Origin of the sequence: Pseudaquabacterium pictum (assembly GCF_005403045.1) — a bacterium.
GTDB lineage: Bacteria > Pseudomonadota > Gammaproteobacteria > Burkholderiales > Burkholderiaceae_C > Pseudaquabacterium > Pseudaquabacterium pictum.
Genome location: NZ_BJCL01000011.1, coordinates 112,333 through 160,831, shown reverse-complemented (window position 1 = coordinate 160,831; position 48,499 = coordinate 112,333). Strand labels below are relative to the sequence as shown.

The following is a 48,499-nucleotide window of genomic DNA, read 5'->3' as shown; positions in this document are numbered from 1 at the left end:
GCCGAGGCTGCCCCCGACCAGGCCGCCGCGCTGCTGGAGGCCCAGCGCCAGGCCGCCACCGAGGCCCTGCGCCTGGCCCGCCAGCGCAAGGCCGAGGAGACCGCCAGGCTGGATGCCGAACGTGCCGCCCAGGCCCGCGCCGATGCCGAGGCCCGTGCCGCCGCCGCTGCCCGGGCGGAAGCCAACACCCGGGCGGATGCCGCACGTGCGGAAGCAGCCGCACGGGCCGAGGCCGCAGCGCGCGCAGAAGCTGCCGCCCGCGCTGAAGCCGCGGCACAACGGGTCGCTGCACAGCAGGCCGCTGCACAACAGGCCGCTGCACAACAGGCCGCCGCACAGGCCGAAGCCGCCACGCGCGCCGCGCTGCGCGCGCCGACCGCCGCCGTGGCCCCGGCACCGGCCCGGCCGCCGGTGGTGCTGCTGGCTGACGATTCCAAGGTGGTGCGGGTGAAGACCGGCCGGCTGCTGGAGAAGCAGGGCTGGCGGGTGCTCCTGGCCGAAGACGGCGCGGCCGCGCTGCAGGCCGTGGTCACCGAATCGCCGGACCTGCTGATCACCGACGTGGAGATGCCCGAGGTCGACGGCTTCGAGTTGACGCGCCGGGTGCGCGCGCATCCGCGCTTCAGCCACCTGCCAGTGATCATGATCACCTCGTCGGACGAGCGCCACCGGGCGCAGGCCCAGGCCGCCGGCGTGAACCTGCTGCTCGGCAAGCCCTATGCCGAGGAGGAACTGCTGGCCCGGGTGCAGCAGCTGCTCGGCGCGGCGGCCCAGGCCGGCGCCACCGGCCTGGCGCTGCACTGAGCCGCCATGGTGATCTCCGGGCTGGCCCGCGGCCGATAATCGCGGGTTTCCACCCTTCCAGGTTCGGCGCGCCTGCCCCGCTGCAGCGCGCCGAGTTGCCATGTCCGACGCCGCCACCGCCCCCGCCCCCCCCCCCCCCAGCCCGCTGGCCAAGGAGGTGCGCCGCCGCCGCACCTTCGCGATCATCAGCCACCCCGACGCCGGCAAGACCACGCTGACCGAGAAGCTGCTGCTGTTCTCGGGCGCGATCCAGATCGCCGGCTCGGTGAAGGCGCGCAAGGCCTCGCGGCATGCCACCAGCGACTGGATGGAGATCGAGAAGCAGCGCGGCATCTCGGTGGCCAGCTCGGTGATGCAGATGGAGTACCGCGACTGCGTCATCAACCTGCTCGACACCCCCGGCCACCAGGACTTCAGCGAAGACACCTACCGGGTGCTGACCGCGGTGGACGCGGCGCTGATGGTGATCGACGCGGCCAACGGCGTGGAGCCGCAGACGCGGCGCCTGCTGCAGGTCTGCCGGGCGCGCAACACGCCCATCCTCACCTTCGTCAACAAGATGGACCGCGAGGTGCAGGAGCCGCTGAACCTGATGGACGAGATCGAGCGGGAGCTGGGCATGACGGTGGTGCCCTTCACCTGGCCGGTGGGCATGGGCAAGGTATTCGGCGGCGTGATGGACCTGCGCAAGAACCAGATGCGCGTGTTCAAGCCGGGCGAGGACCGCGCCAACGACAACGACGAGATCATCGACGGCCTGGACAACCCGCTGCTGGCCGAGCGCTTCGGTGCCCAGTTCGACCAGGCCAGCGGCGAGATCGAGCTGGTGCGCGACGCCGCGCCGGCCTTCGATGAGGCCGAGTTCCTGGCCGGCCGGCAGACGCCGATGTTCTTCGGCTCGGCGGTGAACAACTTCGGTGTGCAGGAGGTGCTGGACAGCCTGGTCGACCTGGCGCCACCACCGGGCGTGCGCCCGGCCATCCAGCGCGAGGTAGGACCCGAGGAGGGCAAGTTCAGCGGCGTGGTGTTCAAGATCCAGGCCAACATGGACCCCAGCCACCGCGACCGCATCGCCTTCCTGCGGGTGGCCAGCGGCAAGTTCACCCGTGGCATGCGGCTGAAGGTGGTGCGCAGCGGCAAGGAGCTGCGGCCCAACACCGTGGTCACATTCATGAGCCAGCGGCGCGAGCTGTTGGACGAGGCCTTTGCCGGCGACATCATCGGCATCCCCAACCACGGCGTGCTGCAGCTCGGCGACACGCTGACCGAGGGCGAGGCCCTGCAGTTCACCGGCCTGCCGTTCTTCGCGCCCGAGATGTTCCGCATGGTCGAGGTGGCCGATCCGCTGAAGACCAAGCAGCTCAAGGCCGGCCTGCAGCAGCTGGGCGAGGAGGGCGCGATCCAGGTCTTCAAGCCGGTGGCCGGCAGCGTGCTGATGCTGGGCGCGGTGGGCCAGCTGCAGTTCGAGGTGGTGGCCCACCGCCTGGAGCATGAATACGGCTGCAAGGCCCGCATCTCGCCCTGCCGTTTCTCGATTGCACGCTGGGTCACCTGCGATGACGCCGACGGCGGCGAGCGCGAGCTCAACCGCTTCATCGAGGGCAACAGCCACCGCATGGCCTACGACGCAGTGAATGCGCCCACCCTGCTGGTGGAGTACGCGCCCGAGCTGCGCGCCATCGAGAGCAACTGGCCGAAGATCAAGTTCCACGCGCTGCGCGAGCATGCGGGGCTGGTGTTCCAGCAAAGGATGGGCTGAGCCCGGACACAAACCGTCCTGAGGACGGTTTGTGCCTGGCGAAGCGGCCGAGCTCTGCGAGGCCGTAGAGACTGACCCGCGACTGCGGGGGTGCCGGCGCCGGGGACTGAGACGGCGCGGAGACGGTCGGTGCGGACACTGGTTGGCGATGGCATCGAGCCATCCGCCAGACCCGAGGACGCACCTTGCCCACTGCCCGCCCCAGCCCCCGCCGCCACCCTGCCCGCCTGCGCCCGCTGTGCGCCCTGCTCGCCGCCATCGGCCTGGCCCAGCCGGCCGCCGCGGCCACCTTCAGCTTCACCGGCGGGTCCAGCAGCCGCTGGGCCGATGCGGCCAACTGGGCCGAGGGCAGCGTGCCGGTCGGCGCCGCCGACACCGCACTGGTGCTGGATGCCGCCAGCCGCGCCACCAGCTTCCATGACATCGCCGGCGGCCTGGTGCTCAACCGGCTGACGCTGGGCGCCAACGCCGCATCGCCCGCGCTGTCGGGCGAGGCACTGCAGTTCCAGGGCGCTGACGCGCTGCTGCAGATGCAGACCACCAGCGGCCATGCCACGGTCGACAACGCGCTGCAGCTGGGCAGCCACCTCACGGTGCAGGGCGGTGGTCGCAGCGCCACCCAGCTGTTCCTGCGCGGCGACATCAGCGGCGCGGCCGGCCTGCACCTGGCCAGCGGTTTCACCGTGCTGTCGGGCAACAACAGCTTCAGCGGTGCCACGGTGGTCGCCGCCGGCGGCGTCCTGGGCGTGGCCGGCGGTGGCCTGGCGGGCACCAGCGGCATCCGCGTGGCCAGCGGCGGCGAGCTGCAGATCGTCACCTCCAACGTCGTCACCACCCTCGGCAAGCCGATCGCGCTGGCCGGCACGCTGAGCAGCAGCGCGCGCATGGTCACCACCCCGTTCGGCGCCGTGGCCGGCGCGGCCGTGTCCGGGCCGGTCACGCTGGAAGGCAACGCCGATGTGCTGGTGCTGGGCGCCACCGGCACCGGCGTCAACCGCAGCCAGTTCATCGTCAACGGCAGCATCGACCGCGCCGGCCACACCCTGCGCCTGGCCACTGCCGGCCTGAACAACAGCCTGCAGGTGAACGCCATCGGCGGCGCCGGCGGCCTGCTGCTGCAGCCGCGCGGCGGCAGCATCAGCGTCGGCGCCGTCAGCGGCGATGGTGATCTGCTGGCCAGCGGCGCCGGCGGCAGCGTCACGCTGGCCAGCCTGTCCGGCAACGGCGCGCTGACGGTGAACTTCGATGCCGGCAGCTTCGGCCAGATGGTGGTCACCGGCGCGCTGGCCGGCCAGCGCGACATCGACGTGCGCGCCGGCATGCTGGTGCTGGGCACGGTGGTGCCGCTGGCCTTCACCGGACAGATCACCTTGCGCGGCGAGGGCACGCTGAGCCTGGGCCGCGAGCGCTACCTGGGCAGCGCCAGCCCAACGCTGCAGTTCATCGGCGGTGGCCGGCTGCAGCTCAACGACAACGGCTTCGATGTCAGCCGCCACATCACCACCACCGGCGGCACCGCCGCGCTGGCCCTGGGCGGCGGCAGCCACCTGGTCAGCGGCACCATCAGCGGCGATGGCGGCTTCGCCGTCAGCGGCGGGCTGATCACGCTGAGCGGCGAGAACAGCTTTGCCGGCGGGCTGTCGGTCTTCAACGGCAGCATCAGCCCGGCGGGCACGCTCAACACCACCGTGGTGCGGTTCAGCCAGGACAGCAACCTGGGCCAGGCCGGTGGCGCGGTGCGGCTGCAGGGCTCGCTGTCCCTGCCCGACGGCTACGCCCTGACCCGGCCGGTGGAGCTGCTGGGCAACGCCGCCGGCATCACCGGCCGCGGCGACCATGTGCTGGCCGGCAGCTTCACAGGCAGCGGGCGGCTCAACCTGGGCGGCCCGGCCCGCTACCGGCTGACCGGCAACGCCAGCCACAGCGGCGGCGTGGCGCTGGCCGGTGAATCGAACGGCACGCCCGCGGTGCTGGTGATCGACAGCGACGCCCGCCTGGGCGCGCCCGGCGGCGTGCTGAACATCGGCCGCAGCAGCGGCCTCTTCGTGCTGCCGGGCACGCTGGAAGCCGCCGGCCACCTGGTCATCGACGCCAGCCGCAGCACCAGCTTCCGCAACATGACGGTGGACACCGCCGGCTTCGACGTGGTGTTCAACCAGGCCATCGACGGCCTGGGCATGACCAAGGCCGGCGCCGGCACCTGGACGCTGAACACCGCCAACACCAACAGCAGCGGCGACAACCGGGTGCAGGTGCTGCAGGGCACGCTGGCGCTGGGCGTGGACCAGGCGCTGGGCACGCGCAGCCAGGTGCAGGTGGCCGATGCTGCCGTGCTGCAGCTGGGCGGGCGCGCGCTGGCGGTGACATCGCTGGACACGGCCGCCGGCGGCGTGGTCGACCTGGGCGCCGGCGGCCGCCTGCAGCCGCTGTTCGGCACGCTGGACGGGCGGCTGCAGGGCCACGGCAGCCTGCTCGTCGGCCGCGCCGGCTTCGTGGCGGGCAGCATCGGCCTGCACAACGCCAACAGCTTCACCGGCAGCGTGGTGGTGGCGCACGGCAGCCGCCTGCTGGTGGGCCATGCGCAGGCCCTGGGCGACCCCGCGAACACCCTGCAGCTGGACAACGGCACGCTGGCCACCCGCCGGTCGCTGGACGCGCCACTGGTCATCAGCGACGCCACCAGGTTGCAGATCGGTCCCGGCGGCGCGGGTTTCCATGCCGAAGGCCAGTCCATCGTCATCCAGCAGGCGCTGACCGGCAGCGCGCCGCTGCGCTTCGAGGGCGGCAGCCTGCCCACCCGCCTGGGCGGCGACGGTGGCACGGTGGATGTGCTGCTGGCAAACCGCCATAACAGCTTTGTCGGCGACACCGTGCTGGGCGACCCGCAGCGCTTCGGCGCCGCGGTGCTGGGCATCACCGCCGATGGATCGCTGGGCGCGGCAGGCAACCGGCTGATCCTGGGCCACAGCGTGTTCGACGGCGAGACCACCCGCAGCGCCGAAGGCGGCCTGCGCGCCTGGGATGCGGTCACGCTGGCGTCCAGCCGCATCATCCTGCTGGGCGGCGAGGCGGGCAGCACCGCCGGTTTCATCGACACCAACGGCCACACCGTGGTGGTGGCCGGCAGCATCGGCGAGCTGGCCAGTGGCCTGGGCCTGCTCAAGACCGGCGCCGGCACCCTGGTGCTCAACGGCGTGCAGGGCTACACCGGTCTCACCACGGTGGAGGCCGGTGTGCTGGGCGGGCATGGCGCAGTGGAACGGCTGGCGGTGGAGAACGCCACGCTGGCGCCCGGCGAGAGCGCCGGCCTGTTCAGCGTGCGGGGCGACCTGCGCTTCCAGGCCGGCACGCTGGCGATGGAGCTGGGCGGCCTGGCGCGCGGCAGCGGCTACGACGCGCTGGACATCAGCGGCAGCCTGAGCCTGGGCGACGGCACCGTGCTGCGGCTGTCGTTCATCGGCGGCTTCCTGGCGCAGGGCGGCCAGCAGTTCCAGCTGGTCGATGGCGACACCGACGTGTTCGGCAGCTTCACCAACGTGGCCGACGGCACCCGGCTGCTGACCGACGACGGCGCCGGCAGCTTCGTCGTGCACTACGGCGCGGGCCAGGGCCTGCGGCTCACCGACTTCCAGGCCACGGCGCCGGTGCCCGAGCCCGCCACCTGGGGCCTGATGGCGCTGGGCCTGCTGGGCGTGGGCGCGGCGGCACGGCGGCGTGGCAGGGCCTGAGGCGAATCAGGGAAGACCCTGAGTACGTTGGCGCCGGGTTGGCGATCGGTGGGCCAGGGGCGCATGGTGCGCCCTGTCTTACCCACCAGGAGCAACCATGCGCAACACCCTCTTCGCCACCACACTGGCACTCGGCCTGTTCGCCAACGCCACGGCCGCCGTCAACTGTGCCAGCCTCCCCAACAACACGGTCAGCAACTTCGTCAACGATGACGTGGTGGCCATCGGCATCACCTGCACCATCGGGCCGGGCGGCTCGGTCAACGGCAGCGTGACGCAGAGCGGCGAAGGCAGCCTGGTGGTGCGCGGCACCGTCAACGGCACGGTCAGCGAGACCGGCCCGGGCGACGTGGTGCTGGCCCGTGGTGCACGGGTGGCCGGAGATGTGTCGGAGGCCGACGGCGGCAACATCGCCGTGCGCGGCGGCGCCAGTGTCGACGGCGCGATCGAGGAAGCCGGCGACGGCTCGGTCAACGTCACCGTCGACGTGCCGGGCCTGGTCAAGGGCAATGTCTACGAGAACGGCAACGGCGGCGTCACCGTCAATGCCCTGGCCGGCAGCTTCGAAGGCTCGGTCAACGAGACCGGCCCGGGCAACGTGGCGGTGATCGTCAACTTCGGCCTGTCGTTCAAGGGCGACATCGAGGAGCACGACGGCGGCAGCGTGACGGCCGATGTGAGCGGCTTCTTCGAGGGCAACATCGTCGAGGCGCTGGCCGGCAATGTGGTCACCAGCGGACCGGGCATGTTCAAGGGCAACAGCGAGCACCAGCTGACCGGCACCTGCAGCAACACCGTGCTGCGCTTCGAGGGCACGGTCTGCAAGCTGAACTGATGTGGAAGGCCGGCGGGGCCGCTCAGCGCGCCGCGTCGGCCACCGCCACCTGCGCGGCCAGCCGGGCGTTGTTCAGCACCAGCTGCACATTGGCCGCCAGGCTCTGGCCGCCGGTGCGTGCATTCACCCGCTGCAGCAGGAACGGCGTGACCGCCTTGCCGCTGATGCCCTGGGCGGCGCAGTCGGCCAGCGCTTCGGCGATGGCTGCGTCCACCAGCGCCCGCGGCAACGCATGCGCCTCGGGGATGGGGTTGCAGACCAGCAGGCCGCCGCCCAGTCCGCAGGCCCACTGCGCCTGCATCACCCGGGCGATGTCGGCCGGGCTGTCCAGGCGGGCATCCACTGCAAAACCGCTGTCGCGGCAGAAGAAGGCAGGCAGCGCGTCGGTCTGGTAGCCCAGCACCGACACGCCGTGGGTCTCCAGAAACTCCAGCGTCAGGCCCAGGTCGAGGATGCTCTTGGCGCCGGCGCACACCACCGCCACCGGCGTGCGCGCCAGCTCCAGCAGATCGGCCGAGATGTCCATGGTGGTGGCCGCGCCGCGGTGCACGCCGCCGATGCCACCGGTGGCGAACACCCGGATGCCGGCCGCCGCGGCGATCACCATCGTGGCCGCCACCGTGGTGGTGCCGCTGCGGCCCTGGGCCAGCAGCACCGGCAGATCACGCCGGCTGGCCTTGGGCGTGGCGGCGCCGGCGCGGGCCAGCTGCTCGATCTGCGCATCGCTCAGGCCCGCCACCAGCCGCCCATCCACCACCGCGGTGGTGGCCGGCACGGCGCCGTGGGCCCGCACCTCGGCCTGCACCGCCAGTGCCGTCTCGGCGTTCTGCGGCCAGGGCATGCCGTGGCTGATGATGGTGGATTCCAGCGCCACCACCGGAGCGCCGGCCGCCAGGGCAGCGGCCACCTCGGGGTGCAGGTCCAGGAACGGGTGGGCAGCGGCAGCGGGCATGCCGGCAGCTTACCCTCGGCAGCCGCCGCAATTGAACTCGGCTGGCAGGCCCGGCTCCAAGCCCGGCCGCCTGGCGGCGTCCAACACCAACCACATCCAGGAGATCCGTCCATGCATCGCCAACAGTTCCTCCGGGGCGCAGCCGCCGTCGTCGCCAGCATGGCCGCCGGCCTGCCCGCCGCCACGCTGGCACAGCCGGCCTGGCCGGCCGCCAAGCCGATCCGCCTGATCGTCAACTTTCCGGCTGGCGGCTCGCCCGACGTGGTGGCGCGGGCGGTGGCCACGCCATTGGCGGCGGCGCTGGGCCAGCAGGTGGTGGTGGAGAACCGCTCGGGCGCCGGCGGCATCCTGGGGGCCGATGCCGCCGCCAAGGCCGCACCGGACGGCTACACCTTCCTGCTGTCATCGGGCAGTGCGCTGTCCATCGTGCCGCTGATCACGCCCAAGCTGCCGTTCGACCCGGCCAAGGACCTGGTGCCGGTGGCCGCCGGCGCGCGGCTGGAGCTGTTCCTGGTGGTGCGCAGCGACCTGCCCATCAACAGCTATGCCGACTTCATCAAGTACGCCAAGGCCAACCCCGGCAAGCTGACCTACGGCACGCCGGGCAACGGCACCTCGCCGCACATCGCCGGCGAGATGCTGAAGTCGCAGGCCGGCATCTTCACCGTGCACATCCCCTACCGCGGCTCGGCCGCGGTGATGCAGGACCTGCTGGGCGGCCAGGTCGACTACTCCTTCGACCCCGGCATCGCCTTCCCGCACATCAAGTCGGGCAAGCTGCGGCTGCTGGCCGTGGGCAGCGCCAAGCGCTCGCCGCTGTACCCGGGCACGGCCACCCTGGCCGAGCTGGGCCTGACCGGCTTCGACACCGGCACCACCCATGGTTTCTGGGCGCCCGCGGGCACGCCGCAGCCGATCATCGACCGGGTGAATGCCGAGATCAACAAGGCCCTGGCCCTGCCCGCGGTGGCCGAGACCATCCGCGGCCTGGGCGCCGAACCCACGCCGATGGGCCCAGCCGCCTTCGGCCAGGTCATCCGCAACGACCTGCAGCGCTACAGCGTGATCGTCAAGGAGCGCAAGATCACCGCCGACTGACCGCGGCGGCGCAGCGGCGGCGGCAGCGGGCCGCCGCCGATAATCCGGCGATGCAAGCCACTGCTCCGCCACCGTCCCGGCTGGCGCTGTACCTCGACCTGATCCGCTGGAACCGCCCGGCCGGCTGGCTCTTGCTGCTGTGGCCCACGCTGAGCGCGCTGTGGATCGCCGCCGACGGCTTCCCCGGCTGGCACCTGCTGGCGGTGTTCACGCTCGGCACGATCCTGATGCGCAGCGCCGGCTGCTGCGCCAACGACGTGGCCGACCGCGACTTCGACCGCCATGTGAAGCGCACCGCGCAGCGCCCGGTCACCCGCGGCGCCATCCCGGTGGCCGAGGCGCTGGCCCTGGGCGCGGTGCTGGCGGCGGTGGCCTTCGGCCTGGTGCTGACCACCAACCCGCCGACCATCGCGCTGAGCTTTGCGGCGCTGGCCATCGCCGTGGCCTACCCCTATGCCAAGCGCCTGGTGGCGATGCCGCAGGCGGTGCTCGGCGTGGCTTTCAGCTTCGGCATCCCGATGGCGTTCTCGGCCGTGCAGGGCGGGCCCGAGCTGTCGCTGCCAGCGCTGGCGGCGGCCGTGCCGGCTGCCGCCTGGGGCCTGCTGCTGGGCAACCTGTTCTGGGTGCTGGCCTACGACACCGAGTACGCGATGGTCGACCGCGACGACGACCTGCACATCGGCATCCAGACCAGCGCCATCACCCTGGGCCGCTGGGACGTGGCCGCGGTGATGGGCTTCTACGCCGCCTACCTGCTGAGCTGGGCGGCCATCGGCCTGACGCTGGGGCTGGGCACGGTGTTCCTGGCCGGCATCGCGCTGGCCGCGGCGCAGGCGGCCTGGCACCACACGCTGATCCGCGACCGCAGCCGCGAGGGCTGCTTCCGCGCCTTCCGCGAGAACCACTGGCTGGGCTGCGCCGTGTTTGCGGGCGTGGCGCTGGATCTGGCGCTGCGCTAGGCCCTGCTTGGGGCCAGGGCGCCAGCCCGCCAGGCCTCGGTTGATGGCGGGTCGAGCGCATCCGGTAGCATTTCGCTGTCCGAGAAGCCCATGGCGCGGCGTGGTGCGATGCGTTCCGCCGGCTTCGACGACCACTTGCAGTGGGTGGACGGCTGTTTCGTCCTTGGTTGGTCCGAGTCCGGCATGTGTCCACGCGCACGATCGCGTGGGCGGCAGTCGGGGGATCGTCCTGGAGTCTGTCTTGGCCTGGTTCTTCACGCGCGAGCGTCCATCCACTGCCTGGGCGCGCACCGCGCCGAGCGCGCCTGCGCGGCGGAGGTCCGGCGCGGCCGCGGTCGCTGCGCTCGCCCTGGTGGCGATGGCGCCGCCGCCGCTGCTGGCGGCACCGACGGACCCGGCCGCCGTCGAGGTGAGATTCGCGCCCGAGAAGGACTACGGCCCCTTTGTCTTTGCCGACAGCACGGGCGCGGTGCGGGGGCTGTCGGTCGACCTGCTGCAACTGGTGCAGCAACACGCCGCGCTGCGGGTGACTTGGCTGCCCGCGGCGTCGCTCGCCGAGCAGCTCGTCGCGGTGCGCGAGGGCCGCGCCGACCTGCTGTCCTCCCTGCGGCCGACCCCCGAACGGGCCACCTTTCTCGCCTTCAGCCAGCCGTACGTCTCCGTGCCGGCACTCCTGGTCCGGCGCGCTGCAGGCGGGCCCACGCCTTCGGTCGGCGGTCTGCAACATCTGGCGGGGCAGCCGGTCGCAGTGGGCAAGGACTATGCCGTCGAGGGATTCGTGCGCGAGCGCTTTCCGCAGGTCGGCTGGGTGGCCGTGCCTGACGACGTCGCCGCGCTGAAAGGTGTTGCGCAGGGCCGCTACGCCGCCGCCGTGGTGGATGCCGCCAGCGCCGCATTCATCCAGCGCGAGCTTCGGCTGCGCCGGCTGGAGACCGTCGGTCCGGTGGGCTTCGAGTACCGCCTGAGCTTCGCCGTCCCGAAGCATCGCCAGGATCTGCTGGACCGCGTCGACGCGGGCATCCGCGCCATCACCGCTGCCGAGCGCACGGCCATCGTCGCGCGCTGGCTGGCGCCGCTGGGCGAGACCCACGCCAGCACGTCCGCGCTGGGCGGCGCGGCGGCGCAGTGGGGGCTCGCGTTGATCGGCTTGTCGGCCTTGGCCGGGGTGGGGCTCGCCCTCAGACCGGCGGGCGCGGCCGGGAGCCCGGAAAACAAGACCTAGGCCTGGAGTCCTGCATGCGCTTGCTGACTTGGAAAGACCGGTTGGATGCCGACGGCAGCGGGGCGGCAACGCCTGCGCCGGACGGCGCGCGGACCGCCACGGCGGGCCTGCCACGCGCCTGTCTGTGGCTGGGCGTGCTGTACCTCGCACTGGCGCTGTTGTCGCTGTTCCTGTCGCGGCAGCCCGGCAGCATCGCCAACATCTGGTATGCCAACGCCATCGCGATTCCCTTCTTCGTCCGTGCGCCACCCGCGCAGTGGCCGCTGCTGGCCTTGACCCTGGTGCTGGTGAATCCGCTGGCGAACATGCTGTGGGGCGATGACGTGATCGTCGGCCTGTCCTTCTTGCCGGCCAACCTCGCGGAGATCCTGGTGGCCGCCTGGCTGATCCGTTGCCTGGGGCTGGCAGGCAGCGCCGAGCTCTCCGCGTCGCAAGTCATGCGCTGGATCCTCTTCGGCGGCGTGGTGCCGCAGCTGGTGGGCGCGACGCTGGGTTCGCTGACGGTGTCATGGCACGGCGGCACCGAGTTCGGATTGGTCTGGCTCACGTGGTTCGAGGGCGCGGTGGTCGGCGCGCTGTCGCTGCTGCCGCTGGCGCTGTTCGTGGCCGACCGCGGCCCCAGCGAACTGCTGGTGGCGATGCGTGATCGGCGGCTGCTCGTCCTGGCGCCGCTCACCGTGGGGGTCACGCTGGTGTCGGCGGCAGCGCTGCCCTATCCCTTCGTCTACATCATCCTGCCGTTGCTGGTGGCGGCGGCCATCGTGCGGTTCGCCGCGGTGGGCGTGCTCACGGCCTTGGCCTCGTTCACGCTGGCCGCGGCCCTGGGCCTCGGCATCCTGGTGCCTGCGCCGATCACCGCGGCCTGGCAGGAGGTGTTCATCTACCTGGCCTTCGCCGCTGCCCTGATCCCGGCGCAAGTGTTCTCGGCCACCACCCGCGACCTGCGCCGCAGCCGGGAGCGCCTGCGCGAGCGCACCGCCGAGCTCCAGCGGGCACGCGAGGCGGCGGAGTCGGCGAGCCGCGCCAAGGGCGCCTTCCTGGCCGTGATGAGCCACGAGATCCGGACGCCCATGAACGGCGTGCTCGGGACGGCGGACGTGCTGGCACGCACCCCGCTCTCGGACCAGCAGGCCAGTGACGTGCAGGTGATCCGCAGCTCGGCGCTGTCGCTGCTGGCGTTGATCGACGACATCCTCGACTTCTCGAAGATCGAAGCCGGCCGGCTCGAGCTCGAGCGGGTGCCGGTGGGGGTCGAGGCGCTTGCGCAGGCGGTCTGCGAGACGCTCCATCCCGTGGCCTTGACGCGGGGCGTCGACGTGCTGCTCTACGTGGATCCCTCACTGCCCGCCCAAGTGCGAAGTGACCCGATCCGGCTGCGGCAGATCCTGTTCAACCTGGTCGGCAACGCGATCAAGTTCAGTGCCGGTCGACCCGAGCTTCCCGGCAAGGTCAGCGTTCGCCTGGAGCGCGCCGCCGCAGCTGGCGCAGACAAGCTCTTGATCCTGGTCCGCGACAACGGCATCGGAATGCCACCGGAGTCGCAGGCCCGGATCTTCGGCGCGTTCGAGCAGGCCGATGCCGGGATCTCGCGGCAGTTCGCCGGCACGGGGCTGGGGCTGGCGATCGTCAAGCGCCTGGTCACGCAGATGGGGGGCGACATCGAGGTTCGAAGTGCGCTCGGACACGGGGCGTGCTTCGAAGTCCGCCTGCCGCTGGAGCCGGTCGCGGACGGCGGGGCGTGCCAGCAGCCGCGCCTGGCGGGGGTCGACGCGTTCGTTGTCGGCGACGATGAACGATCGGCGGTGGTCTTCGCGTACCTCCAGGGCACCGGTGCCAGCGTCCACCGCGTGGCCGACATGGCTGCCGCCGTGCGGATGGCTGGGACATGCGCTTTGCCGGTGCTGCTGCACACCGTCGCGGAGGATGCGCCGGCAGCGCCCGGCATGCCGCCGGACGCGCCAGCGACGGACCGCCTTGCCTGGGTTCGGATCGTGGTCGGTCGACGGTGCCGCCCGGCAGTCACCGGCGATCGCACGGTGACCCTGGACGGCCATTGCGTGGTGGGCACCGAACTGGTGGCGGCCGTTGCCACGGTGGCCGGCCTGGAGCGGCCAGAGGCCCTGCGTGTGGCTGCACCGTTGCAGTCCGCGCCAGCCGACGGCGCCATGCTGTCCACGCCCGCCACCGCCGGCGGCATCACCATCCTGGTCGCTGAAGACGACGCCGTGAACCAGATCGTCGTGGTGCGGCAGTTGGCGTCGATGGGCTACGCCGCCGAAGTGGCCGGCACCGGCACCGATGCCCTGCGGCTCTGGCGCGAGGGGCGCTATGCGCTGCTGCTGACAGATCTGCAGATGCCGGGTCTCGACGGCTATGCCCTGGTCGAAACGATCCGCCGTGCGGAGGCAGCGAATGGCAACGGGCACGGCGCGCGGATGCCGATCCTGGCGCTCACGGCCAATGCCTTCCCCGAAGACAGGGAACGTGCCAAGGCGGCGGGCGTCGATGCGTTCCTGACCAAGCCGCTGCTGAGCGATGTGCTGCAGGCGGCACTGCAGCGTTGGCTGCCGGTGTCTTCGAACGGCGGTGTCGGCCATCGGGATGGATCGGCCGACCACCTGCGGGGCGACTGACGCGCGGCATGGGCGCCTGTGCCGCAGGCGACGCCGCTCAGCCGAACGCGTCGCCCAGCTCCGCCGCCCGCCGCTGCGCCGCCCGCACCGCCCGCACCACGGCCTCGGCCACCCCGTCGCCACGCATCGATTCCAGCGCCGCAAAGGTGGTGCCGCCCTTGCTGGTGACACGCTCGCGCAGCGTGCCTACCGGCTCGTCGCTCTGCGCGGCCAGCGCGGTGGCGCCGTCGAAGGTGGCCAGGGCCAGGCGCTTGCCCTGCTCGGCGCTCAGGCCCATCTCGACGGCGGCGGCCACCATCGCCTCCACCCAGTAGAAGACATAGGCCGGGCCGGAGCCCGACAGCGCGGTCACCGCGTCGAGGTCGGCCTCGCGGTCGACCCACAGCGTCTGGCCGGTGGGCGCCAGCACGGCCTCGACCTCGGCCCGCTCCGCCGCGCTGACCGCCGGCGTGGCGAACAGCCCGGCGATGCCGCGGCCGATCAGCGCCGGCGTGTTGGGCATGCTGCGCACGATGCGCGCGGCCGCCGGTGCCAGGCCCATGGCGCGGGCGATGGCATCGCTGCGGATGCCGGCCATCACGCTGAGGTGCAGTGCGTTGGAGGCATGCGCAGCGCAGGGCGCGGCGGCCTCGGTGAACAGCTGCGGCTTGACCGCCCACACGACCAGGCCGGCGCCGGCCAGCGCCGCATCGGCCGCCGGCTGGGTGCGCACGCCGAAGTCGGCCTGCAGCTTGGTGCGCGCGGCCGCGCCAGGGTCGATGGCCAGGATGCTGGCCGGCGCGCGGCCGGCGCGCACCAGGCCGCCGATCAGCGCGCTGGCCATGTTGCCGCCGCCGATGAAGGCGATGGTGGAACCGGAGGTGGAGGCGGGGGTGGCAGGCATGCGCGGCAGTGTAGCCAGCGGCCTGCCTGCCCAAGGCGCTACAGCCGCATGTCCAGCGACAGGTTGAGCTGCGGCCGGGTGTGCCGCTCGATGCTGGAGACATCGCCGTTGGACTGCAGCGTGGTGGTGGTCTGGTTCGGCGGGCCGAAGGGCTGCACGCCGGCACTGGCGGCCAGCCGCACCGACACGCCCGGCCGCACCGCCAGCTGGGCGAACAGGTCGATGCTGCGGGTGCGCGAGCGCTGCACCAGCTGGTCTGCAGTGAACCGGGTGTCGTAGGCCGGGTTCAGGCCGATGCTGCCGCCGATGTTCAGCGGCAGGCTGGTCAGGCGCTGGTCGAAGCCAAGCGTGGCCGACCAGGGCTGCTGGCCGTCCAGCCGGTTGTCGGGTCCGGCGATGGCGGCCACCCTGGAACGGTACAGGTTGACCGACGCGCGCAGGTTCAGCGCACGGGCATTCGGCAGCAGTCCGGCCACCGCCTTGGGCAGCAGGTCGGCCGCGCTGCCCTTGGCCTCGAACTCCAGGCCGCTGGTGGTGGCATCGGAGAAGTTCTGCGGCTCCGACACCCAGCGCTGCACCGTGGCCCAGGACACGCTGCGCAGTGCCGGCTCGCTGCGCACCACATCGGTCAGCCGGCGGTGGAACAGGCCGATGCTGATGAGCCCGCCGTTGGCCAGGTAGTTCTCGTAGGCGATGTCCAGGCCGGTGGCCAGCTCGGGTTTCAGCAGCGGGTTGCCGATGCGGTCAGGCGCCAGCTGGGTGTTGCGGGTGTCCCTGCCGGGGAACTGGGCGTTGATGCTCGGCCGCGGCAGCAGCGTGCCCAGGTTGGGCGCCTTGTAGCTGCGGGTCAGGCTGGCGCGGATCTGGTCGCGGCCCTTGGGGTCGAACTTGTAGGTCAGGTGCAACAGCGGTGAGGTCACGCTGCTGGTGTTGCGCGCCGCGGTGCCACCGCCGCGGCTGTCGGTGGTGATGCGCTCGCTGCGCAGGCCCAGGTACAGCTGCCACTGCGGCGAAAGCTCCCACTCGTCCTGCACATACAGCGCATGGCGGCGCACCTGGGCCTCGAAGGGCTGGCCCTCGAACTCCGGCAGCACCGGCTGGCCGGCGGCGTCGGTGGTGGTGCGGCGCTCCTCGCGGTCGCGGTGCTCCAGGTCCCAGCCGGCCGTCAGCGTGTGGCTGCTGCCCAGCAGCAGGCTGTACTTGCCGGCCTGGGTGATGCCGTCGTCGCTGCCGCCGCCCACCGACCGCTGCCGCAGCGCACCGCTGCGCAGGTTGCGGGTGTCGAAGGTCCAGCGCGACTGCATCACCCCGGCGCGCAGCTCGATGCGCTGGTCGTCGCGGAAGCGGTTGGCCCAGGTCAGGTTGGCGCGGCGGTTCTGCCAGGTGCCGTTGGCCGCCTGGTCGTCCTCCAGCACCGGGTCGCCGGCCAGCGCCTGGTTGGTGTAGTCGGTGCGGTTGTTCCAGAAGCCCTTCTGGAAGAACGTGCCCAGCGACAGGGTCTGGTCGTCGCTGATGCGCCAGTTCAGCCGCGGCCCGAGGTTGTAGCCCCAGCCCCAGACTTCCTGCGCGCCGCGCTGCCGGGCTTCGGCCGGCAGGCCATCGGCGCCGGCCATCGCGCGCTGCAGGTTGACGCGGTTTTCGCGGTTCCATTCGAACACCGACAGCGGCAGCGACAGGCCCAGACCGCCGCGCGATTCGCCCAGCGTGAGGTTGGCGTTGGCCATCGGCCGGTCGGTGCCGTCGGCCAGGCCCAGGCGCAGATCGCGCTGCGCGCGGCGCGGCGCCTCCTTCAGGATGATGTTGATGGTGCCGGCGATGGCCTGGGCACTCTGCTCGGCCGAGGGCGCGCGCAGCACCTCGATGCGCTCGATCTGCGACGGGCTGAGCTGGTCCAGCGCAAAGCCGGGCGGTGCCGGGTCGCCGTTGATCAGGATCTGGGTGTAGCCGGCGCCCAGGCCGCGCATGCGCGGGCCGCCGGCATCGACATTGACGCCGGGCAGGCGGCGCAGCACATCCAGCGTGTTGGTGTCGCCGTGGCGGTCCAGCTCCTCGCGGCCGTAGATCTGCTTGGCGATGCTGGCGGCGCGGCGCAGCTCGGTCGAGCCCTGGCGGGCGGCGATCTCCACCCGCTGCACGCTGCTGGGCTGCTGGCCGGGGGCGGGCTCGGCGGCACCGCCCGGGCCGGCATCCTGCGCCAGGGCGCACAGCGGTGCGGTGGACAGGGCCAGCGCCGCCGCCAGGCGAACGCCGGACCCGCCGCTGGGACGGACAGGGGGAACAAGGTGCACGAGGATCTCCGACGGCTTGCCCACGCCAGCCGCGGACCAGCCCGGATGCTGCCAGAACCCGACGCCAGACAGGATCACCGCCATGACAGGGTGCTGCGAACCCATGCAATCGGCGCATAACTTCGCCGTGGCGTGCGCCACCCACCTACATTGCGCCCCCAGGCGGTCGGCGGTCGCCCTCACGAGGGGCCCGCCGCCACCGCCGGCCCGCAACCACCCACAGGATGACCATGCCGCTTTCCTATGTGCAGCCCACCGCCGACAGCCCCTGGGGCACCTACCTGTCGCAGATCGACCGCGTGCTGCCCTACCTGGGCCCGCTGGCCCGCTGGGCCGAGACGCTGCGCCGGCCCAAGCGCACGCTGATCGTCGACATCCCGATCGAGCTGGACAACGGCACCATCGCCCACTACGAGGGCTACCGGGTGCAGCACAGCCTGACCCGCGGCCCCGGCAAGGGCGGCGTGCGCTACCACCCCGACGTGACGCTGGAGGAGGTGATGGCGCTGTCGGCCTGGATGAGCATCAAGAACGCCGCGGTGAACCTGCCCTACGGCGGCGCCAAGGGCGGCATCCGCGTCGACCCCAAGGTGCTGAGCCAGAAGGAGCTGGAGAAGCTGACCCGCCGCTACACCAGCGAGATCGGCATCATCATCGGCCCGCAGCAGGACATCCCGGCGCCCGACGTCAACACCAACGCCCAGATCATGGCGTGGATGATGGACACCTACTCGATGAACACCGGCGCCACCGCCACCGGCGTGGTGACCGGCAAGCCGCTGCACCTGGGCGGCAGCCTGGGGCGGGTGAAGGCCACTGGCCGCGGCGTGTTCGTCACCGGCCGCGAGGCGGCGCGCCGCATCGGGCTGGACATCCGCGGCGCCAAGGTGGCGGTGCAGGGCTTCGGCAACGTGGGCTCGTCGGCGGCCGAGCTGTTCGCCGCCGCCGGCGCCCTGGTGGTGGCCTCCCAGGACCACAGCGGCACCGTCTTCAACGGCCACGGCCTGGACACGGCGCAGCTGCAGGCCCATGTGAAGGCCAGCGGCGGCGTGGCCGGCTTTGCCGGCGGCGAGGCGATGGGCCTGGAGGAGTTCTGGGACGTGGACTGCCAGATCCTGATTCCCGCCGCGCTGGAGAACCAGATCACCGCCGCCCGTGCCCACCGGCTGAAAGCGAAGCTGGTGCTGGAGGGCGCCAACGGCCCGACGGGTTCAGCGGCAGACGACATCCTGGCCGAACGCGGCGTGCTGGTGGTGCCCGACGTGATCTGCAACGCCGGCGGCGTGACGGTGAGCTACTTCGAGTGGGTGCAGGACTTCTCGTCGTTCTTCTGGACCGAGGACGAGATCAACGCCCGGCTCGACAAGATCATGGTCGGCGCGCTGAACAACATCTGGGACACCGCCGACCACCACCGCATCAGCCTGCGCACCGCCACCTTCGCGGTGGCCTGCGAGCGCATCCTCTCGGCCCGGCAGGAGCGCGGGCTCTACCCCTGAGCGTGAGCAGTCAGCGTCAAGCTGCGGCGCGCTGCGGCGGCCGCTGCAGCAGCCAGGGCGCCACCGCCTCGGCGGCCAGCGGCGGCGACCACAGGTAGCCCTGGCCGCGGCCGCAGTCCAGCCGCTGCAGCAGGGCGGCCTGGCTGGGCGTCTCGATGCCCTCGGCCACCGTGTCCATGCCCAGGGTGCGGGCCACGCGGATGGTGGCCTCGATCAGCACGCGGTGGTAGTCGCTGGTCTCGGCATGGCTGACGAAGCTGCGGTCGATCTTCACCGTGTCCACCGGCAGCTGGTGCAGGCAGGCCAGCGACGAATAGCCGGTGCCGAAGTCGTCGAGCGCGATGCGCACGCCCAGGGCCTTGATCTCGCGCAGCCGGGCGCGGGCCGTCTCGTCCTGCGCGGCCAGGCTCTCGGTCACCTCCAGCTGCAGCGCGCCGGGCGCGATGCCGGCTTCGGCCACGCAGCGCTGCACCTCGGCCACCAGGCTGGGCTGGCGCAGCTGCACCGCCGACAGGTTGACCGCCACGCTGGCCGGCGCCTGCGCGCCCAGGCTGCGCTGCCAGGCCGCCAACTGCTGGCAGGCGGTGCGCAGCACATGGGCGCCCAGGGCCACGATCAGGCCGGATTCCTCGGCCACGGCGATGAACTCCAACGGGCTGACCAGGCCGCGCTGCGGATGCCGCCAGCGCACCAGGGCCTCGACACCGCAGGGTCCGCCGCGCTGCAGGTCGACCACCGGCTGGTAGACGACGAACAGCTCGTTGCGCTGCAGGGCCAGGCGCAGATCGGCCTCGGTGGCCACGCTGCGGGCCAGGCGTTCATGCATGGCGGGGTCGAAAACGACATAGCGGCCGCGGCCGGTGCGCTTGGCCTCGTACATCGCGGTGTCGGCATCGCGCATCACGGTGTGGGCGTCGTTGGCCGCCTGCTCCGAGGTGACGATGCCGATGCTGGCGGTGGAATGCACCACGCTGCTGCCGATGGTGTAGGGCGCCGCCAGCACCGCCAGCAGGCGCCGGGCCACGGCACAGGCCACCTCGCGGCCCGACACGCCTTCGAGCACCACCACGAATTCATCACCGCCGATGCGGCCGGCCGTCTGCACCAGGGCGGGCGTGCCGGCGCCGGCGCCCGTCTCCGGCAGGCCCGCGCCCTGCGCCACGGCGTCGCCGGCGCGCAGCGCCTGGCGCAGCCGCTGGGCGATCTGGCGCAGCAGCTCGTCGCCGGCGGCATGGCCCAGGGTGTCGTTGGTCTGCTTGAAGCGGTCGAAGTCCATGAACAGCACCGCAAATCCGAAGCCCGGCTGGCGGGCTGCGCGGTCGACCGCCTGCTGCACCTGGTCGAACACCGCGGCGCGGTTGGGCAGCTGGGTCAGGCCGTCGGTGCGGGCCGCATGGCGCAGCATCGCCTGCATCTGCACCTGCTCGGTCATGTCGATGTGGATGCCGGCCATGCGCAGCGGTGTGCCGTCGGGCGCGCGCTCCACCAGCACGCCGCAGGACAGCACCTCGGCCCAGTCGCCATCGGGCCGGCGCAGGCGCAGCTCGGCCCGGCAGGGCTGGCGGGTGTCGGCCAGGTGGGCGCGCATCGCCTGGCCCCACAGCTGGCGGCTGTCGGGATGCACCAGCTGCGCCCATTCCTTCTGCGTCAGTCCCACGTCGCCACGCCGGTAGCCCAGCGCGGCCAGCAGCCGGTCGTTGCAGTGCAGCTGGCCGGCCTGCATGTCCCATTCCCAGGTGCCCAGGCCGGCAGCATCGATGGTGTGCTCCAGCAGCGCGAGCTGGCGGCGCTGGGCGGTGATGTCGGCGAAGCAGGACAGCACGCCGCTGACGGTGCCGCCGGCATCGCGCATCAGCACGGTGTTGGCCGCCAGCCAGCGCACCGCCCCGCCAGCGGCCGCCACGCCGAACACCTCGCCTTGCAGGTCACGGCCCTCGGCCAGCGTGCGGGCACTGGGCAGGGCCGACCAGGGCATCGGCTGGCCATCCACACGCAGCACCTGCCAGCCGGGGTCGATCGGCGCACGGCCGAGAAGCTGGTCCTCGGTCAGCTGCATCTGGGCGCAGGCCGCAGGGTTGCAGGCCAGCGCCCGGCCATGCACGTCGCGCAGGACCACGCCGTTGGGCAGACCGGCCAGCAGCGCGTCAGTCAGCGGCACCGGCGGCTGCGCAGCGCCACGGCCACGGCCGAGCCGGGCGCGCCGCAGCGCCCGCTGATGGCGGCGGGCCTGTCGGTCGGACATGCGGTTGGGTGGCAAGCGGGGCTCCGGCAACGCGGTGGCGGGCCCCTTGCCCGTTCTCCGCTGCTGCCACCGGTATCGGTGCCGGGCGGCGCAACTTGAGCACGCCGGCGCCTGCTGGCGCTGCAGATGTTGGCAGTCACTCACACGCCAGATGGCGTGGATGCGGGGCCGGATGCTCAGCCGGCGTCGGCCACCGGACTGCGGTAGTGGTAGGCGTAGGCGTCGGCAAAGCCCAGGCGCTGGTAGATGGCGCGGGCCGGGGCGTTGTCGGCATCGACCTGCAGGTAGGCCACGCGGGCACCGGCAGCCCGGGCCTGGGCCAGCAGGCGGCTGCACAACACCCGGGCCAGGCCACGGCCCCGGGCCTGCGGATGGGTGAAGACATCGTACAGGCCGACGAGGTCGGCTTCGGCTGCGCTCTGGCCGCAGGCCAGCACCAGGTCGTCGTCCAGACGGCGCAGCACCCAGCCCTGGTAGGGCACCGGCGACAGCGCCAGCCGCTCGGCATGGGCCTGGCGCTGAGCTGGCGGCGAACCGCGCAGCGCACCCACCACCTCGGCATAGGCGGCGCCCTCCAGCGGCTGCCAGGCCAGGCCGGCAGGCACCGGCTCGGCCACGGCCGGGCAAGCGGGCGCCACCATCACGCGGGTGTCGTCCTGCGCCGTCCAGCCCAGGGCGGCCAGCGCGGTATCCAGGCCTGCCGGGCGGCTGAAGGGCGTGATGCGGGCCACCATGGGCAGGCCCGCGGCGCGGAACACTGCCTCGCACAGCGCCAGCCGCTCGGCCAGCGGCAGGCAGCCCGCCGCCACCGGCTGGATGCAGCGGGCCCGCTTCGCCTTGCCGGGCGAGTAGCGCAGCAGCCAGCCGTCCACCCAGCGCTGCTGAGGCGGCGCACTGGCGTTCAGTCCGGCATCCTCGATGCGGGACAGCAGGGTGTCGGGCAGGCGGTCGGGGTTCATCAACTGCCGTGGCCGGATCAGGCGGCCATGCCCAGACTGGCGACCCGCTGCACCAGCTCCTGCGCGAAGGCGATGTAGGCCTGTGCACCCTTGGACGATGCGTCGAACACCACACCCGCCTGGCCGTAGCTGGGCGCCTCGGCCAGCCGCACGTTGCGCGGGATCACGGTGTTGAACACCTTGTCGCCGAAGTGCGCCTTGAGCTGGTCGCTGACCTGCTGCTGCAGCGTGATGCGTGGGTCGAACATCACCCGCAGCAGGCCGATCACCTGCAGATCGCGGTTGAGGTTGGCATGCACCTGCTTGATGGTGTTGACCAGATCGGACAGGCCTTCCAGCGCAAAGTACTCGCACTGCATCGGCACGATCACGCCGTGGGCGCTGCACAGGCCGTTGAGGGTGAGCAAGCTCAGCGACGGCGGGCAGTCGATCAGCACGAAGTCGTAGTGGCCGGCCGGGTCGGCTGCGGCGGCGGCGAGGGCGGCGCGCAGGCGTTGGTCACGGCGCTCCAGCGCCACCAGCTCCACCTCGGCACCAGCCAGTTCGCGGTTGGCGCCCAGCACGTCGTAGCCACCGGCCTCGCTGCGCTGGCGGGCTTCCAGGATGCCGGCCGATTCCAGCAGCACGTCGTACACCGACAGGGCCATGGCGCGCTTGTCCACGCCCGATCCCATGGTGGCATTGCCCTGGGGGTCGAGGTCGACCACCAGCACCCGCTGGCCCACCCGGGCCAGGCCGGCAGCCAGGTTGACGGTGGTGGTCGTCTTGCCGACGCCACCCTTCTGGTTTGCGATGCAGAACACTTTGGCCATGGGCCAGAGTATCGCCGCTGGCCCGGGTGTCGGATGGCGTCCGAGGGCCGCTTCAGGCCCGGGCAAACGCTGGATGGACCCGTCTCAGCGGGGCCGCATCCACACCAGGCAGCGCTGGGCGTCCAGGCCGGGCACCTGCAGTTGTTCCACGTGAAACACCTCCACGTCCGTGGGCAGCGCGGCCTGCTCTTCAGCCGGCAACTTGCCCTTCATCGCCATCCACACGCCACCCTCAGCCAGCAGATGGCGGGTGAGTGTCGTGAAGTCCGCCAGCGAGGCAAAGGCACGCGAGGTGACCACGGCATAGCCCTCCGGCGGTGGCTGCAGCACCTCCACCCGGCTGTGCAGACCCTGCAAGTTCAGCAGGCGCAGCTCGGCGGCCACCTGGCGGATGAAGCTGACCTTCTTGACCACGGTGTCGATGCAATCCACCTGCCAGCCCGGCTGCAGTGCCGCCAGCACCACGCCCGGCAGTCCACCGCCGCTGCCCACGTCGAGCAGGCGGTGCGATGGTGGCTTCGCCGCCGCCGCCCAGCGCTGCAACGGCGGCAACACGGCCATGCAGTCGATCAGGTGGTGGCCCAGCATCTCGGCCGGGTCACGCAACGCGGTCAGGTTGTAGACCTTGTTCCAGCGCTGCAGCAAGTCCATGTAGGCCAGCAGCAGATCAGCCTGGGCCGCCTCTAGCGGCAGTGCCAACGCTTGCGCGGCTGCCAGCAGTGCGGCCTGACGATCCGCCTGTGCGGGAAGGGCCGCCATCTCAGGCGGCATCCTGAGCCGCAGCCGCCGACGCTGCTGCAGCATCGACAAAGCCCTGGAACCGGCCCTTCTTCAGGTGCACCAGCAGCAACGAGATTGCCGCCGGCGTCACGCCCGACAGCCGCGATGCCTGGCCCAGCGTCTCAGGCCGGTGCCGGCCCAGCTTCTGCCGCACCTCGAAGCTCAGCGCCTTCACCTGGCTGTAGTCCAGGTCGGCCGGCAGCTTCAGATGTTCGAAGTGCGCGGCCCGTGCCACATCGTCAACCTGCTTGCCGATGTAGCCGGCGTACTTGGTGGCGATTTCCACCTGTTCCACCACCGTGGCAGCCAGGGTCTCGCCCAGTTCGGCCGCCAATGTTTCACGTGAAACAGGCAGATGGACGCCCGCCGCACCGGCCACCGCCACCACGCCGTTGAAGTCCACGCCCGGCCGGCGCAGCAGGTCGGCCAGGTTGTATTCATGCTCGATGGCTTTGCCCAGCAGCCGCTCGGCATCGGCCGCTGCCAGCACGCTGGGGTTCACCCAGCAGCGCTTCAGCGCCTCGGCCGTGCGGGCCACGGCCTCGCGCTTGCGGTTGAAGGCGGCCCAGCGCTGCTCGTCCACCAGGCCCAGCCCGCGGCCGATCTCGGTCAGCCGGGCGTCGGCGTTGTCCTCGCGCAGCTGCAGCCGGAACTCCGCCCGGCTGGTGAACATGCGGTAGGGCTCGCTCACGCCCTTGGTGATCAGGTCATCGACCAGCACACCCAGGTAGGCCTGATCACGCCCCAGGCGCAGGGGCTCCAGCCCGCGGGCCTGCAGTGCGGCATTGGCGCCGGCGAACAGGCCTTGCGCCGCCGCTTCCTCGTAGCCGGTGGTGCCGTTGATCTGCCCGGCGAAGAACAGGCCGCCGATGGCCCGGGTCTCGAAGCTGGCTGTCAATTCGCGCGGATCAAAGAAGTCGTACTCGATCGCATAGCCCGGCCGCAGGATGTGGGCGTTCTGCAGCCCCGGCATGGAATGCAGCGCCGGCAGCTGGATGTCGAAGGGCAACGAGGTGGAGATGCCGTTGGGGTAGAACTCGTGCGTCGTCAGGCCCTCGGGCTCCAGGAAGATCTGGTGGCTGTCCTTGTCGGCAAACCGGTTCACCTTGTCTTCGATGCTGGGGCAGTAGCGCGGCCCCACGCCCTCGATCACGCCGGTGAACATCGGGCTGCGGTCGAAGCCCGAGCGGATGATCGCGTGCGTCTGGGCATTGGTGTGGGTGATCCAGCAGGGCACCTGGCGCGGGTGCTGGCTGGCGCTGCCCAGGAAGCTGAACACCGGCACCGGGTCCAGGTCGCCCGGTTGCTCGGTCAGCTGGCTGAAGTCGATGCTGCGGCCGTCGATGCGCGGTGGCGTGCCGGTCTTCAACCGGCCCTGCGGCAGCTTCAGCTCCTTCAGCCGGGCAGACAGCGTGACGGCTGGCGGGTCACCCGCGCGCCCGGCGCTGTGGTTCTGCAGGCCGATGTGGATGCGCCCGTCCAGGAAGGTGCCCGCCGTCAGCACCACCGTCTTGCCGCGGAAGCGGATGCCAGCCTGCGTCACCGCGCCGGTCACCCGCTCGCGCTGGCCGTCGCTCTCCACCGTCAGGTCGTCCACCGCCTGCTGGAACAGCCACAGGTTGGGCTGGTTCTCCAGCCGGTGCCGGATGGCCGCCTTGTAGAGGATGCGGTCGGCCTGCGCCCGGGTGGCACGCACCGCCGGGCCCTTGCTGCCGTTGAGGATGCGGAACTGGATGCCGGCTTCATCCGTGGCGGCAGCCATGGCGCCGCCCAGCGCATCCACCTCCTTCACCAGATGGCCCTTGCCGATGCCGCCGATGCTGGGGTTGCAGCTCATCTGGCCCAGCGTCTCGATGTTGTGGGTGAGCAGCAGCGTGGTGCAACCCATGCGGGCAGCCGCCAGGGCGGCCTCGGTGCCGGCATGGCCGCCGCCGACGACGATGACATCGAATGATTGAGGGTGCAGCACGGTGGGGGCGGCGGGCCGGGCAGGGCGCGCCTGAAGCGGTGGGCAGACCTGCATTGTAAAAAGCCGGCCCCCTGCGCGGGGGCACGCTGTCGTGATGGCCTTGGCCCGGCGATGATCGGCGGCCACGCACGCCACCATGCCCACCCCGCACGCCTGCCGCCCCGCCTGTGCCGCCTGCTGCACTGCGCCGTCGATCAGCTCGCCGATTCCCGGGATGCCCGGCGGCAAGCCCGCCGGTGTGCCCTGCGTGCAGCTCGATGCGGCAGGCGCCTGCCGCCTGTTCGGCCACCCGAGCCGGCCCGCAGTGTGCAGCGGCCTGCAGCCGTCGCTGGAGATGTGCGGCAGCAGCCGCGCCGAGGCGATGCTGTGGCTCGCCCGGCTGGAGGCGGCCACCGCACCGGCCTCGGCCGGTCAGCCGGCTGGTGCAGCGGCGGCCAGCGCCGCCGTGGCGGACCGCGGATGCCGCGCATCCCACCAGCGGTCGAAGAAGTAGTGCGCCACGGTGTTGCACACCGGCTCCACCACGGTGATCGCACCGGCCACCGCCACGCTGCCGGTCAATGCATAGCTGACGCCGAAGGCGATGCCCAGGTGCATCACACCGAAACTTGCTGACTTGGCCATCTGCGGGCTCCTTGGGGTGGCAATCTGGCCAGGAGTTTGCAGAAAACTATCGCCGAACACCAATCGATTGATTCACTGGCGGCCATAGAGCGCGCCCACGCCCGAGCCTGGCGTGCCGGCCACGGTGATCCAGGTCACGGACCCGCGGCGCCTCGGCGCCGGCGTGGTGCCGCTGCTCACCGGCGCCATCGGCTTCTGCCCGGTGTATCCCCTGCTGGGGCTGAACACCTGCCCAATGAAGAAGGTCTGATCGCCTCGGGCCGGAAATGCCAACGGCCCGGATGAACCGGGCCGTTCGGGGGCGTGCGGGGCACGCAAGGCACCTGCGGGCGCCGCGGATGTCACCAACCAGCGCGGGGCAGTTCGGTGGTGGTGTTGGCTTGGCGGGTGGTGGTGGCGATCATGGACAGCTCCTGGCGGTGTTGGTGAGGTGAGGCGCCTGTCTCAGCGCTTGAGACGAATTTCACCAGGGCACCACTTTTGCCGAAACTGTCAACTCTTACAGGGCCGCAAACAGACACTGACAACAGCCTGTCATCCACCGATCAGGTGAGCGGCGGCCGTGGCTGCGCCCGGCGGGCACGCAGGCCGCCGGCATGGTCAGGAAATCAGTCCGAGGCGCAGCGCACGCAGCACCGCCTGGTGCTTGCTGGTGCAGCCCAGCTTGTGCATGGCGTTGTTGACGTGCAACACCGCTGTGCGTTCGCTGATGCCCAGGATGGCGCCCACCTCCCAGGCGGTCTTGCCTTCCATGGTCCAGCGCAGCGCCTCCAGCTCGCGCGGCGTCAGCGCCGGCAGGTCGACCTGGGGCAGCAGCGGCGAGAGCAGGCGCATGGCCGCGTCCTGCGCATGCACCGCGAACAGCTGCAGGTCGGCCACCAGGCGCTGCAGCTCGCCGCCATCGCTGGGCAGCGGCTGGTCACGCTCGACGCCGAAGGCGAAGTGCCGGCCCTCGGGCAGGTGCAGCGCCATCGCGATGCCGGTGTGGTACCCGAAGCGGGCCTGCTCTTCCCAGAGCTCGCCCAGGCCGCGGCGGGTGTAGGTGTCCTGGTCCCAGATGATGGGCACCGACTGGTGGCGGCAGTGCTGCATCACCGGATCACGGCGCATCGCGGGCACGTCGTGCATGGCCGCGGCATAGCCATCGGGCGCGTTGTCGATGGACACGAATTCCGACCGGCCCATCGCCAGGTCGACCACGGCCATCGCCGACACGGTGTTGAAGCCCAGGCTCTGCGAGAAGCGCACCACCTCGCGGCGGAAGTCGTCGCGACTGCCCGCTTCAAGGATCGACGTGTATCCGACTGGCAGCATGCCGAAGGATCAGCGTCAGCAGGTGCCCAGGGCCGTGCCCTGCAAGGGTTTACATGTTTCCATTTGCTGACGCTTGCCGAAAACTGCCGGACAGAACAAACACAGCGACGGTGACCCCATGCCTTCCATGCTTCAACAATGCCCGCCCTGGACCTTGCGTGCCTGGCCGCCTTTATTGTGGCAGGTTGGTCGCCCGGTTCCGCTGCAATTGCAGCACCTTGGCACGCAGGTGACCAGTGGCGGCGATGGCCACTGCCGCAGCGTGGGGCAGACGATCTGGGCCTGGCACGGCGACGAGGGCGATGTCGGCATGGCCTGGGACTGGGTGCAGCTGACCTGCGGCGTGGTGGCCATGGCCGACCCGATGGCGGTCGTGACCAACCTCCGCCTGGTCGGCGAGGAGGGTTCGGTGCTCACCGCCTACGAGTCGGCGCGTCACTTCAATGCCATCGTGCACGGCCTGCCCTGGCAGCAGGCGGTCGAGCAGGCCCTGGGCGGGCCTGGCCAGCCGGTGGCCATGGCCGCCTGAACCCCAAGCCCGCGCAGGGCCGTCACTTCCACGCCGCCATCCGCAGCTGGCGGGTCACCGAAGCCAGGCACAGCACCGTGGCCACCACAGCCACCGCCAGCGGCAGCAGCAGGTCGAAGGCGCCCAGCGCCTCGCCCTCCAGCACCCGCTGCATCAGCGTGATCTGGGCCAGCGCCGGCACCCACAGCTGCCAGGGCTGGGCGCCACCGGTCTGCAGCGCCGTCACCATCGGCAGCAGCGACACTGCCAGCACCACCACGGTGGCGCTGGCCTGCGCCTCCTTGAAGCTGCGGCTGCGGATGGCCACCGCCATCAGCAGCGCCGCCACCAGCGCCGCCACCGGCAGCAGCAGGGCCAGGAACAGCGCGGCCTCACGCCAGCCGAACTGGAACAGCGCCGACAGCGCCTCGCTGCGCAGCAGCCACTGGCCGGGCAGGAAGCCGAAGCAGGCCAGCACCGCCACGCCCATGCCCATCACCGCCACCGCGCCCCACTTGCCCAGCACCAGCGCGGCACGTGGCAGCGGCGTCATCAGCAGCGGTTCCAGCGAGCCGCGCTCACGCTCGCCGGCGGTGGTGTCCAGCGCCGCCGAGAGCGCGCCGTAGACCACCGCCATCAGGATGAAGAAGGGCAGCAGCTTGGTGAACTGCGCGGCGCGGGCGCGGGCATCGGCCAGATCCCGCCGTTGCACCGTGACCGCCTGCAGCGCCGACGGCGGCACGCCGCGCAGCACCAGGCGCAGGCTGGCCTGCTCCTGGCTGAAGGCGTTGAGCAGCGCGGCCACGCTGCCGGCACTGCCCTCGGCCCGCTGGTTGGCGCTGGACGAGACCAGCAGCAGCTCGGGCGCGATGCCGGCCGCCAGGTCGGCCTCGAAGCTGGCCGGCACCACCAGCACCGGATGCTCGAAGCGGCGCTGCACCAGCGCCTCGGCATGGTCGGCCGGCGCGGCGTGCACCGTCCAGGCCTGGCGCTCGATGAAGTTGCGCAGCGTCGGCGCCGTGTCCAGGCCGACGGCGTAGACATCGCGTGCTTCGGCCCGGGCCTCGAACTCGGCCACCAGCATCGACAGCGCCACCAGCAGCAGCGGCCCCAGCGCCACCGACGACAGCAGCACCATCAGCAGGGTGCGGCGGTCACGCAGCGCGTCGCGCAGCTCCTTGGTGAAGACCTGCCACGCGCCGCGCATCATGGTGCGGCCCCGGCCTGCTGCCCGAACGCCAGCTGCACGAAGCAGGCTTCGAAATCGGTCTGGCCGGTCTGCGCCAGCAGCGCGGGCACCGTGCCCGTGGCCACGGTGCGGCCGCCAGCCACCACCACCACCTGGTCGCACAGCCGCTCCACCTCCTGCATGATGTGGCTGGAGAAGACGATGCACTTGCCCGTCTCGTCGCGCAGCCGGCGCAGCGCGTCACGCAGACTGCGGGTGGCCAGCACGTCCAGGCCGTTGGTGGGCTCGTCCAGGATGATGTGCGACGGGTCGTGCACCAGGGCGCGGGCCAGGGCGGTCTTCATGCGCTCGCCCTGGCTGAAGCCGTCGGTGCGCCGGTCCATCAGGGCCTGCATGTCCAGCATGCCGGCCAGCAGGGTGGCCCGGGCCTCGGCCTGCGCCGGCGCCAGGCCGTGCAGGCGGCCGTAGTAGGCGATGTTCTCGCGCGCCGTCAGCCGCGGGTACAGGCCGCGCGCATCCGACAGCACGCCCAGCCGGGCCTGCACCGCTTGCGGCTGCTGCGCCACGTCGAGCCCGGCCACGGTGATCTGCCCGGCGTCGGGCCGCAGCAGGCCGGCGATCATGCGCAGCGTGGTGGTCTTGCCGGCGCCGTTGGGCCCCAGCAGGCCGGTGATGCAGGCGTCGGCCGCCTGGAAGCTGACGCCCTGCACGGCATCGACCACCCGGCGCTGGCGGTCGCGGCCTTGCGCGAACTGCTTGGCCAGGTCCTGCACCACGATCATGGCCTGCCCTCCGCGGCGCGGCCGCTGGGCGGCTGGAAGGCTGGCGGCCGCGGCAGTTTCGCGGCGCAGTCGGCCGGCTGCGCCAGGGCCTCGGCATCGTCGGCGGTGCTGATGAAGCGGGCCACCGCATCGCGCAAACAGGGCAGGGCCAGCGTGCCGTGGCCGGTGTTCGGCACCACCACATGCCGCGCCAGCGGGCCCAGCGCCTGGGCCACCCGCTGGCCGTGGCGCGGCGGCGTCACCGGGTCCAGGCTGCCTGACAGCAGCCAGGTGGGCGCCGGCGCCGGTGGCAAGGTGTAGAACGCCGGGCTCACCGCACCTCGCGGCCAGCCGGCGCAGGCCGCCTGGTACAGCGCGGTGCCGCCGCCGGCAAACGGCGCCGAGGCCGGGAGCGCGGGCGGCGCCGGCGGTGCGCCGGGGCCCAGGTCCTCGCTGCAGACCACCGAGAAGTGCTGGCCGGTGGCAAAGCCGCCGCCCGGCCCGCCCAGAACCTGACCCAGTGCCGCCAGCGGCGCCCACTGGCCGGCGGCCGCGGCATCCAGCGCCGCCGGCAGGGCCGCGGCGAAGGCCGGGTTGTAGAGCGGCGCGCGCACCATCGCCAGCAGGGTCTCGCGGGTCAGGGTCACCGTCTCGGCTTGGCCGCTCACGGGATGTGGCAGGCGCACCGCCTGCGGCAGCGTGGCCAGCAGCGCAGGCAGGCGCTGCGGCAGCGCGGGGTGGCGGCGGGCGCAGGCCGCATCGCTTGCACAGGCCTGCACCAGGCTGTCCCAGGCCGCCTGGTTGTCGGCAGCACCGGCATCGGGCAGGCGCATGTCGGGTGGCGCCACGCCGTCCAGCACCGCGCGCCGCACCGCCTGCGGAAACTGCCGCTGGTAGCTCAGCACCGCCCGCGTGCCGTACGAGGCACCGATGGCATTGATGCGGGCGATGCCCAGCGCCTGCCGCACCGCATCGACATCGGCCATCGCGATCTCGGTGGTGTAGAAGCGCAGGTCGCCATGCGGCAGCGCCTGCAGGGCCTGGCGGCAGCGCTGCAGCGCTTGCAGGCGGCGGGCCTCGTCGCTGCGGTCGGCCAGCGGCTGCAGCGCGGCGCGGTCGTCATCGTCGGCACAGGCCAGCGGCGCGCTGCGGCCGGTGCCGCGCTGGTCGACGAAGACCAGGTCCCGACGCTGGCGCAGCCGGGCATGGGCCGCCGCCAGCGGCGCGGCCAGGCGGATGGCACTCTGGCCCGGCCCGCCGGCGAAGAAGAACACCGCATCGGGCGCCTTGTTGCGCGACAGCGCCGGCACCACCGCGTAGTGCACGTCGATCTGCGGGCCCTGCGGGCGCGCCGGGTCCAGCGGCCGCTGTACCACACCGCAGCGGGCGGCTTGCGGCCAGCCCTGCAGCCAGCAGGCGGTCGTGCCTGCCGAGGCAGCGGACGCCAGCAGCGGCGCAAGACACAGCAGGGCACCGACCCAAGCGGCCGCCGCGAAACCGGCTTTGCCGGGCCGCTGGGGGCGCCCCCCTGGGGGGGCCGAGCCCGGACACAAACGGCTTGCCGTTTGTGCCTGGCGAGGAGCTGGGCTCCCTGGCCAGCGCGGCCTGCAAGGACGCCGCAGGCGCTCCGGGGGGGGACGCATCTCAGGCCAGCAGCTGCTTCAGTTCGCCGCTGGCGATCAGCCGCTGCAGGTCATCCGCGCCACCCACCAGCTGGCGCCGCACGAAGACCATCGGCAGCGTCGGCCAGCCGGTCCACATCTTCAGCGCATTGCGGCGCCGCCACTGGCTGAAGTAGCTGCCGATGTCGATGTCATGGTGCGGCACGCCGGCGGCATCCAGCGCGCGCCGCGCCTTCTTGACGAACGGGTTGCCCGCCATGCCGACCACCACCACGTCGTGGTCGGAAACGGCCTCGCGCACCTGCGTCACCACATCGGCATGCAGCGTGGCCACCAGCGGGCGCACGGCCGGATGGATGGCGGATTCGTCGAGGACCGGACGCGGCATGCGCTCTCCTGAAACTGGATGGAGCGCGCAGCATACGTTGACGGCAGGCGCATGGCGCCGCGCTCAGGCAGGTGCGGACGGCTTCTTCAGCAGGCCCTTGGCAATGCCTTCGCAGGTGACGCGCTGCGGATCGGCCGCCTCCAGCTTGCCGCACACCGCCGCCAGGCCCTGCGGGCCGTCGTGCAGGCGCTGCAGCACCGCGGCCTGCTGCGGGCCCTGGTTCCAGGCCTCGAGCTTGCTGCCCACCCGCTGCAGCGAACGCGCGCTGCGCTCATGGAAAGCGGCGCGGTCCTTCGCCGCCTCGGTGAACAGCGCGCGCGCCACCTGCTCGATGCGCGCCGCGTCCTGCGGCGCCAGGTCGACCAGCGCACCAAAGTAGCTGGCGCCCCACTGCAGCCGGGTGGCCGGACCTTCGCTCTTCTCCCAGGCCTGCGCATACCAGCGCAGCGCCTCGTCGTTCTGCCCCTGCTTGCGGGCATTGCTGCCCAGCTGGCTCATCAGGTAGTAGGGCGAATGGCTCTTGGCCAGGTTGGCCTTCAGCAGCGCCTCGCTCTCGGCCCACAGGCCGGCTTCGCCCAGCGCGTAGGCGCCGCTGGTGATCACCGCCTGGCGCTCGTGGCCGTCGGTGATCTGCTGGTCGTCCCGTGCCACATGGGCGCGCACCCGCTGCACCAGAGCCTCGGGCAGCTTGGGCTGCACCGTCTTGGGCGGCAGGTCGATGCGGGCCAGCGCCACGCGGCTGATCAGGGCGCCCAGGCGGTCGGCGCGCGACAGGCTGGCATCGACTTCCAGCCGCTGCAGCGCGGCATCGAAGGCGGTCACCAGGGCCTGGCGGTCGGCGCCGGGCTCGGGCGCGAGCGCCTTGGTGATGTCGGGCGCGAAGTTGACCACCACGTCCATCTGCGCCCGGCTGGCGGCTGCGTCGGCCAGTAGCTGGCGCACGCGGTCGCGCAGCGCGGCGTCCGGCTTGATGCCCTTGCCGTCGTCGCTCTCGGCCAGGGCCTTCAGCAGCAGGCGGGTGGCGGCCTGGCGCTCGGCCGGCGGGCAGGCGCGCGACAGCTGGGCCAGCAGCGCCGGCCGCTCGGCCGCGGTCACCAGCTGGGCCTCGTCGGTGTCCCAGCCGTAGAAGGCCAGCATGCGCCATTCGGGGCCGCTGACCGGCTTGCCGGCGCGGGCATCGGCCAGCACCGCCTTCACCGGCCGGCCGCCGGCCAGGCCCAGCTGCAGCACGCTCAGCACCTGCGGCGCATCCACCTCGCCGGGCAGGCGGGTGATCTCGCTGCCGTCGGCCGCCATCAGGATCATCGTCGGGTAGCCGCGCACCTTGAAGCGCGCGCCCAGCTGCTGCGCGCCGGGCCGGTCGCCGTCGATGTGCACCGCCACGAAGCTCTTCGCCCGGTCGATGAAGTCGGCGCGGTTGAACAACGTGGCCTTGAGCTGGTTGCAGGGCGGGCACCAGGTGGCGCCCCAGTACAGCAACAGCGGCTTCTTCTCGGCCTTGGCCTGGGCGAAGGCGCGCTCGATGTCGGCATCGGCCGCAGCGCTGACCCACGCCACGCCCGGGCCCGGCGCGGCCGCCTGGACCCACGGCGCGCCCAGGCACAGGGCGCCGGCCAGCAACCAGGCCCGGGCGGCGCGGGGCAGGCGGGCAGGGCGGACAGGGTGGCGCATGGTGGGCTCCAGACGGGTCGGGCGGGACCGTGGATGTTGCCAGGGCGGCAGCCGCTGCGGGGCGCCCGGGGGCACCGCGGCCGGCGCACGAATTCTCACCAGTGCAGCCAGCCCCCGCTGCTAGCATCGACGGCCGATCCGGGCATCCCCGGTGGATGTGCCGAGCATGCAGACCCTGGAGACACTGAGCGACGCCGACCTGCTTGCGCGTTGCCGCGACGGCAGCCAGCCGGCCTGGAATGCCATGGTGCGGCGGTTCCAGCGCCTGGTCTACACCGTGCCCCGCCGTGCCGGTCTGTCCGAGGCCCAGGCTGGCGATGTGTTCCAGGTGGCCTTCAGCCGGCTGTTCGAGCACATCGACCGCATCGACGATCCCGCCCGGGTGCGGGCCTGGCTGGTCACCACCGCCAAGCGGGAAACCCTGCGGCTGCTGGAGCAGGACCGCCGCCTGGCCGAGCCCGCCGCCGGTGGCGCCGAGGCCGATGCCGACCACGATGACGACGACGCCGGCACCAGTGCGCTGGAGCGCCTGGTCGACCCGGCACCGCTGCCCGATGCACTGCTGGACGATCTGCAGCAGCAGGATCGGCTGCACCGCGCCCTGGCCCTGCTGGACGAGCGCTCGCGGGCGCTGCTGACGCTGCTGTTCCTGCAGGACGAGCCGTTGAGCTACAGCGACATCGCGCAGCGGCTGCAGATGCCCGAAGGCAGCATCGGGCCCACCCGGGCGCGCTGCCTGCAGCGGCTGCGCGCGCTGCTTGAGACCGTTTGAGCAGACCATGTGTATTTGCCAGCCGCCTCGCCGCTCGGTGGGGCATCCGCCCCTGACCGCCACGCCGCCATGACCGACGCCGCCGATCCCAGCGACCCCTCCGACGACGCCATCGCGCGCCACCTGCGGGCCGGCCGCACCCTGGAAGCGCCGCCCGACGCGGTGCTGCTGCGGGCGATGGCGGTGTGGCGGCCGCGCACCGCCGCGGCGCCGGCGGCCCACCCGCTGGTGCGCGCCGCCGGTGCGCTGGTGCGCCGGCTGCAGGCCGCGCTGAGCCACGACACTGGCTGGGCGCCGGTGCCCGCGCCGGGCCTGCGCAGCACGGCCACGGCGGTGCGCCAGTTGCTGTACTCCACCAACGGCATCGACATCGACCTGCGCATCCAGCCGCCGGACAGCCGCAGTGGCGCCGGCTGGCAGGTGCACGGCCAGCTGCTGGGGCCGGTGGGTGCCGGCCAGGCCCTGCTGCAATGCGGCAGCTGGTCGTCCAGCAGCCCCTGGAACGAACTCTGCGAATTCAGCTTCACGCCGGTGCCGGACGGGCTGTGCGTGCTGCTGCTGCAGGGCGTCGACTGGGAAACCGAGATCGGCCCGTTCGACCTGCAGGGCACGGACAACCGGGCATGACCGACGAGCTGGCGGCCGGGCTGGTGGCCGATGCCCAGCGCGACCTGCCGCAGCCCCTGGGGGTGGATGCGGTGGCCCTGGCCTGGGCCCTGAAGGCCGTGTGCTTTGCCGCCTGGAGCACCGCGCCGGCGCGCGCCGTGCGCTGCGCCGCGCTGCTGGCCGAACTGCAAGCCCGCGCCCAGACCCCGGACCACGGCGACCGCGCACGCATCGAGATCGCCGCCGTGGCGCACTGGGTGCAGGGCATCGCCCACCTCTGCGAAGGCCGCATGGGCCCGGCCTGCGGCAGCCTGGACGCCGCCCATGCCGCCTTCACCGTGCTGCAGCAGCCCCAGCATGCCGCGCAGACCCGGGTGTCCAAGGTGATGGCGCTGTCGCTGCTGGGCCAGCACGATGCCGCCATGCGCTGCGGCCTGGACGCGCTGCAGCAGTTCGTCGCCCTGGGCGACGAGCTGGCCGCCGGCAAGATCGAGGTGAACCTGGGCACCCTGGCCACCCGCCAGGACCGCCATGCCGATGCCGCCCGGCTGTTCCGCAGCGCGGCCGTGCGTGGCGCCCGCGCGCGCGACCGCAGCCTGTCCATCCACGCCGACATCGCACTGGCCAACGCCCTGACCTGGCTGTCGGACTTCGACGAGGCCATGCGCATCAACCGCCGCGCCCGCATGCGCGCCGAGACCCACGGCCTGGCGGTGGCCGCGGCGCTGGCCGACGGCGCCATCGGCCGCATCGCGCTGCACCGTGGCCACTACCACGCCGCGCTGCGGGCCCTGGCGGCGGCCAGCCACGGTTTTGCCCAGGCAGGCGCCAGCCCGCAGCAGTGCATCGAGGCCGAGGCCGCGCTGGCCGACGCCTACAGCGCCGTCAACCTGCTGCCCGAGGCGGTGGCGCTGTACCGGCAGGTGGTGGCGCGGGCGCTGGAGATCGGCGCGCCGGTGGAACAGGCGCGCGCCACGCTCGACTGCGCCCGCGCCCAGTTGCGCCTCGGCCGCACCGACGAAGCCCTGCAGGGCCTGGCGCAGGCGCGCCAGCTGTTTGCCGCGCAGGACAACGCCGCCTCGGTGGCGCTGACCGACCTGGCGCTGGCCAGCGCCCAGCTCAAGGCCGGGCGCCCGGCCGATGCGCTGGACAGCGCCGGCCGGGCCGGCGCCGCGCTGCAGCGCAGCGGCGTGGCCGGCTGGCAGCTGGAGGCCGACGCCACCGCCGCCGACGCCGCCGCCGCCCTGGGCCTGGCCGACCAGGCGCAGCGCGGCCTGCAGCGGGTGCTGCAGCAGGCGCAGGCCCTGGGCCTGGGCGCTGTGGAATTGGCGGGCCACCAGGGACTGGGCCGGCTGGCCGCCAGCCAGGGCGACACGGTGCAGGCACGCCAGCACCTGGGCGCAGCCCTGGCGTTGATCGACCGCAGCCGGCTGGCGCTGCAGGGTGACAGCTTCCGCAGCGCCATCGGCGCCCAGGCGGAGGAGGCCCACGACCTGCTGGTGCGGCTGTCGGTGCAGGGCGGCGACAGCCCAGCCGCGCTGCTGGCGCTGATGGAGCAGGGCCGCGCCCGCGCACTGGCGCTGGGCGTGCAGGACAGCTCGGCCCAGCCGGCCGACCCGGCACTGGACCCGCTGCGCCTGAAGCTGCAGTGGGCCCGTGACCAGTGGCGCCTGGCCATCGCCGAAGGCGACACCCCGCTGGAGCCGCTGGCGCGCCGGGTCACCGCGCTGGAGCAGGCGGTGCTGCAAGCCCATCTGCGCGCCCAGCTGCAGGCCGGCCAGCCGGCCGGCACCGCGGCGCCGGCGGCGGCCGGCAGCCCGTTCGACACCGCGGCGCTGCAGGCGGCGCTGCCGGCCGACACCGCGCTGGTGGCCTTCCACCTGCTGGACGACCAGCTGCTGGCGGTGGTGGCCACCCGCCACCAGGTGCGCCACCACCTGCAGCCGGTACCGGGCCTGGGCCAGCGCCTGGCCGGCCTGCGCTTCCAGATCGACAGCCAGCGCTGCCGCAGCCCGGGCCTGCAGGCCCATGCAGCCCAGCTGCTGGCCCGGGTGCAGGCCCATCTGCAGGCCCTGCACCGCCTGGTGTGGGCCGGCGTGGCGCCGCTGGTGCGTGAACACGAGCGGGTGGTGGTGGTGCCGCACCGCAGCCTGCACTACCTGCCCTTCGCCGCCCTGCACGACGGCCAGGGCTGGCTGGCGCAGCGGCATGAGATCTGCCTGGCCCCCAGCGCCACGCTGTGGCTGGCCGGCCGCAGCGCACCGGCGCGCCTGCCGCGCCGCGTGGTGGCCGTGGGCCATGCCGATGCCAGCCTGCCGCATGTGGACGCCGAGCTGCAGGCGGTGGCGCGGGCCTTCGGCGGCCGGGCGCGGGTGTTCAGCGGCCAGGCCGCCACCCAGGCCGCCCTGCGCACCGCCCTGCCGGGCCAGGATGTGCTGCACCTGGCCTGCCATGCCCAGTTCCGCGCCGACAACCCCAGCTTCTCGGCCCTGGAGCTGGCCGACGGCGGGCTGACGCTGCTGGATGCCCAGCGCCTGCCGGTGGCCGGCATGCTGGTCGCGCTGTCGGCCTGCGAGACCGGCCTCAGCCACATCGCCCCGGGCGATGAACTGCTGGGCCTGGTGCGGGGCTTCGTGCTGGCCGGCGCACCCACGGTGCTGGCCAGCCTGTGGATGGTGGACGACGCCTCCACCGCCCGCCTGATGCGCGGCTTCTACAGCCGCCTGGCCGCCGGCGCCCGGCCGGCCGCCGCGCTGCGGGCCGCCCAGCTGGCGCTGGCCGACGAGGGCGCGCACCCGTTCCACTGGGCTGCCTTCGCGCTGCACGGCCAGGGCTGACCTCCCCGGTTCGGGGGGGTGCTGCAACCCGGCGGGCCGGAATCGGTCTGTCCTGCGTACGAAGTCGGCGTCAGCGCGCTCCGTGCAGAGACACCGACTCCCTGTCCGAGGATGGCCATGCGCTTCAAACCTTCTCCCATCGTGGCGCTGCTGGCAGCCGGCCTGCTGGCCGCCTGCGGCGGCGGCGACCCGCTGCCCGAGACCGCCGCGGCCGACGCCGTGCCCGACCAGACCACCAGCGCGCTGCGCCCGGCCCAGGCCGCCAGCACCGCCGACCTGGTGCTGCAGCTTCGCCGCGATGCCGGCATCGGCGCGGTGGCCGCGCGGCACGGCCTGCGGGTGCTGGATCAGTTCGGCCAGCGGCCGATCTACCGCGTGCGGCCGGCCGGTGCGCAGTCCGCCGACAGCCTGCTGGCCGCCCTGCAGCAGGACAGCGACGTGCGCTTCGCCGAACGCAACCTCGCCAGCCAGATGCCCGAGGGCCAACGCAACTCGGTGTGGCTGATCGGCGGCGACGCCCGCACCTACGCCACCCAGTGGGTGCCGCAGAGCCTGAACCTGCCCGCCGCCCATGGCCTGAGCACCGGCCGCGGCGTGCGCGTGGCGGTGCTCGACACCGGCGTCGACCTGCAGCACCCCGCGCTGGCCAACCGGCTGGCGCGGCGCGCCGGCGGCAGCGTGCTGGGTTACGACTTCGTCGACGGCGACGCCATCCCCGCCGAGGCCGGCAGCCGCGCCGACGCGGGCTTCGGCCACGGCACGCATGTCGCCGGTCTGGTGGCCCTGGCCGCACCGGGCGCGCGGCTGATGCCGGTGCGGGTGCTCGACACCCAGGGCCGCGGCAATGTGTGGGTGCTGGCCGAGGCCCTGACCTGGGCGGTCGACCCCGACGGCCAGCCCGGCACCGACGATGGCGCGCATGTCATCAACCTGAGCCTGGGCACCACCGCCCCCACCCAGTTGCTGACGCTGGCGGTCCAACTGGCCAGCTGCCAGTTCGACGACGACGATGACGATGTCCAGCACCCCGGCTTCGACGCCGACCGCCTGCGCTGCGCCAACCGCTTCGGCGCGGTGGTGGCCTCAGCGGCGGGCAACTCCGGCAGCGACGTGGAAATGCAGTACCCCGCCGCCGAGGATGTGAAAGGCACGCTCAGCGTGGCGGCCAGCACCGCGGCGCACCTTATCGCCAGCTTCTCCAACTGGGGCAGCTGGGTGCGCATCGCCGCGCCGGGCGAGGCGGTGGTCAGCACCGTGCCGGGTGGCGGCTGGGGCACCTGGAGCGGCACCTCGATGGCCGCGCCGCTGGTGGCCGGCAGCGCCGCGCTGCTGCTGGCCACCGTGCCCAAGGACGGCACCGTTGGCCAGCCCACGCAACGCCAGTGGACCGGCGAGGACGTGATGAAGCGCCTGACCGACCGCTCGGCCGGCCTGTGCGCCACATCGCTGCGGCAGATCGACGCCTGGGCCGCGGTGGCGGACCAGCAGGCGGTGGACAAACCCTGCCGCTGAGCCGCATCAGCCCGGAGCGTCGGGCACGGCGCCCAGCCCCGGCTGGGCGTCGTCGTCCACCGGCTCGGGCGTGGCCCGGGCCAGCGCCATCCACACCATGAAAGGCAAGCGCATCGGCCGGCGCGGCGCCGGGCGGGCCACGTCCAGGCCGCCGTCGGCTTCGGCGACCAGCACGCCGTAGACCGGCGGGATCTCCTCGGGCCGGGCAATGCCGGCGCGGAGTACGTACCAGCACTCGCCGCTCAGCCAGCGGTAGGCCTCGCCCTTGGCCGGACGGCGCAAGTCGGCCAGCAGGTCGGCGCGGCGCACCTTGATCTCGTGCGCCACCGGTTCCACGTAGTCCTCCACCGTGGTGTGGCGGATCGAATAGACATCGGGCATGGCGATGGCCCAGCTGGGCTCGGCCTCGCCGTCGATGCCGGCCTCGCCGCCCACCCGCGCCCGCAGGCTCAGCCCGCGCCACACCACCCGGCCGGCGCGCTGCATGGCGCGGGCCACCTGGGCCACCAGCTGCTCATGCTCGTCGCGCGCGGCGCGGTTCTTCAGCAGCGTCTGGTGCAGCAGCTGCAGGCCGGCATCGGTGACACGCACGGTGTCGCGGCCCTGGGCGTCCTGCTGGCGCTGCAGCAGGCCGGCGGTGAGCAGCTCCACCTCCAGCAGGTCCTGGTACGGCCAGCCGGCCGAATGCCACACCGCGCGCAGGCGGCGGTGGTGGGCGGTGCCGATGGCGGGCGGTGCGGGGCTGCTCATGGCTGCCAAGCCTAGCGCTGCAAGGCCCCGGTTTCGAACGCCGCGTTCAAAACCGTTGGCGGCTGCACGCCCGGCGGGCGTGCCACCATGGCGCCATGGACACCACCCGCACCCCCACCACCTCCGCCCCGGTCACCACCCCGCGCCGTGTCGAGCGCCTGGTGGCCGGCCAGCCCACCAGCGACGGCGCCGGCGTCAAGCTCACCCGCGTGCTCACCCAGCCGCTGCAGCGCCGGCTCGACCCCTTCCTGATGCTCGACGCCTTCGGCTCCGACACGCCGGGCGACTACATCGCCGGCTTCCCCGACCACCCGCACCGCGGCTTCGAGACCATCACCTACATGCTGCGCGGCCGCATGCGCCACCGCGATTCCGCCGGCAACAAAGGCCTGCTGGACGACGGCGCGGTGCAGTGGATGACCGCCGGCCGTGGTGTCATCCACAGCGAGCTGCCCGAGCAGACCGAAGGCGTGATGGAAGGCTTCCAGCTGTGGCTGAACCTGCACAGCGCAGACAAGATGCAGCCGCCCTCCTACCGCGACATCCCGTCGGCGCAGATCCCCGAGTTCAACGCCCCCGGCGTGCGGGTGCGGGTGATCGCCGGCAGCAGCCAGGGCGTGGCCGGCGCGGTGCAGCGCCCGCGCACTGAACCGGTCTACCTGGACATCCACCTGGACGCCGGCGCGCGCTTCGAGCAGGCCCTGCCGGCCGGCCACCATGGCTTCGTCTATGTCTACCGTGGCGCGCTGCAGGTGGGCGAGACCGCCGTACCGGTGCAGCGCATGGCGGTGCTGGCGCAGGATGCGGCGGCCGATGGCGTGGTGCTGCAGGCCGGTGAGGCCCCGGCACGGGCGCTGCTGATCGCCGGCGCGCCGCTGCGCGAGCCCATCGCCCAGTACGGCCCGTTCGTGATGAACACCCGCGACGAGCTGATGACCGCGGTGGAAGACTTCCAGGCCGGCCGCCTCGCCTGACCAGCGTGCGGGTCAGTCGACGACCTGCACGCCTTTCCAGAAGGCCAGCCGCCCCTTGATGTTGGCGGCGGCCTCGCTGGGCTCGGGGTAGTACCAGACGGCGTCAGGGTTCAGCTCGCCGTTGACCAGCAGGCTGTGGTACCGCGCCTGGCCCTTCCAGGCGCAGGACGTGCGGTGGTTGCTGAAGGCCAGGTAGTGGCGGTTGACCGCCGCCTCGGGAAAGTAGTGGTTGCCCTCGACCACCACGGTGTCGTCGCTCTCGGCGATCACCACGCCGTTCCACACTGCCTTCATCGCCTGCTCCCAGGCACCCCTGTGCCATGCAGGATGGTACGCCGCCGGCCCCGGCGTGCCGGTGGCGGCCTCAAGGACGCGGCGCGGCAGCCGATAGCCCGAAGGCACATCCGATGCCGGGTTCCTGCTGTCCCCGGTGCTTCTGTCGTCTGCCTCCAAGGTCCGCCCATGCACAGCAGTTCCCTGCCCACCACCAACGCCCTGTCCCGCACCGCCGACCGGCTGATGATGGCCGCCCTGGCCGTCAGCGGTCTGATCGCCCTCGCGCTGGGCCAGCAGTTCGACCAGTTGGGCACCGCGCTGTCGGTCGGCATTCCGCTGCTGGCCGTTGGCGTGGCGGCGGGCACGCTGGCCGGCGGCACGCTGCTGGCCCGCCTGGTGCTGGCCTGCTGCCTGATGGGGATGACGGCCCTGCACATCCAGCTGGGCCGCGGCACGCTCGAACTGCACTTCGGCGTGTTCGTCACCCTGGGCATGCTGCTGGTCTACCGCGACTGGCGGCCCATCGTGGCGGCCGCCGGCCTGATCGCCGTGCACCATGTGGTGTTCGACCGCCTGCAGGCCGCCGGCGTCGGCGTGTTCTGCCTCACCGAGCCCAGCTTCACCCGTGTGCTGGCCCATGCCGGCTATGTGGTGGCGCAGACCGCCTTCGAGATCTACATGGCGGTGCTGATGCGCCGCGGCGTCGATGCCAGCGACGAGGTCAGCGCCATCGTTTCCCACATGGGCAACGGCCAGTCCCTGGCCCTGGATGTGGGCGGCCTGCCCACCCGCACGCCGATGGGCCAGGCCCTGCGCACCGCCGTGCTGCGGCTGAACGACGCGATGGTCAGCGTCAGCCAGACCACCGGCAACATCGCCACCGCCTCGAGCGAGGTGGCCAGCGGCAGCACCGACCTGAGCCAGCGCACCGAGCAGGCCGCCAGCAACCTGCAGCACACCGCCAGCGCCATGGCCCAGCTGATGGGCACGGTGCAGCAGAGTGCCGATGCCGCTGCCACTGCCAACCAGCTGGCGCAGTCGGCGGTGCAGGCCGCGCAGCGCGGTGGCGAGGTGGTCCAGCAGGTGGTGGCCAACATGGGCGACATCAGCGCCTCCAGCCACAGGATCGCCGACATCATCGGCACCATCGACGGCATCGCCTTCCAGACCAACATCCTGGCCCTGAACGCGGCGGTGGAAGCCGCGCGGGCCGGCGAGCAGGGCCGCGGCTTTGCCGTGGTCGCCACCGAGGTGCGGAATCTGGCCCAGCGCAGCGCGGCCGCCGCGCGCGAGATCAAGGGCCTGATCGGCGCGAGTGTCGAGAAGGTGGATTCGGGCAGCAGCCTGGTGCAGCAGGCCGGCACGATGATGGACGAGATCGTCGGCGGCATCCGCCGCGTGTCCGACGTGATCGGCGAGATCAGCGCCGCCAACCAGGAGCAGCGCGCCGGCATCGGCCAGGTGCATGCCGCGGTGGGCGAGCTCGACGGCATGACGCAGCAGAACGCCGCGCTGGTGGAGCAGAGCGCCGCCGCCGCCGAGAGCCTGAACGAGCAGGCCGGCCAGCTGGCGCAGGTGGTGGCATCGTTCCGCCTGTCCACCGCCACGGCAGCCTGACGCGCCGCGGACAAAAAAAGAGCCGGCGTTGCGCCGGCCCGTGAAGTGCGCCCTGGATCACAGGGCTGCAGAGGAGGCGGGCGGGCCCCGCTGCCCGGGCCTCAGGCCTGCGGTGCCAGCAGCATCTGGGCGATGGCCTGCGGCGCGGACTGCAGGTGCTGCGCCAGCAGCGCGGCGCGGTCGGCCTCGGCCAGGCCCAGCAGGCCACCGACCACCGCCGTCGTCACCAGGGCCGACAAGGCCAGGGCCAGCAGTTGCTGGGGCAGGCGGATCTGCAGGGCTTGGGGGGTGGTCATGGTGGGCTCCTGGGGTGGTGGCGGGGTGTCGATGGGTGGACTGTAGGCAGCCGCCCGCCGCGGCGCATGCGGCTTGCGACCAGCCGCGTTGCGGCGCGACGAACCGCGCCTTGCGCGGACGGGCCGCTGCCGTGGCGGGCTGTCAACAGGCCGTCACGCGGGGCCGCCAAGCTGCGCGGTTCACCACCGAGGAGAGCCCCATGACAAGCACCCGCCACCACCTGGCCCTGGCCGCCGGCATCACCGCCGCCATCACCCTGCTGGCCAGCCCGGCCGCCCGCGCCACCACCTGGAACACGCTGGACGGCGCCGCGCCGATCGTCATCGGCCACCGCGGCGCCTCGGGCTACCGGCCCGAGCACACCCTGGCCAGCTATGCGCTGGCGATCAAGATGGGCGCCAACTACATCGAGCCCGACCTGGTGCTCACCCGCGACGGCGTGCTGATCGCCCGCCACGAGCCCATCCTGGACGGCACCACCGACGTGGCGTCCAAGTTCGGCGCCGACCGCAAGAGCACCCGCATGCTCGACGGCGTGCAGACCACCGCCTACTTCGCCGACACCTTCACCCTGGCCGAGATCAAGACACTGCAGGCGGTGCAGACCCGCGGCCGCCTGGTGGACTACAGCCGCAACCAGACCGCCTTCGACAACGACCGCAGCATCCCGACGCTGGACGAGGTGATCAGCCTGGCCAAGGCGCAGAGCCAGGCCACCGGCCGCACGATCGGCATCTATCCCGAACTGAAGCACAGCACCTACAGCCGCGATGTGTCGGTGGCCGCCGGCCGCCCCGCCACCTACTTCGAAGACACCCTGGTGGCCACGCTGCACGCGGCCTACGGCAACACCGGCGCCGCGCCGGTGTTCATCCAGAGCTTCGAGGTCAACAACCTGCAGTACCTGAACACCAGGACCGACATCAAGCTGGTGCAGCTGGTCGATGCCGACGACGTCAACCCCGATGGCAGCATGTCGCTGGTGGCGCCCTACGACCGGCCCTACGACCAGGCCGCCCGCGGCCGCACGCTGACCTTCGCCGATCTCGTCAGCGATGTCGGCCTGCGCATGGTGGCCACCTACGCCGACGGCATCGGCCCCTGGAAGCCCTACCTGGTGAAGACGGTGGCCGACGGCATCGACCGCGACGGCAATGGCACCATCAACATCAACGACCGCCGCGTCGACGGCAGCACCGGCGTCATCGAGGCGGCCCATGCCGCCGGCCTGCTGGTGCACACCTGGACCTTCCGCAACGACGCCAGCGGCTACGGCTTCGCCGACCCGCAGGCCGAGATGGCCTACTACATGCAGCTGGGCGTGGACGGCGTGTTCACCGACTTCCCCGACACCGGCGTGGCCGCCCTGCAGGCCGCCGCCGTGCCCGAGCCGCAGACTTGGGCGCTGCTGCTGGGCGGCGTTGCCGCACTGGGTGCGCTGAAGCGCCGCCGGGGCTGATGCGGCACAACATCGAGACATTTCGAGTTCATATCACCGCAACCCTCAAAGAATTGCCCCATTCGACCCGGAGTTGACTAGACTTGCTGGATGCAAGCCTCATTCAATCCCGTGTCAAGTGAGCAACCCCGCTACCGCAGCGGTGCGGTGGCGCGCATGGTGCGCATCCCGGTGGCCACGCTGCGCATCTGGGAGCGCCGCTACCAGGTGGTGGGCCCGGCGCTCACCACCAGCGGCCACCGGCTCTACTCGGGCGCCGATGTCGAGCGCCTGCTGCTGATCAAGCAGCTGGTCGACCAGGGCCATGCCATCGGCTCGCTGGCGCGGCTGCCGATGGCCAGCCTGCTGGAGATCGCCGATGCCCGCGCGGTGCTGGCCGCGCCGGCCGATGCCACGCCGCCGGTGCGCGCCCGCGCCGCGCTGATCGGCCTGGGCCTGCCGCGGCGGCTGGGTGCCATCGCGGTGCAGCGGGTGGCCACCTGGGCCGACCTGGTGGCTGCCGAGCAGGCCATGGCGGCCGCGCCGGACGACGCCCCGCTGCGCGCCGAGCTGCTGGTGGCCGAGCTGGCCACGCTGCAGCCCGAAAGCGCCAGCCGCCTGCTCGCCCTGATGCGCCAGCTGGGCGCCGAGCAGGCCGTGGTGGTCTACGGCTTCGGCCCCGAGGTGGTGGCCGAGCGGCTGCGCCGCGCCGGCTGCAGCCTGCACCGCGCGCCGATGGACGATGCGGCGCTGCGCGCGCTGGTCAGCACGCTGGCGGCCACCACCACCGGCCTGCCTCGGGTGCTGGCCAGCACCGGCACCGCGCCGGTGCCGCTGTCTGGCGCTGCGGCTGTGCCGCCGCGCCGCTTCGACGACGACACCCTGGTGCAGCTGGCCGCCGCCTCCGGCACCATGGCCTGCGAATGCCCGCGCCACATCGCCGAGCTGGTGATGATGCTGGCCCACTTCGAGACCTACAGCGCCGAGTGCGTGAACCGCGGCCCCGACGACGCCGCGCTGCACACCCATCTGCACCGGGTGGCCGGCACCGCGCGGGCGATGTTCGAGGACGCGCTGGCCCGCGTGGCCGAGGCCGAATCGCTGCCGCTGCCGGGCGGCTGAGGCCAGCCCCTTGCAACCGGCGCGGCCGCCTTCATCTGCGTTGCATGGCACACACCCAGCACCCCGAGGCCGCTCCGTCCACCGGGGCCTTCCGAACCACCGTCGCCCTGGCTGCGCTGCTGCAGCGGGTGGAGAGTCAGGCCGCCAGCATCGGTGCGCAGCAGTACCGCGCGCTGGTGCAGCAGCTCGACCAGCAGCTGGCCCAGCTGCCGCCGGGCGATGAGCTGCAGCGCCTGCTGGCCAGCTTTCCGGCCGCGGCCATGGTCTACGAGAACCGCCACTACGGCCATGCCGGCCTGTGCCGCGCGCCGCTGGAGCTGTCGCTCAACAGCGAGCTGGCCGCCCGCACCCTGATCGAGAAGGTGCAGGCCACCCGCGCCTGACCGGGCCCATGACCGCGGCCGACCGGCAGCGCCAGCTGCTGCACCAGGGCGGCACGCCCGGCACCTGGGGCAGCCTCGGTCTGTGGCCGGACGGCGCCGAAGCCGCCACCGACTACGCCGCCGCCTGCCGCCACCTCGCCCTGGCCGTGGGCCGGGCGGCGCAGCTGCAACCCGGCGTCCGGGTGCTGAGCCTGGCCTGCGGCGCCGGTGACGAACTGCGGCTGTGGGCCGACCACTTCGGCGCCACCCGGGTGGTGGGCGTGGAGATCGATCCCGCCGCCGCCGGCCTGGCGCAAGCCGGGTGCGCCGGCCAGCCGGCCATCCAGGTGCTGTGCCGGTCGGCCCTGGCGCTGGATGGCCACCCCGCGCTGGCCGGGCCGTTCGACGCCGTCGTCTGCGTCGACGCGGCCTACCACCTGGCGCCGCGCGCCGCGCTGCTGGCTGCCGTCTGGCCGCGGCTGCGGCCCGGCGGCCGGCTGGCCTGCTGTGACCTGACGGTGCGCGCCGGCGCCGCGCCACTGCTGCGGCCCGCCGCCCGGCTGTGCGGCCTGCCGCCTGATGACTTGCTGCCGCTGGCCGCGCAGGTGCGGCGCCTGCAAGCCCTGGGCTTTGCCGATGTGCAGGCCCAGGTGCTGGACAACCCGGTGCTGGGCGGCTTCGCCCGCTTCGTGCGGCGGCAGGCCGCAGCACAGCGGCTGTGGCCCTGGCACCACGGCTGGCGCGCGGTGGCCACCACCGCCGCGCTGATCCCGCCGTGCCGCGCCGCCGGCCTGGGCTATGCGCTGCTCTCGGCCACACGGCCAGCCGGCAGCGACGGCGGCTGATCCGCCAGCGCCCCGCCCGGCAGCGGCGCGCCCAGGCGGGCTGCCACCACGCTGGCCGATTGCACCGCGCTCTCCAGCAGCGGGATGCCGGCCTGGGCATAACTGCCGCAGAACCACACCCGGCGGTCGGGCTCGGCCTGCAGCCGCTGCAGCTGCGCCAGCGCCTGCTGGCTGCGTGCGTCGACCACCGGCCGCTCGAAGCGGGCCTCGCCCAGCACCCGCGCCGGGCCCACCGGCCGCAACGGCGCCACGGTCTGGAACACGTCGGCCGCGCCCTGCAGCATCGGCTGCACGGCATTGACCCAGATGGTGGATTCGGTGGCGCCGGCTGCCGGGTCCACCCACAGGTTGACCGGCGACCAGTCGCGCCGGCGCGCCGGCATCAGCGTGGCATCGGTGTGGGTCAGCACCTGCACCGGCGCGTAGCGGAAGCAGGCCAGCGCGGTGGTCTCGTCGGCACTGGCATCGGCCAGCAGGCGCAGCGCCTGGTTGGCCTGGGTGGCCAGCACCAGGTGGTCGAAGCGCTCGGTGTGGCCGTCCTCCAGCTGCACCTGCACCGCGCCCGCCACCCGCTGCACGGCGCGGATCTGTGCACCGCAACGCAGGTCGGCGATGCCCAGCAGCAGCCGGCGCTGCACATCGTCGGCGCCGTGCAGCGCGCGGTGCACGCTCTGCCGCAGCACGCCGCGGGCCAGGTAGTCCACCACCACTTCGGCCGGGAAGGCCGCCGCCTGCGCATGGCTGCAGGTGCACACCGTGCTGATCGCCGGCAGCAGCAGGCCGTCGATGAAGGCACGCGGAAAGCGCTGCGCCGCCACCCAGTCGCCGATGGTCAGGCCGGCCAGCGCGCCGCGCGCCAGCGCCGGCACGGCCTGGCGGTGGAAGCGCAGCGCGCCGGCCAGCACCTGGCGCGCTGGTGCGCCCAGCAACAGATCCTGCGGCGCCAGCACGCTGTGCGACCGGCCGCGCCAGCGCAGGTTGCGGTAGCGGAAGTACAGCGCCTGCGGCGACCGCCCCGGCACCAGCGGACCGTGGAAGCTGCTGGCATAGCTGACCGGCTCGCTGGGCACGGCCAGCAGGTCGTACAGCCGGGTCAGCGTGGGGTAGTAGCCGGGATAGAACACCCGCAGCGGCACATCCACCCGCACCGCATTGCCGGCGGCGCCCCGGCCGGGCACCGGCACGTTGGCGGCGGTGAAGCCGGGCCGCGCCTGGCGCTCGAACACGGTCACCGCATGCTGGCGGCCCAGCAGCCAGGCGGCCGCCAGGCCACCCAGGCCGGCCCCGATCACGGCCACCTTCATCGGCAGGCAGGTCTGCAGGTTTGCATGCGCCATGATCGCAGACGCCGGCCCGCCGCCCGCGGCGGCGCCGCCCGGCCGGGACAATGGCGGATGCCTGCTGCTTCCCCTTCTGACGACACGCCGGTGGGCGCGATCGTCGCCCTGTCGCTGGCCGCCATGGCCAGCGGCATCTCGATGCGCATGACCGACCCGCTGCTGCCGCGGCTGGCCGACGAGTTCCACACCACGCTGGGCCAGGCGTCCTGGGTGGTCACCGTGTTCGCCGTGGCCTACGGCCTGGCGCAGCTG

At 72.7% G+C, this 48,499-nt stretch carries 41 protein-coding genes and 1 pseudogene (1 of these 42 cut by a window edge); 23 read left to right on the top strand and 19 right to left on the bottom strand.

Annotated features, from left to right (window positions below):
* The 4 genes from FFT10_RS19660 to FFT10_RS19645 form a co-directional block, all read left to right on the top strand.
* A partial coding sequence (locus tag FFT10_RS19660) for a response regulator (protein WP_137734564.1) occupies positions 1–804 on the top strand: 804 nt, incomplete at its 5' end.
* Between the two features lie 100 nt (positions 805–904).
* Positions 905–2,563, top strand: coding sequence for a peptide chain release factor 3 (locus FFT10_RS19655; protein ID WP_137734563.1), 1,659 nt, complete (start codon positions 905–907; stop codon positions 2,561–2,563).
* Positions 2,564–2,748: 185 nt separating this feature from the next.
* Entirely contained in the window at positions 2,749–6,291 is a 3,543-nt protein-coding gene (locus tag FFT10_RS28610) for a beta strand repeat-containing protein (protein WP_137734562.1), read from the top strand.
* Positions 6,292–6,388: 97 nt separating this feature from the next.
* On the top strand, positions 6,389–7,126 hold the full coding sequence (locus FFT10_RS19645) for a bactofilin family protein (protein ID WP_137734561.1): 738 nt from the start codon (positions 6,389–6,391) through the stop codon (positions 7,124–7,126).
* Positions 7,127–7,148: 22 nt separating this feature from the next.
* Here FFT10_RS19645 and FFT10_RS19640 read toward each other — a convergent pair whose 3' ends face one another.
* Positions 7,149–8,078 (bottom strand): pseudouridine-5'-phosphate glycosidase, encoded by a 930-nt coding sequence (locus tag FFT10_RS19640; protein WP_137734560.1) that lies wholly within the window; start codon positions 8,076–8,078, stop codon positions 7,149–7,151.
* Between the two features lie 111 nt (positions 8,079–8,189).
* Between FFT10_RS19640 and FFT10_RS19635 the strand changes: the two genes are divergently transcribed.
* From FFT10_RS19635 to FFT10_RS19620, 4 genes are all read left to right on the top strand, one after another.
* Positions 8,190–9,176 (top strand): Bug family tripartite tricarboxylate transporter substrate binding protein, encoded by a 987-nt coding sequence (locus tag FFT10_RS19635; protein WP_137734559.1) that lies wholly within the window; start codon positions 8,190–8,192, stop codon positions 9,174–9,176.
* Positions 9,177–9,226: 50 nt separating this feature from the next.
* Positions 9,227–10,135, top strand: coding sequence for a 4-hydroxybenzoate octaprenyltransferase (gene ubiA, locus FFT10_RS19630; RefSeq protein ID WP_137734558.1), 909 nt, complete (start codon positions 9,227–9,229; stop codon positions 10,133–10,135).
* 241 nt (positions 10,136–10,376) lie between these two features.
* A complete protein-coding gene (locus tag FFT10_RS19625; RefSeq protein WP_162520853.1) occupies positions 10,377–11,357 on the top strand; it encodes a transporter substrate-binding domain-containing protein in 981 nt (326 codons plus the stop codon).
* 14 nt (positions 11,358–11,371) lie between these two features.
* Entirely contained in the window at positions 11,372–13,990 is a 2,619-nt protein-coding gene (locus FFT10_RS19620; protein ID WP_137734556.1) for a hybrid sensor histidine kinase/response regulator, read from the top strand.
* Between the two features lie 37 nt (positions 13,991–14,027).
* Here FFT10_RS19620 and proC read toward each other — a convergent pair whose 3' ends face one another.
* Both proC and FFT10_RS19610 read right to left on the bottom strand, forming a co-directional pair.
* A complete protein-coding gene (proC, locus tag FFT10_RS19615) occupies positions 14,028–14,873 on the bottom strand; it encodes a pyrroline-5-carboxylate reductase (RefSeq protein WP_137734555.1) in 846 nt (281 codons plus the stop codon).
* A gap of 38 nt (positions 14,874–14,911) precedes the next feature.
* On the bottom strand, positions 14,912–17,161 hold the full coding sequence (locus tag FFT10_RS19610) for a TonB-dependent receptor plug domain-containing protein (protein ID WP_162520852.1): 2,250 nt from the start codon (positions 17,159–17,161) through the stop codon (positions 14,912–14,914).
* A 224-nt stretch (positions 17,162–17,385) separates the two neighbouring features.
* On the opposite strand from FFT10_RS19610, the gene FFT10_RS19605 reads away from it, so the two are divergent.
* Complete coding sequence (locus FFT10_RS19605) at positions 17,386–18,660, top strand: Glu/Leu/Phe/Val family dehydrogenase (protein WP_137734553.1); 1,275 nt, start codon at positions 17,386–17,388, stop codon at positions 18,658–18,660.
* 16 nt (positions 18,661–18,676) lie between these two features.
* Here FFT10_RS19605 and FFT10_RS19600 read toward each other — a convergent pair whose 3' ends face one another.
* From FFT10_RS19600 to mnmG, 5 genes are all read right to left on the bottom strand, one after another.
* A complete protein-coding gene (locus FFT10_RS19600; protein WP_137734552.1) occupies positions 18,677–20,902 on the bottom strand; it encodes a putative bifunctional diguanylate cyclase/phosphodiesterase in 2,226 nt (741 codons plus the stop codon).
* Between the two features lie 176 nt (positions 20,903–21,078).
* Positions 21,079–21,861, bottom strand: coding sequence for a GNAT family N-acetyltransferase (locus FFT10_RS19595; protein ID WP_137734551.1), 783 nt, complete (start codon positions 21,859–21,861; stop codon positions 21,079–21,081).
* Positions 21,862–21,878: 17 nt separating this feature from the next.
* On the bottom strand, positions 21,879–22,673 hold the full coding sequence (locus tag FFT10_RS19590) for a ParA family protein (protein ID WP_137734550.1): 795 nt from the start codon (positions 22,671–22,673) through the stop codon (positions 21,879–21,881).
* 84 nt (positions 22,674–22,757) lie between these two features.
* Entirely contained in the window at positions 22,758–23,432 is a 675-nt protein-coding gene (rsmG, locus tag FFT10_RS19585) for a 16S rRNA (guanine(527)-N(7))-methyltransferase RsmG (protein WP_137734549.1), read from the bottom strand.
* A 1-nt stretch (position 23,433) separates the two neighbouring features.
* The gene (gene mnmG, locus FFT10_RS19580) at positions 23,434–25,422 is read right to left on the bottom strand and encodes a tRNA uridine-5-carboxymethylaminomethyl(34) synthesis enzyme MnmG (RefSeq protein WP_137734548.1); all 1,989 of its coding nucleotides are present in this window, start codon (positions 25,420–25,422) and stop codon (positions 23,434–23,436) included.
* Positions 25,423–25,558: 136 nt separating this feature from the next.
* Here mnmG and FFT10_RS28290 point away from each other — a divergent pair.
* Positions 25,559–25,837 (top strand): annotated as a pseudogene (locus tag FFT10_RS28290) (YkgJ family cysteine cluster protein); the annotation flags it as partial.
* On the opposite strand, the gene FFT10_RS19570 reads toward FFT10_RS28290, so the two are convergent.
* Positions 25,834–26,046, bottom strand: a complete 213-nt coding sequence (locus FFT10_RS19570; protein WP_137734547.1) for a DUF2061 domain-containing protein — start codon at positions 26,044–26,046, stop codon at positions 25,834–25,836. The pseudogene FFT10_RS28290 and the gene FFT10_RS19570 sit on opposite strands and share 4 nt — an antisense overlap.
* Positions 26,047–26,158: 112 nt before the next feature.
* Between FFT10_RS19570 and FFT10_RS19565 the strand changes: the two genes are divergently transcribed.
* Entirely contained in the window at positions 26,159–26,296 is a 138-nt protein-coding gene (locus FFT10_RS19565) for a YgaP family membrane protein (RefSeq protein WP_373282546.1), read from the top strand.
* A gap of 350 nt (positions 26,297–26,646) precedes the next feature.
* On the opposite strand, the gene FFT10_RS19560 is transcribed toward FFT10_RS19565, so the two are convergent.
* Entirely contained in the window at positions 26,647–27,360 is a 714-nt protein-coding gene (locus FFT10_RS19560) for a helix-turn-helix transcriptional regulator (protein WP_137734546.1), read from the bottom strand.
* Positions 27,361–27,622: 262 nt separating this feature from the next.
* Here FFT10_RS19560 and FFT10_RS19555 point away from each other — a divergent pair, with 262 nt between their 5' ends.
* On the top strand, positions 27,623–27,889 hold the full coding sequence (locus FFT10_RS19555) for a DUF4902 domain-containing protein (protein WP_137734545.1): 267 nt from the start codon (positions 27,623–27,625) through the stop codon (positions 27,887–27,889).
* Positions 27,890–27,911: 22 nt separating this feature from the next.
* Here FFT10_RS19555 and FFT10_RS19550 read toward each other — a convergent pair whose 3' ends face one another.
* The 5 genes from FFT10_RS19550 to FFT10_RS19530 form a co-directional block, all read right to left on the bottom strand.
* A complete protein-coding gene (locus FFT10_RS19550) occupies positions 27,912–29,078 on the bottom strand; it encodes an ABC transporter permease (protein ID WP_228027195.1) in 1,167 nt (388 codons plus the stop codon).
* Positions 29,075–29,839: an ABC transporter ATP-binding protein gene (locus FFT10_RS19545; RefSeq protein WP_137734544.1), complete on the bottom strand. Its 765-nt coding sequence runs from the start codon at positions 29,837–29,839 to the stop codon at positions 29,075–29,077. The genes FFT10_RS19550 and FFT10_RS19545 overlap by 4 nt, the downstream gene beginning before the upstream one ends.
* Complete coding sequence (locus tag FFT10_RS19540; RefSeq protein ID WP_228027194.1) at positions 29,836–31,194, bottom strand: alpha/beta fold hydrolase; 1,359 nt, start codon at positions 31,192–31,194, stop codon at positions 29,836–29,838. The genes FFT10_RS19545 and FFT10_RS19540 overlap by 4 nt, the downstream gene beginning before the upstream one ends.
* Positions 31,195–31,462: 268 nt before the next feature.
* On the bottom strand, positions 31,463–31,828 hold the full coding sequence (locus FFT10_RS19535) for a glutaredoxin domain-containing protein (RefSeq protein WP_137734542.1): 366 nt from the start codon (positions 31,826–31,828) through the stop codon (positions 31,463–31,465).
* A gap of 63 nt (positions 31,829–31,891) precedes the next feature.
* On the bottom strand, positions 31,892–33,499 hold the full coding sequence (locus FFT10_RS19530; protein ID WP_137734541.1) for a thioredoxin family protein: 1,608 nt from the start codon (positions 33,497–33,499) through the stop codon (positions 31,892–31,894).
* 166 nt (positions 33,500–33,665) lie between these two features.
* Between FFT10_RS19530 and FFT10_RS19525 the strand changes: the two genes are divergently transcribed.
* From FFT10_RS19525 to FFT10_RS19510, 4 genes are all read left to right on the top strand, one after another.
* Positions 33,666–34,271: an RNA polymerase sigma factor gene (locus FFT10_RS19525; RefSeq protein WP_137734540.1), complete on the top strand. Its 606-nt coding sequence runs from the start codon at positions 33,666–33,668 to the stop codon at positions 34,269–34,271.
* A 69-nt stretch (positions 34,272–34,340) separates the two neighbouring features.
* Positions 34,341–34,898: a hypothetical protein gene (locus FFT10_RS19520; RefSeq protein WP_137734539.1), complete on the top strand. Its 558-nt coding sequence runs from the start codon at positions 34,341–34,343 to the stop codon at positions 34,896–34,898.
* Positions 34,895–37,714, top strand: coding sequence for a CHAT domain-containing protein (locus FFT10_RS19515; protein WP_137734538.1), 2,820 nt, complete (start codon positions 34,895–34,897; stop codon positions 37,712–37,714). The genes FFT10_RS19520 and FFT10_RS19515 overlap by 4 nt, the downstream gene beginning before the upstream one ends.
* Before the next feature lie 117 nt (positions 37,715–37,831).
* Positions 37,832–39,226: a S8 family serine peptidase gene (locus FFT10_RS19510; protein WP_162520851.1), complete on the top strand. Its 1,395-nt coding sequence runs from the start codon at positions 37,832–37,834 to the stop codon at positions 39,224–39,226.
* Between the two features lie 6 nt (positions 39,227–39,232).
* Here the strand turns inward: FFT10_RS19510 and FFT10_RS19505 are convergent, their stop codons facing one another.
* A complete protein-coding gene (locus FFT10_RS19505) occupies positions 39,233–39,976 on the bottom strand; it encodes a hypothetical protein (RefSeq protein WP_137734536.1) in 744 nt (247 codons plus the stop codon).
* A 95-nt stretch (positions 39,977–40,071) separates the two neighbouring features.
* Here FFT10_RS19505 and FFT10_RS19500 point away from each other — a divergent pair, with 95 nt between their 5' ends.
* On the top strand, positions 40,072–40,950 hold the full coding sequence (locus FFT10_RS19500; RefSeq protein WP_137734535.1) for a pirin family protein: 879 nt from the start codon (positions 40,072–40,074) through the stop codon (positions 40,948–40,950).
* Positions 40,951–40,962: 12 nt separating this feature from the next.
* Here FFT10_RS19500 and FFT10_RS19495 read toward each other — a convergent pair whose 3' ends face one another.
* Positions 40,963–41,244, bottom strand: a complete 282-nt coding sequence (locus FFT10_RS19495) for a DUF427 domain-containing protein (protein WP_137734534.1) — start codon at positions 41,242–41,244, stop codon at positions 40,963–40,965.
* 168 nt (positions 41,245–41,412) lie between these two features.
* On the opposite strand from FFT10_RS19495, the gene FFT10_RS28770 reads away from it, so the two are divergent.
* Entirely contained in the window at positions 41,413–42,843 is a 1,431-nt protein-coding gene (locus FFT10_RS28770) for a methyl-accepting chemotaxis protein (protein WP_137734533.1), read from the top strand.
* Positions 42,844–42,944: 101 nt separating this feature from the next.
* On the opposite strand, the gene FFT10_RS19485 is transcribed toward FFT10_RS28770, so the two are convergent.
* Positions 42,945–43,139: a hypothetical protein gene (locus tag FFT10_RS19485; protein ID WP_137734532.1), complete on the bottom strand. Its 195-nt coding sequence runs from the start codon at positions 43,137–43,139 to the stop codon at positions 42,945–42,947.
* 200 nt (positions 43,140–43,339) lie between these two features.
* On the opposite strand from FFT10_RS19485, the gene FFT10_RS19480 reads away from it, so the two are divergent.
* The 4 genes from FFT10_RS19480 to FFT10_RS19465 all read left to right on the top strand — a co-directional run bounded on the left by FFT10_RS19480 (position 43,340) and on the right by FFT10_RS19465 (position 46,907).
* Complete coding sequence (locus FFT10_RS19480) at positions 43,340–44,599, top strand: glycerophosphodiester phosphodiesterase family protein (protein WP_137734531.1); 1,260 nt, start codon at positions 43,340–43,342, stop codon at positions 44,597–44,599.
* A gap of 90 nt (positions 44,600–44,689) precedes the next feature.
* Entirely contained in the window at positions 44,690–45,700 is a 1,011-nt protein-coding gene (locus FFT10_RS19475; protein WP_137734530.1) for a MerR family transcriptional regulator, read from the top strand.
* A gap of 44 nt (positions 45,701–45,744) precedes the next feature.
* Complete coding sequence (locus FFT10_RS19470) at positions 45,745–46,083, top strand: hypothetical protein (protein WP_137734529.1); 339 nt, start codon at positions 45,745–45,747, stop codon at positions 46,081–46,083.
* A gap of 8 nt (positions 46,084–46,091) precedes the next feature.
* The gene (locus FFT10_RS19465) at positions 46,092–46,907 is read left to right on the top strand and encodes an SAM-dependent methyltransferase (RefSeq protein WP_137734528.1); all 816 of its coding nucleotides are present in this window, start codon (positions 46,092–46,094) and stop codon (positions 46,905–46,907) included.
* Here FFT10_RS19465 and FFT10_RS19460 read toward each other — a convergent pair.
* A complete protein-coding gene (locus tag FFT10_RS19460) occupies positions 46,859–48,244 on the bottom strand; it encodes an NAD(P)-binding protein (RefSeq protein ID WP_137734527.1) in 1,386 nt (461 codons plus the stop codon). The two genes, FFT10_RS19465 and FFT10_RS19460, sit on opposite strands and share 49 nt — an antisense overlap.
* A gap of 57 nt (positions 48,245–48,301) precedes the next feature.
* Between FFT10_RS19460 and FFT10_RS19455 the strand changes: the two genes are divergently transcribed.
* Positions 48,302–48,499: the start of an MFS transporter gene (locus FFT10_RS19455; RefSeq protein WP_137734526.1), read on the top strand. Its footprint extends 1,026 nt past the window's final position; the window shows 198 of its 1,224 coding nt (coding positions 1–198); the start codon lies at positions 48,302–48,304; its stop codon lies off the right edge, out of view.

Excerpts from the sequence above, each read along its gene's own strand:
- rsmG (WP_137734549.1), bottom strand. The coding sequence starts at position 23,432 with ATGGCGGCCCTTCCCGCACAGGCGGATCGTCAGGCCGCACTGCTGGCA.
- FFT10_RS19645 (WP_137734561.1), top strand. The coding sequence starts at position 6,389 with ATGCGCAACACCCTCTTCGCCACCACACTGGCACTCGGCCTGTTCGCC.
- FFT10_RS19505 (WP_137734536.1), bottom strand. The coding sequence starts at position 39,976 with ATGAGCAGCCCCGCACCGCCCGCCATCGGCACCGCCCACCACCGCCGC.
- FFT10_RS19545 (WP_137734544.1), bottom strand. The coding sequence starts at position 29,839 with ATGATCGTGGTGCAGGACCTGGCCAAGCAGTTCGCGCAAGGCCGCGAC.
- FFT10_RS19510 (WP_162520851.1), top strand. The coding sequence starts at position 37,832 with ATGCGCTTCAAACCTTCTCCCATCGTGGCGCTGCTGGCAGCCGGCCTG.
- FFT10_RS19550 (WP_228027195.1), bottom strand. The coding sequence starts at position 29,078 with ATGATGCGCGGCGCGTGGCAGGTCTTCACCAAGGAGCTGCGCGACGCG.
- FFT10_RS19595 (WP_137734551.1), bottom strand. The coding sequence starts at position 21,861 with ATGAACCCCGACCGCCTGCCCGACACCCTGCTGTCCCGCATCGAGGAT.
- FFT10_RS19520 (WP_137734539.1), top strand. The coding sequence starts at position 34,341 with ATGACCGACGCCGCCGATCCCAGCGACCCCTCCGACGACGCCATCGCG.
- FFT10_RS19530 (WP_137734541.1), bottom strand. The coding sequence starts at position 33,499 with ATGCGCCACCCTGTCCGCCCTGCCCGCCTGCCCCGCGCCGCCCGGGCC.
- FFT10_RS19570 (WP_137734547.1), bottom strand. The coding sequence starts at position 26,046 with ATGGCCAAGTCAGCAAGTTTCGGTGTGATGCACCTGGGCATCGCCTTC.
- FFT10_RS19500 (WP_137734535.1), top strand. The coding sequence starts at position 40,072 with ATGGACACCACCCGCACCCCCACCACCTCCGCCCCGGTCACCACCCCG.
- FFT10_RS28770 (WP_137734533.1), top strand. The coding sequence starts at position 41,413 with ATGCACAGCAGTTCCCTGCCCACCACCAACGCCCTGTCCCGCACCGCC.
- FFT10_RS19560 (WP_137734546.1), bottom strand. The coding sequence starts at position 27,360 with ATGCTGCCAGTCGGATACACGTCGATCCTTGAAGCGGGCAGTCGCGAC.
- FFT10_RS19485 (WP_137734532.1), bottom strand. The coding sequence starts at position 43,139 with ATGACCACCCCCCAAGCCCTGCAGATCCGCCTGCCCCAGCAACTGCTG.
- FFT10_RS19465 (WP_137734528.1), top strand. The coding sequence starts at position 46,092 with ATGACCGCGGCCGACCGGCAGCGCCAGCTGCTGCACCAGGGCGGCACG.
- FFT10_RS19475 (WP_137734530.1), top strand. The coding sequence starts at position 44,690 with ATGCAAGCCTCATTCAATCCCGTGTCAAGTGAGCAACCCCGCTACCGC.
- FFT10_RS19470 (WP_137734529.1), top strand. The coding sequence starts at position 45,745 with ATGGCACACACCCAGCACCCCGAGGCCGCTCCGTCCACCGGGGCCTTC.
- proC (WP_137734555.1), bottom strand. The coding sequence starts at position 14,873 with ATGCCTGCCACCCCCGCCTCCACCTCCGGTTCCACCATCGCCTTCATC.
- FFT10_RS19640 (WP_137734560.1), bottom strand. The coding sequence starts at position 8,078 with ATGCCCGCTGCCGCTGCCCACCCGTTCCTGGACCTGCACCCCGAGGTG.
- FFT10_RS19525 (WP_137734540.1), top strand. The coding sequence starts at position 33,666 with ATGCAGACCCTGGAGACACTGAGCGACGCCGACCTGCTTGCGCGTTGC.
- FFT10_RS19515 (WP_137734538.1), top strand. The coding sequence starts at position 34,895 with ATGACCGACGAGCTGGCGGCCGGGCTGGTGGCCGATGCCCAGCGCGAC.
- FFT10_RS19635 (WP_137734559.1), top strand. The coding sequence starts at position 8,190 with ATGCATCGCCAACAGTTCCTCCGGGGCGCAGCCGCCGTCGTCGCCAGC.
- FFT10_RS19460 (WP_137734527.1), bottom strand. The coding sequence starts at position 48,244 with ATGGCGCATGCAAACCTGCAGACCTGCCTGCCGATGAAGGTGGCCGTG.
- FFT10_RS19535 (WP_137734542.1), bottom strand. The coding sequence starts at position 31,828 with ATGCCGCGTCCGGTCCTCGACGAATCCGCCATCCATCCGGCCGTGCGC.
- FFT10_RS19655 (WP_137734563.1), top strand. The coding sequence starts at position 905 with ATGTCCGACGCCGCCACCGCCCCCGCCCCCCCCCCCCCCAGCCCGCTG.
- FFT10_RS19605 (WP_137734553.1), top strand. The coding sequence starts at position 17,386 with ATGACCATGCCGCTTTCCTATGTGCAGCCCACCGCCGACAGCCCCTGG.
- FFT10_RS19600 (WP_137734552.1), bottom strand. The coding sequence starts at position 20,902 with ATGTCCGACCGACAGGCCCGCCGCCATCAGCGGGCGCTGCGGCGCGCC.
- FFT10_RS19480 (WP_137734531.1), top strand. The coding sequence starts at position 43,340 with ATGACAAGCACCCGCCACCACCTGGCCCTGGCCGCCGGCATCACCGCC.
- ubiA (WP_137734558.1), top strand. The coding sequence starts at position 9,227 with ATGCAAGCCACTGCTCCGCCACCGTCCCGGCTGGCGCTGTACCTCGAC.
- FFT10_RS19495 (WP_137734534.1), bottom strand. The coding sequence starts at position 41,244 with ATGAAGGCAGTGTGGAACGGCGTGGTGATCGCCGAGAGCGACGACACC.
- FFT10_RS19620 (WP_137734556.1), top strand. The coding sequence starts at position 11,372 with ATGCGCTTGCTGACTTGGAAAGACCGGTTGGATGCCGACGGCAGCGGG.
- FFT10_RS19590 (WP_137734550.1), bottom strand. The coding sequence starts at position 22,673 with ATGGCCAAAGTGTTCTGCATCGCAAACCAGAAGGGTGGCGTCGGCAAG.